Here is a 43,110-nt window from a genome sequence, read left to right on the forward strand (position 1 = left end):
GTTTCATGGAGTTGGGCATACAAAAGCAGTTTCATAAATGAAGCCATATAAAGTTTCTTGGTATAGTGATTTAATTGATGTGTTTTCACTAGGTCATCAAATAATGGACGATTAATCGGTGAAAACCATTGTTCAAATGATGTTTTTCGTGTAAACTTATCCATGGTTTTGTCCTTTGTATTGGATTTGGATGGTTTACTACCACCCAACCATTATAAAGGATTTTTTTGTGTTTGGATTATATTTCAGAAAATTCGGTTTATTTAAAGGTGTTAAATTATTTTAATGCGACACTAGTGGTTCGACAAAAATAGTAAAAAAATGCAAAAGGAATCGACAAAACGAATCGCTAATAGTTACGTAAAGAAAAAAAGAGGGGTGGATGTTAGTGATTCGCATGCTTATGGGGAAAATATTAAAATCGACACAATGCTATGATGTAACGTTATTTCAAACTCCGCAATTTGGTCAAACGAAAGGATATCGTCAAGTATATCGGTTGACGGTAAATGGAGAAGATCACGATGACGTATTAGCTGAAGTTTATCGAATGTTTAATGTTCCAGACTTAGTACCGAAAGATTATCGTGCGCGATATGTTAGTACAGGTGATATATTGCTTATTGATGAAGGAATATACGGTCAATTTTTTTATCGTTTAAGTTCGGATGGATGGGAACGTATTCACCGTATGCATGTGCGTTAAAAAATGTCTTTAAATGTTCACAAAATTGTGCTATATTGTATATAGACAATTAGCACAAGGTTAGAGTATGATAAAAAATTCCCCTTGTGCACAAGGGGATTATTTTTTTCGTTTCTCGGCACTATACTCTTTATCGTGTGCTTCAGCTTCAGCAATTAACGTATCTTTTGGAACATGATTGTTTTTTTTCGGACTATTAATGCGGTTGCGATGTTTTTTTCCCAATCGTAACCCTCCTTTACATGTAGTTACATCCATTAGCATCGACAAGAACATAAAAAATATACATATGGGGTGGGAAAAGCGATGTTTGCGTTTATGATTTCTTCGATTGTTGGAATTATTGCTATTTTTTGTTCTTTGTTTATTAAATTTGAATTAGAGCGATTAATTGGGCGGAGAAAGAAAATTTTCTTCCTTCATTTCGCAAATATTAGTATCACTAACGTTGTTATTGCAAGCGCTTACTATGTGTTTAGCGGAATGTTTGAAACGAACGCACACCCATTTTATCTTATATATTTAGCGTCTTTAGAGGCGATGTTGCCGATTTACGTTGTTTGCTATTTAATATATGAACATTACGAGCAAGCGAAGAAAAAATATGTTGTGAGCGAAGATAAAAAAGTTTTATATGTAAAACCGAAGTATTTTCGAAAAATATCATAATAAGGACGAGGGGACGCCCCTCTTTTTTTATACATGAAAAACAATGCTTTAGCGAAATATAAGAGTGTGGTATAGTATATATGCAGCGATAAAGGCTAAAGGAGGATACATATGAGCGTTCATATTGGTGCAAAAGAACATGAAATTGCGGATAAAATTTTACTTCCTGGAGATCCGCTTCGCGCAAAGTACATTGCAGAAACGTTTTTAGAGGGAGCTACTTGTTATAATCAAGTTCGTGGTATGCTTGGGTTCACAGGTACATATAAAGGCCATCGTATTTCCGTTCAAGGAACAGGTATGGGTGTTCCATCCATCTCTATTTATATTACAGAACTTATGCAAAGCTATAACGTTCAAACATTAATTCGTGTCGGAACGTGCGGTGCGATTCAAAAAGATGTGAAAGTTCGTGACGTCATTTTAGCAATGGCATCGTCAACGGATTCACAGATGAATCGCATGACGTTCGGAGGAATTGATTACGCTCCAACGGCTAACTTCGACTTGCTGAAAACAGCATATGAAATTGGAAAAGAAAAAGGATTGCAACTAAAAGTTGGTAGTGTATTTACAGCTGACATGTTTTATAATGAAAATGCGCAGTTTGAAAAACTAGCACGCTACGGTGTACTTGCAGTAGAGATGGAAACAACAGCGCTTTATACGTTAGCTGCTAAATTTGGCAGAAAAGCGTTATCCGTCCTAACGGTAAGTGATCACATTTTAACAGGGGAAGAAACAACAGCTGAAGAGCGTCAAACGACATTTAATGAAATGATCGAAGTTGCGCTTGAAACAGCGATTCGTCAATAAGTGAGAAAGCTCCTGCGGCTCATTCCCCGCGGAGCTTTCTTCTATTGTGAGGGGAAAAAGATGAAAAAATGGTTATGTTGTTTTGTGATAATAATTAGCGGGTGTCAATCATTTGGATCACTTGAGCAAGAACAAAAGCCGTCTAAGCCTCCTGTCCAAGTTGAGGAGCCGGCACCATCTCCTCAAACACCGACACCACCTTCCGAACAACAGGAACAAGAAGAACTTGTGCTTGAAGAACAATTTTGGAATCAAGTTGAAGTGCAAAACGGGGTAAAAGTGATTGTTAATCCGGATAACGTGCTTGTCTTAGTAAATAAAGAACAACAATTACCGGCCGACTACAAGCCGGCTGACTTAGTCATTCCAAATGTTCCGTTTACGTTCAGAGAAACAGATGTTGAAAAACGCCATATGCGTGCTGAAGCAGCCAAGGCATTGGAAGAAATGTTTACAGCAGCGAAAAAACAACAAATGATATTATATGCTGTGTCAGGCTATCGTTCATATGAGAGGCAACAACAATTATTTGTATCTGAAGTTCAACGATTAGGGAAAGAAAAAGCGGTTGTTGCCGTTGCGATGCCGGGAAAAAGTGAACATCAAACAGGATTAGCGATAGATATTACAAGCCCAAGCGTTCAATATGCGATTACGCCTGCATTTGGTGACACACGAGAGGGGAAATGGGTAGCCCAGCATGCTCATGAATTTGGTTTTATTATTCGTTATCCGAAAGGAAAGGAGCATATTACGAAATATCAATACGAACCTTGGCATTTGCGCTATGTTGGTAAAAAAGCAGCCAAGGTCATTTATGAGAAACAAATTACGTTAGAAGAATATTTTCAAATCGTAAAGAAAATATAAGGTTATACACATTTGAGCACACGATATTGTTCAAATACATGTGCTAACTTTTTAGATACGTAAATGTATAATTCCGATTGATATACAGCGGTTAGCGCTTGGCGCAAATGCAACTGTTTGACAAATAATTCGATTTGATGTTTGGCGTACTTCATTGCTTGATGTTGTGAAATAATTTGTTTTTTCTTAATTTTTAATTCGATTTCCGTCAATAGTGAGATGGAGAAGCGAAGGATCGCTGCCTCTGTTTGACCGATGAATTGCGAAAGCATCATTTCCATCCTCCTTCGTGTTTACAAAATTGAAATATACTTTACAATACATTAACATATCTTGTTTAAAAAAAATGTCGGAATGTGCGATAAAATTTCGACAAAAAAGGGAGCTACACAAAGTAGCCCCTTTTATAAAATCATAGCTGCGATCCATGCGAAAATAATGACCGGAATGTTGTAATGAATAAACGTTGGAACGCATGTATCCCAAATGTGATGATGCTGACCATCCACGTTTAAACCTGATGTTGGGCCGAGCGTGCTGTCTGAGGCAGGTGATCCCGCATCACCAAGTGCACCAGCAGCGCCAATAATCGCAATGGTTGCCATTGGACTCAGTCCGAGCTTTATACAAAGCGGAACGAAAATGGTTGCGATAATTGGAACAGTAGAAAACGAAGAACCAATTCCCATCGTGACAAGCAGTCCGACAATTAACATAAGCAATGCGCCTAGTGCGGTGTTATGGCCAATAAGAGAAGCTGCTTGCTCAACAAGTTTCTCAATATGTCCCGTTTGTTTTAATACATTTGCAAACCCTGAAGCACTTAACATCACAAATCCAATAAACGCCATCATGCGCATGCCTTCTGTCAATAAACGATCACCTTCAGTTAAACGAATGCATCCGCTTAAGTAGATGACAACAATTCCTGCAAACGCCCCAAAAATCATGGAGTCAAGAACAAGTTGAACGGTTAAAGCAGTAATGACAGCGATGATCGCAAACCATACTCCTCGTTGTTGAAACGATTGAGTTTCTTGACTTTCTATTTGTATTTGTTTATATGTGCGCGGTTTCCGATACGTAAAAAAAGCAAGGAGTAAGCCAACAATCATTCCGAGCGAAGGGAAAAACATCGCTTTTGGAATATCCGATTTTGCAACAACTAGCCCACTTTGAGCCATGTTCGATTGTACAATGTCATGGAAAATAGCCCCAAATCCAGTCGGTAACCACATATATGGAGTAATCAAACCAAACGTAATAATTGATGCGACTAACCGACGATCCACATGCAGCTCATTTAAAATGTGCAAAAGTGGCGGAATCAAAATAGGAATAAACGCAATATGGATTGGAATTAAGTTTTGTGAAAAACATGACATGAATAAGATGACGAGAAGAACAAGTGCTTTCGAATATTGCTTTCTTTTTGACTCCCCTTGTTTTCCGACCATTTTTATAATCATGCGAACAATAGCGTTTGGTAAGCCAGTTTTCGAAATGGCAATGGCAAATCCACCTAACAACGCATAACTTAAAGCGACTTCTGCGCTGTTTCCTAGTCCTTCTGAAAACACCTCAACTGTTTTAGAAAGACTGAGATTTCCAATGAGTCCTCCCACTAATGACGCGATCAATAACGAAAACACGACATTCATACGCAGTAAACTAAGAATAAGCATGATGAGTACTGAGATGACAACAGCGTTCATAATTGTGACCTCCAAAATACTTTAGTTTGATAAATTGGTAGAGTGATGAAACACTAAACAATCTATCATATGTATGAATCGTTCGTCAACAATAAATTTGGTCTAAGGCAATGTTATTGCCTGTTTCCTACTGTTCTTCGATGAGCCAATTTTGTTGCTATAGACCCACATGATATATGCTTGGTACAATGATAACGCAAAAAATGATGAAGAAGTTGGTGGAACAGATGACAAAAATGAAACCTGAATTTGGGGCGTGGGTGAGCATTGGCTCTTATATCGTCTTATCTTTAGGGAAGTTATACATCGGATATATGTCAAATTCCGAGGCGTTAAAAGCTGATGGGTGGAATAACTTTACAGATATTCTCGCCTCTATCGCTATTTTAATTGGACTGCTCATCGCAAAAAAACCTCGGGATGACAACCATCCATACGGTCATTCACGCGCGGAACATATTTCGTCTTTAATTGCGGCGTTTATTATGATGTCGATTGGAGTGGATGTATTGATAAACGCAGGGCAAACGTTGAAAGAGGGGGAGTATGTGAAACCAGATTGGATAGCGGTATGGACAGCAGGTGCTTCAGCTGTATTTATGTTTTTTGTATATATGTTTAACAACCGTTTAGCGATAGCTACAAATAGTCAAGCACTTGCTGCTGCTGCGAAAGACCATTTATCCGATGTGCTCGTTAGTGTAGGAACGGTTGTTGGGGTCATTGGTGCTCAGTTACATATGCTTTGGCTTGATCCTGTTACAGCTTTTGTTATTGGATTTATGATTTGCAAGACAGCATGGGATATTTTTAAAGAAGCATCCCATACGTTGACGGATGGGTTTGATGACGAAATGTTAAAGCAATATAAACAGGAAATTGAGCGCATTGACGGTGTGAAACAGGTAGTAGATATTAAAGGAAGAATGTATGGGAATGAAATTGTCATAGATGTTACGATTTCTGTTGCCCCGTATTTGAATGTTGTGACAAGTCATGACATTGCCGATCAAGTTGAGCGCTTGCTCGAAAAAAAGTATGGAGTTGTCCGTGCCCACGTTCATATTGAGCCGTATGAACAAGAGAATGTTTTCCGTGGGGATTGAGATGGGAGAGGAGTTGTAAAATGGAAAGCAGAACAATTGGAGTCATTTATGCACTATCTGCGTACGTACTATAGGGAATATTACCAGTGATGAACTAGCGCCTGTCTCGTGAACAGGCGTTTTTTCACCCATTTTTTTAAAAACTATAACGTTTTACTTAGCGGTTGAATAGGTTGTTAGTACAAGAAGGAGGTGTCAAAAGATGAGTGGAGGACATCATCATGGTGGTGGCTTTGCGTTAATTGTTGTATTGTTTATTTTGCTAATTATTGTTGGTAGTGCTTATATTGGTGGCTGGGGTTATTAATTAACAATAGAGGGGGAAATACGTGATGTACGGATATGGCTATGGATACGGTTACGGTTATCCAGGATACGGAAAAACATTTGTGCTTATCGTCGTATTATTTATTTTGTTAATTATCGTCGGTGCGGCTTGGTGCTAAAGAGCAAGAGGGATTTCCCTCTTGCTTTTATGCATGTTTCCATTTTTGGATTAGTCGTATGAACAATAGTATGGCGCCGGAAGCTAAACCAGCAATAAGACCGAGCCAATACCCAAACGGCCCGGCGGTTGTATAGTGAGTGAAGACGTATCCAACCGGTAAACCAATTAACCAATACGATACGAGTGCAATAAAAAATGGAAAGCGAACGTCTTTGTATCCACGTAATGCCCCTTGAATAGGTGCTGCAACGGCATCAGAGAATTGGAAAAATAAAACGTATAACAAAAAACGTTTCGTCCATTGTAAAACAAGTGCATCATTCGTATATAAGGAAGCAATCGCTTCTCGAAACAGCAATAGGACGATAGAGGCAACAATAGCCATCATCACAGCAGAACAAATACCGATGATACAGTACCGCTTCGCATGTTCTAACCGCTTCGCTCCTACTTCAAAACCAACAATAATGGTTAAAGTAAGGGAAACGCTTAGTGGAATCATATATAAAAGGGAACCGAAGTTTAACGCTGCTTGATGAGCTGCAATCGTTGCTGTTCCAAATTGACTCATCAACAAAGTAACAGCCGAGAAAATGCTCGTTTCAAAAAAGATAGCTAATCCAATCGGTGTGCCGATCAAAAATAATTGTTTCCAAATAGAAAATGATATCGGATGAAGTTTTTTTAGTATATTGTATGTTGCGAAAGGTTTACGAAAGCGAACGAGCAAAAATGCACATAACAGTAAGCACCAATACGTTATGCTTGTGGCGTATCCTGCTCCTACTCCACCGAATGCAGGGATACCCCATCGTCCGAAAATGAATATATCATTCAATAAAATGTTTAATGGCAACGAGCATAGCGTTAACATCATTGTTACATTCGTTCGACCAAGTGCATCGATAAATGAACGAAGAACATGATAAATAAAAATCGGGACAACACCAATACATAATGCTTGTAAATATTGATAAGCAACGATTTGAACATCATGCTCGATTGGCATGTTTTCCAATAAAATAGGAACGAAAAAATAAATGAGCGTAAACACAAAGAAAGCAAAGACGGCCGCTAAGTATATCGCTTGTTCAACGGTTCGAGAAATACGCTCGTGGTCTTTCGCTCCAAACGCTTGGGAAACAATTGGGGTTAAACCGGTTAATATACCTCCGATTCCCGTAGATATAGCGACCCAAATGTTTGAGCCAATGGCTACACCTGCCAAATCAACTGCGCTATATTTCCCTGTCATCGTCACATCAAAAAAGTTCATCATATATAAGCTTATTTGCGTAAGAAAAATAGGAAATAATATATGTAAAAACTGCTTTATTTTTTCTTTTACCGTATATGTTTCTTTCATTTGCTCCTCCGAATACATGTGAAAAATATGAACAAACGATATTATAACATATCATTTTCATATATTCATGGATAATCCTCTTGCTTTTCATGTTAAGTTTTGTTACATTAAAAAAGTCGTTTTTTATTATAAACATCAGGTGAGGTGACGAGCATGCAATTATTACAAACGATTGTATCATTTTTAAACAACATATTATGGTCGTATGTTCTTATCGCTCTTTTAATTGTCGTCGGATTGTATTTTACATTCCGTACAAAATTTGTTCAATTTCGTTATTTCGGTGAAATGTTCCGTGTCATTACAGAGGCGCCGGAAAAAACAGGTGCGATTTCGTCGCTCCAAGCGTTTTTCATGAGCACAGCATCTCGCGTTGGAACAGGTAACTTAGCAGGCGTTGCGTTAGCGATTTCCGTTGGCGGACCTGGTGCAGTATTTTGGATGTGGTTGATCGCTTTAATTGGTGGTGCGTCAAGCTTTGTGGAAAGCACACTCGCCCAAATTTATAAAGTGAAAGATGGAAACGGTTATCGTGGCGGTCCGGCATATTATATTGAGCAAGGATTGAAAAAACGTTGGCTCGGTATATTGTTTGCCATTTTAATTACGTTCTCATTCGGTCTTGTATTTAACTCTGTTCAAGCAAATACAATTACATTTGCATTTGAGCACGCGTTTCAAATGGATCGTACAGTGATCGGTATTGTACTTACTATTTTAACCGCCTTTATTATTTTTGGTGGTGTGCATCGTGTAGCGAAAGCATCGTCTATTATCGTTCCAGTGATGGCGAGTTTGTATTTATTGATTGCGTTTTATGTTGTCTTAACGAACATAACGGAGTTGCCAGCAGTATTTTCTTTAATTTTTAAAAATGCATTTGGTATTGAACAAGCAGTTGGTGGAGGCTTTGGTGCGGCAATTATGATGGGAATTAAGCGCGGCTTATTCTCAAATGAAGCTGGAATGGGTAGTGCGCCGAACGCAGCAGCGACAGCAGAAGTTTCCCATCCAGTAAAACAAGGTTTCATTCAAACATTAGGTGTATTTGTTGATACGTTAGTTGTTTGTAGTGCAACAGCATTTATGATTTTATTATCAGGCGATTATATGAAAGAAGGTCTTGATGGTATTACCTTGACACAAACGGCATTGAGCACACATATTGGTGAGTGGGCAAAAGGATTTGTTGCAGTGAGTGTATTTTTATTTGCATATAGTTCAATTATCGGAAACTATTATTACGGCGAAACAAATATTGAATTTATTCGTTCAAGCAAAGCGTCATTGCTCGTATATCGACTTGCGGTATTAGCTATGGTCATTTGGGGATCCATATCGAGCATTCAAATCGTTTGGGATTTAGCAGATTTATTTATGGCGTTTATGGTTATCGTGAACTTAGTTTCGATTTTCTTACTTGGTCGAGTCGCTTTCGCGGCATTACAAGACTATGTCACACAACGAAAACAAGGAAAAAATCCGGTATTTTATGCACGAAATATTGGTGTAGACCATCAAGTGCAATGTTGGAAAGAAAAACAAATTGAGTGGAAAAAAGAAGCGTAAAAATGAGGCTGCTAGATTGCAGCCTCATTTTTTGAATAAGCCGGCAATTCAATAATAAAACATGAACCATTCCCGAATTCGCTTTGAACACGCATCGAGCCTTTATGCAGTTCAATAATTTTTCGTGACAAAGATAAACCAAGACCTGTTCCTGCTGATTTTGTTGAAAAAAATGGATCGAAAACGTGATGGATAATGGTAGAAGGGATACCAGGTCCATTATCATGCACATAAATTTGAACGAGATTATTGTGCAATTTCGTTTCAATGTCTACCCGCAACGATTTTTCCGTTTTTGCTTCAATCGCATTGCGAAATAAGTTAATAAACACTTGCAACAATTGATTTTTGTCAATGTTAACAACGTATTGTTGTAGTTTTTCATCTAAATGATACGAAAGCTCTACGTTATGAAGAAGCGCTTCACTTTGTAACAAAAGATCTAAATCATGTCGAATAAATTCGTTTATTCCAATCCATTCTGCTTTTACTTCGCTCGGTTTTGCAACGTTTAAAAAATCTGTAATAATATCATTTGCTCGATCGAGTTCTGGAATGAGAAGTTGATCAATGAGAGTAACGATATGTTCAGGTAGTTGTTCTTTTAAAAACTGTAAATACCCTCTTACTGTCGTTAAAGGATTTCGAATTTCGTGAGCAATCCCGGCAGCAATCCGGCCAGCGATCGCTAGTTTCTCTGCTTCTTTTATTTGATTAAGCGATTGAAACATACTAATCACACGTTTAATCGACCCATCTTCGTTATATAAAATGCGCGTATTAATAATCCCGTAATATCGATCGAGCACTTCACAATTGTAAAGTGGCTGCTTCGTTCGCAATGTTTTTAACGTCATAATTTGTTCATCTGGGATGTTTAACAATTCGCGAATATGTTTGCCGATCATATCATCTCGGTTTACTCCAACATCGTTTGCTGCCTGTAAGTTACATAATGTAATTTTTCCTTCAGCGTCAACGAAAACAATATGATGAGAAACAAGGTCAAAAATAGGGGCTAAAAATTGTTCCACTTGTTCAAATGGATAGTCTTTTTGTAAATCAATATTCCATTGCAAAATGGGTGTTCTTTTCTCTTCCTTCTCTATTGTTTCAATCGTTGCAGAGGGAATATTTCTTTCTTTTTTTATTACTTTTCCGAGTTCATAATCAACGTATGAAAACGGAAAAGAAATGTGTTCCACAAAGCGTTTATATAACCGTATTTCTTCCTCGAGCTCATTTATTTTTTGTTTTAGTTGTTCATGACTTTCCATCCTTCTAACTCCTCATTTCACTATTCCTATGTTGAAGTTTAACGCAAAATTGACTAGTATGTAAATAAAATTTTATAAAACTATGTTCTAAATGAAAAGTGTGATAAATAACGAAACAGGAGAATAAGATGGAAAAGAATAAACGAGAAGGAGGGAAGAAGATGACACCTCAGTTTATGTCTTTCATCGATCCTTATGTTTATCAAACATTACAAACAATTAGAGGAAAAGAAGTCATCATTGAAACGGTGCGAGGAAATGTGCAAGGTGTTATTCAAGATGTAAAGCCTGATCATATTGTGTTAAAAAGTAGCGATACCTTCTTTTTTGTTCGCATCCAGCAAATCGTTTGGATTATGCCGAAATAAAAAGGAGGGGACTTGATGTTTACAAGAATAAACAAGCTTCAAATTGAGTTGCCAAAATCTACGTATGCGGACGCTAATGCCGCAGCGGCCGTTCAAGAGTTACTCGGTGGAAAGTTTGGAGAAATGTCAACATTAAACAATTACTTGTTTCAGTCATTCAATTTTCGGGAAAAGAAAAAATTGAAGCCTTTTTACGATTTAGTTGCAAGTATTACTGCAGAAGAATTAGGTCATGTGGAGCTCGTTACAACAGCTATAAACTTATGTTTAACAGGAACAACGCATGAAGGTGCCCCAGATATTACGCCAATGCAAAACGGGGTAGATCAACGAAATACGTATCATTTTATTGCAACTGCACAAACAGCATTGCCAGGAGATTCGATGGGAAAATCGTGGTCAGGTGACTACGTGTTCAATAGTGGGAATTTAGTATTAGATTTGTTGCACAATTTCTTTTTAGAGTGTGGGGCGCGTACACATAAAATGAGAGTATATGAGATGACCGATCATCCAGTCGCACGAGAAATGATCGGCTATTTACTTGTCCGAGGAGGTGTGCATGTTATCGCTTATGCCAAAGCGCTTCAAATTGTTACAGGGGTGGATGTCACAAAAATGTTGCCAATTCCGAATTTAAGTAACGATAAATTTGATGCGGCAAGAAAGTACGAGGCGCAAGGGTGGCATAGAAGACTATATACGTTTAGCGAACATGATTTTCAAGATGTTAAACAAATTTGGAAAGGAACACATCCGCTTGATGGAGGACAACTCGAAGTCATTCAAGGGACGCCAGCAGGTGCCCCAATTCCAGATTTAGAAGCAGTGGAGGAAACATTTGCCCCTGGTATTTCATACGAGGACTTTCTTGAAATTGCTAAGCGCCTGCAAAAATCAGCCGGCTTATAGGCTATGCTTTGTGCATAGCAATTTTTTTGGGCTAATTTTTATAATAAAACCATGTTCTAAATAATCAATAAAAAAGAAAAAGAAAACAAGACAGAATTGCATACGGATCTGTCAATCAAATATAATAAAGGAGACACAAAGGAGGATGAAAACTATTGATTACGCTACAACATATTCAAGAAGCTCAACAACGAATGAGAACAGTCGTTCACAAAACGCCTCTTGAATTTTCACAAACATTTAGTCGTTTATCGAATAATCGTGTATACATGAAGTTAGAAAATTTACAGAAAACAGGTTCATTTAAAGTGCGAGGATCTTACAACAAAATTATGTTGTTAAGTGATGAGGAAAAAAGTCGAGGAGTTATCGCAGCTTCAGCGGGTAATCACGCACAAGGAGTAGCCTATTCAAGCAACATGATTGGCATTCCGTGCACAATCGTCATGCCTAAAGGGGCGCCATTAAGTAAAATTCAAGCAACGCAAAGCTACGGGGCAAATGTCATTTTACACGGGGATGTGTTTGACGAATCGTTAGAATATGCTCGCAAACTTCAACAAGAAACAGGCGCAACGTTTGTTCACCCTTTTGACGATCCAGCTGTCATTGCCGGACAAGGAACGATCGGACTAGAATTATTCGGACAACTGGACGATATTGATGCAGTGGTTTGTCCGGTTGGGGGTGGGGGATTGCTAGCTGGTATAGCGATTGCGATGAAACAAAAAAATCCAGCTATTCGCGTATACGGCGTTGAATCCGCTGCTTGTGCCAGCACAACAGCAGCTAAACAACATAATCAACCGATTATCATTACTCCATCAAATACAATTGCGGACGGGATTGCTGTTAAGCGCATTGGGGATTTGGCATTTTCGTACATACAGAAATATGTCGATGATATCGTTTGTGTGGAAGAAACAGATATTTCACGAACAATGTTATATTTACTCGAACGAAATAAATTGCTCGTTGAAGGATCAGCGGCTTGCTCACTAGCAGCTTTATTGTATAAAAAAATCCCACTTGAAGGAAAAAATATTGTAGCCATTTTAAGTGGTGGAAATGTCGATGTCACACTCATTTCACGAATTATTGAACGAGGGCTCGTTGAATCAGGACGATTCGTCACATTTTCGACAGTCATTTCTGACAAACCAGGACAGTTAAATAAATTGTTGCGCATTATTGCCGATTTAGAAGCGAACGTCATGTCCATTGATCATCAACGAATGGGGACAAACGTTCTTCCAGGGCAAGCAGAAGTGCGATTTTCCCTCGAAACAAAAAATAGGGAGCATATTGATCAAATTCAGCGCGTGTTGATCGAATCTGGATACGCAATTCGTCGCCTTGATTAAAAACGTAAATCGTACATTTTTTTCTTCACGTAAAACAATGCTTTTAAAATGATGTCTTTTTTACTATTATTAAATTAAATAAACGATTGACATTAAAGGTGGGGAGAATAAATGAAGCAAATAGAGTTTTTTATCGTTCCGCACCCAAGGGGAACTGTACGAGTAGATGTATATAAAAAGAACGGGTCGTACGAAGCGCACGCCAAATTTAAAGATGTGGCTACAGCGCAAGCAAGCGGAAACGATAAACATTTTGCGGTATTACAAGCGCTACATGAACTTGCTAAATTTTTAAATAAATATAAAGGATCTTGAAGGAGGAATCAATGATGATTCATTTAAACTGGCATGAAAGACCAACGATAAAAACGGTTGTATGTAACCATACAAATGCCGAAAAGTACATCGTACATAACGTGTTAACACCAGGTAGAGAGTATGAAGTAAAAAATGAAACAGATGACTTTTATTTTATTATCGATAATCGAGGCAAAGTCGGGGGATATTATAAGCATTATTTTACAGAAAAAGCGGTGTAATGCCGCTTTTTTTCATTTTCTACACAACCTTCTCAAATAAATTTCACAATTGTGTACTATACTAGCTTACGGATTGAATGAAAATAAGGGGGATCGTTAGTAATGAAAAAATGGATCGTACTGTTAATCGGTGCACTTTTCCTCGCTCTAGCAGGATGTAACAATCAAGCGGAGGAAAAGCAAGAAGAAACAAAACAAACAGAGGAAAAACAAACAGAACAAAACAAGGAACAGTCAAATGAAGAAGATGTATTTGCGAAAGCAGCAATGGCTGAACCTGATGAAAACACTGTATGTGTGTTTTGTAACATGAAAGTATATCCGAAAGAACATGAACTCGGCAAATTTACAGCGAAATCTGCGACAGAAAACGGTGACGTCTTGTTTTTTGATGACATCGGATGTTTATTTAACTATGAGCGCGATCACGGGGAAGCTGCAAAGAAATATGTACGCGATTACAACACATTAGAATGGATTGAATTACAAAACGCGACAGTGGTGAAAGCTGACATTAAGACACCGATGAACTACGGATATGCGTTTTTTGCGAAGAAAGAAGACGCTGAAAAATTTGTAAGCGAACAACCGAATGCAACGATTGTATCTTGGGAAGATGTTGATCAAGTTGCTCATGAGCGTTATATGAAAAAGAAACAAATGATGCAAAATAAAAATGATGGTCATGTTGACAGTATGGATCAACATGACCATGACAATGGGGATATGAAACAAGACGGACATAGTCATAACTAAAAAGCTGCCTTTCTGGCGGCTTTTTTATTTTTTTAGAAACTATTTACAACAACCGTATTATTTAATATAATACACTTATTACAGTTAGTACGGAAAAGAAAGGGGGGACGATATGTTTGATCTTGATTTACGAAGCCGAAAACCGATTTATGAACAACTGATCGAAAAAATGAAAGAAATGATTATTCACGATGTTCTGAAACCGAATGAGCAACTGCCATCTGTTCGTTTGCTCGCTAAACAGTTAACCATTAATCCAAATACGATTCAAAAAGCATATCGAGAATTAGAAAGAGAAGGGTACATTTACTCTATTCCCGGGAAAGGGAGTTTTGTTGCTAATAAAAAAGAGGCGATTTACGATGAAAAAGTAAAACAGCTAGAAGAAAGTATATTCAAACTATGTCAAGAAGCATTTTATATCGGGGTAAAAAAAGAGCAAATTTTTTCGATTGTTGAACGCGCAGAACGTGCGATGCGAGGAGGAGAGGAACTTGATTCAAATTAATCATGTAAGCAAGCGATTTGGAGAATTAGAGGCGATTAAAGATGTAACATTTTCCGTCACAAAAGGGTCGATCTATGGGTTACTTGGATCAAATGGTGCTGGAAAAACAACGCTGATGAAAATGATTGCAGGTATTTATAAACAAGACAAAGGAACGATTACTATTGATGGTGAGCCAATTTTCGAAAACATTAAGCAAAAAGAACGAATCATTTTTTTACCTGATGCACTCTATTTCTTCCCACATACAACAATTCGACAAATGGCTGACTTTTATCGTCATATATATCCAAAATGGAGCGAAGAACGTTTCCGCAACATGCAAGAACTATTCCCAATTGACGTAAACAAAAAAATTCACCGCATGTCAAAAGGAATGCAGCGACAAGTTGCATTTTGGTTAGCATTTTCTACTATGCCCGATGTGCTTATTTTAGACGAACCACTTGATGGACTAGATGCTGTCATGAGACAAAAAGTGAAAAACATTTTATTTCAGGACGTAGCAGAAAGAGAAATGACCGTTGTTATTTCTTCGCACAACTTATTTGAAGTAGAAGATTTATGTGACCGTATTGGCATGTTACACCACGGTTCGCTCATCATTGAAAAAGAGCTAGATAACTTGAAAACAAACATTCATAAAGTGCAGGTAGCGTTCCAAGGACAAATTCCTTTTTCTTTTCTACAACATATAGATGTCGTTTACCAAGAACAACGTGGTAGCGTTTTACTTTGTATCGTTCGTGGGGAAGAAGAACAAATCATTGCACATATTCAGAAACATGAGCCAATTTTGTTTGATTTATTACCACTAACGTTAGAAGAAATATTTATTTATGAAATGGGGGAACAAGGATATGCCATTGAAAACATTCTTGTTTAATCGTGGAATATTTACTCAAATTGTTCGCAACGTTGGATGGGTCTCGATTATTTATCTCGTCGGTTTACTTTTTACTTTGCCTATTCATATTTTTATGATGAGCGAAAACAAAGATTGGCTTATGCATCATCAAACAGGGCGCATATTTGATATTGGAAGTGTCATTCAGTTTTCGCTTATGTTCACACTTCCCATTTTGCTCGCTATTTTTTTATTTCGTTATATGCAAGTGAAGCTATCGGCTGACTACATGCATAGTCTACCAATTAAACGGGAGGTGCTATTTCTTCAACATATTGTTGTTGGAATGATTATTTTAATCGTACCCGTCGCAGTCATTGCAGTATGTTTAATCATGATGAAGCCATTCCTTCCGATTTCTTTATATTCATTTAAACATGTAGCTATTTGGTTTGTTAGTACCGTTTCAATGAATTTATTATTATTTTCTGGAGCCGTGTTTGTTGGGATGCTCACTGGCATGTCCATTTTGCAAGGCATGTTCGCTTACATTCTCTTTTTCTTCCCTGCTGGAATATTTATTCTACTTATATTTAATTTGAAATATTTTTTGTACGGCTTTGCATACGAATATTATTTATCTTCTAGCTTGAATGAAATAGTTCCTTTTATTCAGGCACTAAATTGGTCAACAAAACAAATCCAACCGCTCGAAATATTGATATATACTGTGCTGACTTTTATGTTTTATGGACTGAGTGTATGGTTGTACAAAAAACGACATATTGAAATGGCAACAGATGCGATTGTCTTTCGCCCACTCCGCCCGGTATTTACATACGGTTTCACGTTTTGTGTCATGCTTGTCGGTGGAGCATATTTTGGACAGATGCAGCAAAAGATGAGTTGGGTGATTTTTGGATACGTATCTTCATCATTATTTGGTTACATCATCGCCCGCATGATTTTAGCAAAAACGTGGCGTGTATTTAGTCGTTGGAAAGAATACGTGGGATATGTGGTATTTATGAGTATCGTTGGTTTATTATTTACATTTGATCTATTTGGATATAAGACGTACCAACCGTCATTAAACGAAATTGAACGAGCATATTTCGGTGACCACATATACTTTTTTGAAAACGATGAAATAGACGAGGAAAATGCCTTTTACTACGAAAAGGAAAATATTAGAAATATTTATTTATTTCATCAACACCTTATTGAACAACGAACATATCCAGTCAACGATAGACGGAACGTTGTTATCGGCTATGACTTAAAAAATGGAGAACGAATCGTTCGCGAATATACTGTTCCAACGAATTTATACAATCAATTTTATAAGCCGATTTTTAATTCCATTGAGTTCAAAAAGAATCATTATCCGATTTTACGTAAGACGAATTTTAAAGACGTCTTACAAATCAGAATTGGTTCAGAAGATAAAGTCGTTCGCTTGCAAGATCGTGATGATATTGAATCATTTTTAGCAGTCTTACAACAACAACTTTTACACGAAACATTTGATGAAACAACAATAAATCGCAGTTGGGGTACAATTAGCATTTTGTATGAAAAATACGAAGAACAAGGAATAGAGTGGAGAAAATCGTACCATCTCGTTGAACAATGGCTACAAGATCGCGGTTTATTACAACAAGCGAGAGTGACAGCGGATGATATTGCTGAAATCAAAATTATTAAAAACACAAAACAAGTTCCACAGTATGAGTGGACACCTGAAATGATTGAGCGAGAAAAAGCAAAAATGGTCGTTCATGATAAAGTGAAAATTGAACAATGCTTACAAATGGCTACTTGGGGAGAGGAAGATTATATTTTAGGTATTTACTATAAAAATGGCCGTATTGACATTCAGTCATTTTCAAAACATTTTGTTCCTCCATTCGTTCATTAAAAGACCTGCACGTTCAGGTCTTTTTCTTTGTTGGCAAACGAGGGGGATATTCGATAATATATTGTTGTTCATGATAAAAAATAGAGAGGTTGACTAGCTGTGAGAAAAATTGAACTGTTAGCGCCAGCGGGAGATTGGGATTGTCTTCGTGCTGCTGTTGCCAATGGAGCAGACGCAGTTTATTTTGGTGTGGATAAATATAATGCACGTGTACGGGCGAAAAACTTTCGTATGGAAGAATTAAAAGATGTGATGGCTTATTTGCATAAATACAATGTGCGTGGATATGTTACTTTTAATATTTTAGTGTTTGAAAATGAGCTAGAAGAAGCAAAGCAGCTCGTTGAAGCATGTATAGATGCAGGAGTAGATGCACTGATCGTCCAAGATTTAGGACTTGTTAAACTCATCCGCGATTTGTCGCCTGATTTTCCGATTCACGGATCAACACAAATGACTGTTACATCTCCAGAAGCTGTTGAATTTCTAAATCCTTACCACTTAGAAGTCGTTGTACTTGGTCGCGAAAATAATTTAACACACATTCAAAAAATTGCTGAGAAAACGAACGTTCCTTTAGAAGTATTTGTTCACGGAGCACTTTGTGTATCATATTCTGGGCAATGTTTGACGTCAGAAATGTGGGGTGGGCGTTCAGCCAATCGTGGAGAATGCGCCCAAGCTTGTCGCCTTCCATACGATTTAATCGTTGATGGCGAGCAAAAAGAAATGGGAAACGTCGCTTATTTACTTTCACCAAAAGACTTAGCTGCTCTTGATCTCGTTCCAGAACTTATCGAAGCAGGGGTAAGCACGTTTAAAATCGAAGGGCGATTAAAGTCACCAGAATATGTAGCAAATGTTGTCAGCAAATACCGAAAAGCTATTGATGAATATTTAGCAGGACGCCATTATACTCCTTCAACAGAGGAAATACGTGAACTACAACAAAGCTTTAGTCGAGGATTTACACATGGCTTTTTAAAAGGAACGAACAACAAACAGCTTGTTGATGGAACGTTTCCGAAAAGCCGTGGTGTATTTCTTGGAACGGTCAAAAAAGTATTAAAAGACGGTGTTTTATGCGAACTGCAAGCTCCGTTAAAACGTGGGGATGGCATCGTATTTGATGCAGGACGTCCAGAAGAAAAAGAAGAAGGCGGCCGCGTATACGATTTACGAAAACACGGAAAAAAAGTGGAAGGGGAAGTGGAAAAAGGTCTTGTTGAAATTGTCCCTGGCCGACATGACGTCAATTTAACGCGCGTGCGTGTAGGAAATCGCATTTGGAAAACGAGCGACCAAGAGCTTGATCGTCGTTTGCGTAAAACATTTGAAACCGAGCGACCATATCAGTTGTTTCCGCTAACTGTGCATGTGTACGGTGAAGCAGGAAAACCGCTCATTTCAACATGGCGCGATGAAACGACAGGCAATGAAGTAATCGTTCAATCTGAGCAAATGTTAGATGTTGCACAAAAGCGACCGCTCACATTAGATTTTATAAAAGAGCAATTCGGGAGATTAGGCGGAACGATTTTTGAATTAAAAGACGTTTATATGCATATGACAGACAATGTTATTCTTCCGGTTAAAGAATTAAACCGAATAAGAAGACAAGCCGTGGAACAGCTTATTGAAAAACGACAACGTCCGCGGCTATACATCAAGCAAGCCGTTGATTTAACATCTTCTTACCGACAAAAACAACGAGCAGAGAACCCTTCTTTAATGGCGCTTTGTCGTACGCTCGAACAAGTCGAAGCGGCATGTCATACAGATGTAGACATGGTGTATGCCGATTTCGAATTTACAACCGATTATCCGAAAGCTGTGCAGATTGCACGAACAACAAACAAACCGATCGCTTTAGCTACCCCGCGCATTCATATGCCTGGGGAAAATGGAATTTTAAGAGGGATTTTAAAAGCTGAGCCAGATGCCATTTTAGTTCGTAGTTTAGGAGCGGTGCAGTATTATACGAATCAATCAATAGAACAAACGTTAATCGGAGATTTTTCGCTTAACATCTCAAACCATCTGGCTGCACAGTTGTTTTTATCTCGAGGGCTCGATCGAATCACCCCTTCATACGATTTAAATATTCAACAAATGATTGATTTACTTGAAGCAGCACCAACAGAACATATCGAAATGGTTATTCACCAACATTTACCGATGTTTCACACTGAACATTGTGTATACTGTACATTTTTAAGTGAAGGAACCGATTTTACGAACTGTGGACGTCCATGCGAAAAACATCGTGTATCGTTGCGTGACCGTATTGGCATGCTTCATCCTGTTCGTGTGGATATCGGCTGCCGAAATACAGTGTACAATGCCATTGAACAATCTGGGGCAGAATATATTCCACACTTTTTATCCCTTGGTGTTCGCTCGTATCGTGTCGAGTTTTTGGAAGAGTCAGCGAAAAAAGTAGAAGAAGTCATCACATTATATCGCGAAGCGCTCGAAGGCAAACGGAGCGGAACAAGCGTATGGCGCACGTTAAAAGCCATTAATCAACTCGGCGTGACACGAGGACAACTCATCAAAAAATAAGCGGGCTCAAGCTCGCTTATTTTTTGTTATTTGTACATTTTGCTATAATAGTAAATGAACGAAAAAAGAAAGGGTGATTTGTATGCCAGCTGTTGAATCAAATATGTTTCCACTAGGAGAGAAAGCTCCATCGTTTGAACTTGTCAACGTGGTCAATGGACAAATCGTTCGGTTAGAAGACGTCAAATCAGACATTGCAACAGTAATCATGTTCATTTGCAATCATTGCCCATTTGTTAAACATGTTCAAGGGGAGCTTGTCCGTCTCGCCAACGATTATCTACCAAAAGGGATTTCATTTATTGCCATTAATTCGAATGATGTAGAAAAATATCCAGACGATTCGCCAGAAAAAATGAAAGAGGTAGCTGAACAATTTGGATATCCGTTTCCATACTTATTTGACGAAACACAAGAAGTAGCAAAAGCATATCAAGCTGCATGCACGCCAGACTTTTACATATTCAACGGTGCATTACAATGTGTTTACCGTGGTCAACTCGATGATTCACGACCAAGTAACGGAATCCCAGTGACTGGATCTTCTATTCGTACAGCTTTAGATGCATTGCTTTTAGGGAAACCTGTTCCGAAAGAACAGAAGCCAAGCATCGGTTGCAGCATCAAATGGAAAGAAAAATAAAAAAAACATTTGACATTTTTATTTCAAGCCTATATACTTAAGAAGTACCATTTCGTTCGTTATATCAATGATCGTTATAAGCTGCACCTTTGTCAGGTTCATCTTATAAGGACTTGACGAAAGTGTAGCTTTTGTTTTATGAGTAATGAAACGGTGGTCAATTTTTAAAATTGTTTTGGAGGAATTTCACATGAACACAGGTAAAGTAAAATGGTTTAACGCAGAAAAAGGTTTTGGATTCATTGAGACGGACGGAGGTACAGACGTATTCGTTCACTTCACAGCGATCCAAGGTACTGGATTCAAAACGTTGGAAGAAGGCGAAAAAGTAACATTTGACATCGTGAATGGCAACCGTGGGCCGCAAGCGGCAAACGTCCAAAAAGCATAAATAGTCAAACGTACGGGATCTCGCTTTTCGTGAGATCCCGTTTTTATATGCAACGAAACAAATTCTCACTGGCGCAGCTTCGGAGCTGCAAGGACGGAAGAGAGGTAGGGTTTCCGTCGTTTTTGTTTGTTCAACACGCTCATATCAAGAGTGTGTTTTTTTTTAAAAAAGATAAGAAAGTATAAAATTTTGAATTGATGTCTAGCTCCAAGCGCCATCGGCTCGAGTCGCTCCGCCCCACACTGCGGCGGCGACAGCCTCCTCGGTGGGGCTTGTGCGCTCTTCGCCGATAGGCGGCGCTTTGCGCTTTTCTTAATAAAAATACAGAAAATTTGATAAAAAACTATTGAAAAATGATGAATGATTCCATATAATAAACTCATGTTATAAAAATATACATAAGAATGTGAGGTAATGTGACATGAGTGAACTACTCGTCTCTGAACAAACAAACACTTCGACGCTTGAACAAATTAAAGAAATCATCAAACAAAAACATGTTGAACTATTACATTTACAATTTGTTGATATTGAAGGTGTTTTAAAGCACGTCACAGTGACAGCGGAACAACTAGATGATGTAGTAGAAGGAAAAATAATGTTTGATGGATCTTCTATCAAAGGTTTTTCGCCAATCAATCGCTCAGACTTATATTTACTTCCTGATTTACAAACATTTGCAGTACTACCATGGACAGTAGAAGCGGGGTATGCAGAAGCACGTTTTCTTTGCTCTGTGATGAATCCAGACGGAACGTTATTTGATGGCGATCCACGTAACGTATTGAAAAAAACAGTTGAACGAGCGAAACAAAAAGGATATACGATCTCCGTTGGTCCTGAATTAGAGTTTTTCTTGTTTAAAACAGATGAAAATGGAAATCCGACAACAACACCTCAAGATAACGGTGGCTATTTTGAGCCATCACCAAAAGATCTCGGTGAACGAGTTCGCTTAGACATTTATCGTGCATTAAAAGCAATGGGATTTACGATTGAGGCTTCGCATCATGAAGTGGCTGAAGGTCAACATGAAATTAACTTTAAATATGCGGATGCGCTTAGTTCCGCTGATAATGCAACAACATATAAATGGGTTGTAAAAACGATTGCTAAAAAATACGGATTGCATGCCACATTTATGCCAAAGCCGATTTTCGGTATTAACGGTTCAGGTATGCACGTAAACATTTCGCTATTTAAAGATGGAGAAAATGCGTTTTTTGATCCATCGGATGACAATCAATTATCTGAAACGGCATATCAATTTATTGCTGGTTTATTGCACAACGTAAAAAGTTTCGCAGCCATTACGAATCCATTAGTAAACTCATATAAACGTCTCGTCCCAGGATATGAAGCGCCTTGTTATATTGCGTGGTCGGCATCAAACCGCTCCGCATTAATTCGCATCCCTGCAAAACGAGGATTAGCAACACGCGTTGAACTTCGTTGTCCAGATCCATCTGCTAATCCGTATTTAGCGTTTGCAGTTATTGCTGAGGCAGGGCTTGATGGAGTAGAAAAAGAGCTCACTTGCCCAGCACCAATCGACGAAGATATTTTCCATATGACGAATGAACGTCGTAAAGAGCTTCGTATCGAAAACCTTCCAGGTAGTTTAGGGAAAGCGATTGAAGAATTAGAAAATGGAACGATTGGACGTCATACATTAGGCGACCATGTATTTAACGAGTATATCGCAATGAAAAAGAACGAATGGGATAGCTATCGAACAGCTGTTCATGCTTGGGAAATTGAACATTATCAAGCAAAATTTTAAAAGCGAGCGATTGTGCTCGCTTTTTTGCATGTTTTCATTATGTGTTTAAACAACAAATCGTTTATGATGATACATAGAACATAACGAAAGGGTGGTATTGTGTCTAAACGAATCATCGGGATGATTGTGGCGATTTGTGCTGCAACAACATTGCTATGGGCTATCGGCTTAATCGTCACTATTCAAGACCAATTTTTTTACGAAGCTTCCTCAGTAAAACAACCAAAGCAAACAACGTCAAACACAAAGAAAAACGATGCGCTTTCCATTGTCGCACTTGGCGATTCATTAACGCGCGGGACGGGAGATGAAACAGGAAAAGGATATGTTGGCTATGTTGTAGATGAACTAAAAAAACGGACAAATCAACATGTCCAATTCACCAATTTAGCTATTAAAGGACAACGATCTGCACAATTGATTGGCCAACTCAAACAAAAAGAAGTGCAACGTCAATTAAAAGAAGCCGACATCATTTTAATGACGATTGGAGGAAACGACTTATTTCGCGGTGGCGAAGCATTGAGAGACTTATCCACTACGCAATTAGAAAAAGAAAAAGAGAAATTTGCCCAACAGCTACGTACAATTTTTCAGCTTGTTCGCACAGTAAACAACGAAGCGCCCGTATTTTACATTGCTTTATATAATCCGTTCAATGATTTAGATAATGGGAAAGAAACATCTGCCGTTGTACGTAGTTGGAATTATGTGGCATCTGAAGTAGCAGCGGACTATCAATTCATCATTTGTGTTCCGACATATGATTTGTTTGAACTACAAGTAAACGACTATTTATATACAGATAAATTCCATCCTAATAAAGAAGGATATAAACGAATTGGTGAACGTGTTGCCTCACTTATTACGTTAACGAAAGGGGAAAAATAATGGAAGAAACGTTAGTTGTACAACATGTACGAAAAACAATCGGAAAAAAAGAAATTATTAAAGGGCTTTCGTTTTCCTTAAAAAAAGGAGAAGTGTTCGGCTTCTTAGGTCCAAATGGGGCAGGAAAGACAACGACTATTCGCATGCTCGTCGGGTTAATTCGACCGACATCTGGAAAGATTTCAATTTGCGGATATGATTTACAAAAACAATTTACAAAGGCGATCCAACATATAGGCTGTATTGTTGAAAACCCTGAACTTTATCCGTATTTAAGCGGTTGGGAAAATCTTGAACACTTCGCACGAATGGTTCCAGGAATTACAGCTCATCGCATTCAAGAAGTGGTTGAACTCGTCGGTCTACAAAATCGGATCCATGATCTTGTTCGTACGTATTCGCTCGGCATGCGTCAACGCCTCGGTATTGCACAAGCGCTACTTGGAAAACCGACGGTGCTTATTTTAGACGAACCTACAAACGGCTTAGATCCTGTCGGCATTCGTGAAATGAGACAGTTTATTCGCTCGCTTGCTGAAAAAGAACAGTTAAGTGTGCTCGTCTCATCGCATTTATTGAGTGAAATACAACTTATGTGCGATCGTGTGGCGATTATGTCGAAAGGTCAGATTATTCGTATTGATACGGTCGAACATTTACTACAAGAACAAGCTCGGACATATTGGAGCGTTGATCCGATAGATACAGCCAAACAAATACTACAAAATGAAACGACTTTGCTCGGTGAAAAAGATGGAGCGCTCGTGACAATCTATGAATCAAATGAAACGATTGCGCGTTGCAATGCTCGTTTAATTGAAGCAGGGGTATATGTCAGTGGAATTGAACGCAAACTTCCAACACTAGAAGACTTATTTATTGAATTAACGGGAGGGGAAACGATTGATTAATCTTGTATACAATGAAATGTTAAAAATTGTTCGTAAAAAACGCTTGTTTATTATCGCAGCGATCGTTGCTGTTCTCGTTAGCTTATTTACATACGCGCAATTTAAACAAATCGAAACGATTCGAGAACGGATCGGAACGACAGATTGGCGCACACAGCTACAACAACAAATCATCGACACACAAAACCGATTAAACTCAACAGGCATTTCTGAGGAATGGAAAAAGTTTCTTAAAATCCGTTTACAGCAACAACAATATTATTTAGACAACGATATTAATCCGATGGCACCGGGTGCTCCAACATTTATGCGCATGTTTATTGAAAACTCCATTGAGTTATTTTTACCGCTTCTCGTTATGGTCATTGCAGCTGATCTCGTTTCATCAGAGGCAAGTGGAGGAACAATCAAGCTGTTGTTGACACGTCCTGTGAAACGATGGAAAGTTTTAATGAGCAAATATATAGCGATGATTTTATCTACGTCGTTTATCGTATTTTCTGTCGCTCTATTATCATACGCTATCTCTGGCATTGTATTTGGATATGGTGGATGGAATTTGCCGCTTTTAACAGGATTTTCGGTTCAAGGTGAAGAACTAAATACAACAGCTGTTCATCTTATTCCGCAATGGAAATACTTACTTATTGAATTCGGGCTTGCTTTTTTTGTTTCGCTCGTCGTCGGTACGCTTACGTTTATGTTGTCCGTATTAATACGTAGTACAGCCGCGGTGATGGGAATTATGCTTGCTGCCCTTATTTCAGGTGCGATTTTATCAAGCATGGTATCATCGTGGGAGTCTGCGAAATATTTATTTATGGTAAATTTACGACTCACAAGTTATGTTAGTGGAACGGCGCCACCGATTGATGGGATGACACTTTCCTTTTCAATGACTGTGCTCGCCGTTTGGGCGCTTGGTGCACTGATCGTTTCTTTTTATGTATTTACGAAAAGGGATGTTTACTAATGAAAAAAAAGATTTATACGGTCATGGATGCATTACGACACCGAACACCAACGGTTATGGATTTCGACAAATACGCTACATATGCTGTTCTTCTTCCACTCATCCGTCAACACGATGATACATTTGTCTTATTTGAAGTGCGTTCATTTCAATTGCGTCGACAGCCAGGTGAAATTTGTTTTCCGGGTGGAAAAATGGATCCGTGTGATCAAAGTCCACAAGAAACAGCCATTCGGGAAACATGTGAAGAGTTGGGGATTGAAAAAGAACATATTACACATGTCGTTCCACTTGATTATGTGCTTTCACCGTTTGGTATGGTCATTTATCCGTTTGTTGCATTTGTGAATAACGCACACATGCAAATCAATAAAAAAGAAGTGGAAGATGTATTTACCGTCCCGTTATCTTTTTTTATTGAAACGAAACCAAAAATATATCGTGTTCAATTCGAACCAAAGCCCGAAGACGATTTCCCATTTGACGATATTCCTGGAGGAAGACAGTATAATTGGCGACCAAGGCAAATCGAAGAACATTTTTATTACTACAAAGACAAAGTCATTTGGGGATTAACCGCAAAAATTGTGTATCATTTCGTTAGACTTATTGAACAGATGAGGGGAGAATAAGTATGGGACAACCTGTTGATTTAGGATTTGGCATTTCACTTATTGATTTATATGATCTACAAACTGCCCAGCGAACAGGAGCATATGTTTTTCATGAAGAAGAAGTGACGATTATCGAAACAAGTGCGAGCCCTTCTATCCCGCATTTACTTAAAGGACTAGAAGCAATCTCTATTGATTTACACGACGTAAAAAACATTATCGTTACACATATTCATTTAGATCATGCTGGTGGGGCGGGGATGTTACTACAACATTGTCCAAATGCTCGCGTATTCGTTCATCCAAAAGGCATGCGCCATTTAGCTGACCCGTCTCGTCTCATTGCAGGGGCAAAAGCCGTTTATGGCCAATCGTTTGACGCTTTATTTGACCCGATTGTTCCAATTCCTGAAGACCGATTAATTGTAAAAGAAGATGGAGAAACGTTACAAATTGGAAAAAATCGTACACTAACGTTTCTTCATACACCGGGGCATGCGAATCACCATTTCTCTATTTATGATCAAACAAGTAACGGCATTTTTACAGGTGATACAGCCGGTGTCTTTTACCCTCAATTGCTTTCGTACGGTGTTGAGTTATACCTGCCGTCTACATCGCCAAATCAATTTGATCCCGAAGCGATGCGCACATCGATTGAAAGATTTATGACGTTACGTCCAGATCGTATATATTTTGGCCATTTTGGTATGTCAACACATACACAAGTAGTTTGGAATCAACTTCATTACTGGTTACCGCTCTTTGTGCAAATCGGTTATGATGTTGTAAATGAACAAATGAATCTATCTTTTACAGAAAAAACAGAGGCTGTGTCCAATCGTTTATTTGATCATATCCAAACATTTTTGCGCAAACAGCAAGTACCTGATGATGCCGATGTATATAAAATACTTCAGCTCGACTTACAAGTGTGTGCAATGGGTCTTGTTGACTATATAGAAAAACAAAAAAGGTAATTGACGACAAATCATGTTTTCGCTATAATTTCTTTGGCACCCCACTCATACGGAGGAGTACCCAAGTCCGGCTGAAGGGGTCGGTCTCGAAAACCGATAGGGGTGTCAAAGCCCGCGGGGGTTCGAATCCCCCCTCCTCCGCCATATCTCCTCTTTTATTCCTTCTTTGTGATCTTCAACTTTGTTTCTTTATTTCAATTGCGAGGATGTGACAATTTGAAAAAATATTATGTCGTTTGGGAAGGGGCGAAAACAGGCATTTTTTCTTCTTGGGACGAGTGTAAACCGTACGTTATTGGCGTTCCGGGGGCGAAATATCGCTCATTTCCATCGAAAGAAGAAGCAGAACAAGCATTTGCGTCTAGTCCGTTTGTAAACCGAACGAAAAAAAATAAAGCGCATGCAACAAACTATGTAGAGGAAAGCATTTGCGTAGATGCGGCATGTAGCGGAAATCCAGGATGGATGGAGTATCGAGGAGTACATACGAAAACAGGGAAAGAGTTGTTTCATGTTGGGCCGATGATCGGAACAAATAACATTGGGGAGTTTTTAGCCATTGTTCACGCATTAGCATGGTTACAACAACAAAACAAAAGTTTGCCGATTTATTCTGATTCGGCAACAGCTATCAAATGGGTAAAAGGAAAAAAGGCGAATACAACGCTCGTTCGCAACGCTGAAACAGAACGTGTCTGGCAACTTGTTGAGCGTGCTGAAGCGTGGTTGCGCACGCACCATTATACAAATGAAATTATGAAATGGGAAACCGAGCAATGGGGAGAAATTAAAGCAGATTTCGGACGAAAGTGAAAGGAGAGGGATATTAACCTTCTCCTTTTTGCATGTCATCGAGTTGTTGTTTTAGTTTTTGTTTATCCAATTGTTCACCGATGATAACAAAATGTAACGGGACATTCATTTCCTCTTTCATATAGAGCGGTGTACCGTATGCATACTGAAAGGAGTAAACTCCACTTGTATGAGTAAAACGTAAAAATCCTTTCATGCGGTAAATAGTATCAGGAAGTTGTCGTACCCAGTGTTCGAACACGTCTAAGTCAATTGGGCTTGCAAATGTATGTACGTATGTTTGAATGCGTAGTCTTTCGATGTTCATTCGCTCATGCTCGTTTCTCATCCGCTTCGATAACAAATGAATATCTTCGATTCGTACATTAGAAAACGTTGTGAAAATTGTGCGCGCTTCGCTGTTGATCGTTTGTAACTCAAACGATAATTTCGCTTGTTCATCTGGACGTAATATATCTGTCTTATTGACAATTAATACATCCGCGTGACGAACTTGTTCTTTTAACAACATTTGCAGAGGAATGGAGAGTTGTTGACGATTCACCCAACGTGTTGCGTCGATTGTCGTAATAATGCCTCCCATTTGAATGCGATCAGCAAACAATGGCGACATACACGCATCGAGCACTTCAACAGGATGAGCTACCCCTGTCGTTTCAACATAAATGACGTCTAACTCATGTTGTTGAAGAAGTGAATGAAGTTCTACTTCAAATTGATCTTGAATGGTGCAACATACACAGCCGCTTAATAACTCACTTAACACAGCATCTTTTGAAACCGCATGCGAATCAATAGATACTTGACCGATTTCATTCATTACCACCGCCACTTTCCGTCCACGTTCTTTTTCATTTTGTAGTAGTCGCCTTAATAATGTCGTTTTACCACTTCCAAGAAATCCGGATAAAATATATACCTCTGTATGCATAAAATACCCCTTTCTACATGTTCCTTTTTGATCATAGTCAAAAAAGACAAAAATCACAAGAAATAATTTTTCAAAAAAGTATTTACAAGCCTTTTTCTTTACAAAATCTTTACTTGTTTATATAAGTATATGCTTATATAATGATTAATGGATGAAGGAGGGAGGTATATGCAGCACATCGAAGAGACAGCAAATATGCTAAAGCTATTAGGCGATAAAACAAGATTAATGATTTTAGCTATATTAAGTGAAACTGATTGTTGTGTGTGTGAGCTTGTTGAGATGCTACAAATGAGTCAGCCAGCTATTAGCCAGCATTTACGAAAATTAAAAGACAACGATTTAGTGAAAGAGACAAAAAAAGCGCAATGGGTGTTTTATTCATTAAATAAACAACATGAATTTTATCCAATGATGAAATGCATTTTCGCTTATCTGCCAGATCCAAAAGAACACATTCGTCAACTTGAGAAAAAAGGAATGCGCATTCGTTGTGAATAAAAAGAGAGGAGTGGTTTTTTGCTTTCCGTTACTCTTGCATCATTGATTTTTCTTATTACCCTCGTTTTTGTCATTTGGCAACCGCGCAATTTATCCATTGGTTGGTCTGCCTGCGGTGGCGCCTTATTAGCATTGCTTGTTGGAGTCGTTGATTTCCAAGATGTTATGGATGTAACGAACATCGTTTGGAATGCGACGCTTGCTTTTATTGCGATTATCATTATTTCTTTAATTTTAGATGAGATTGGCTTCTTCGAATGGGCAGCGTTACATATGGCGCGTGCGGCTAAAGGAAATGGAATTAAAATGTTTATATTTGTTTCCATTCTCGGTGCACTCGTGGCGGCGTTTTTCGCAAACGATGGTGCCGCACTCATCTTAACACCGATCGTATTAGCCATGGTACGCGCATTACAATTTGATGAACGAAACGTATTGCCATTTATCTTAGCAAGTGGATTTATTGCGGATACGACATCGTTGCCGCTTGTTGTCAGCAACCTTGTCAATATTGTATCTGCAGACTTCTTCCGCATTAGTTTTGGTGAGTACGCATCGCGTATGATTGTTCCAAACTTTTTCTCGCTCGCGGCGAGCATCGGGGTGCTTTACTTATATTTTCGAAAGGACATTCCGAAACGCTACAATTTATCGCATATCAAACAACCATCTGAAGCGATTAAAGACGTGCGCATGTTTCGATTGTCGTGGATCGTTCTTGCGGTTTTATTAATCGGCTATTTTGTCGGTGAATTCGTAAACATCCCTGTCTCGTTTATTGCTGGTGCTGTCGCGTTATTGTTTTTATGGATGGGAAGACGGAGCCCAGCTGTACACGTGAAACAAATATTAAAGGGAGCACCGTGGGCTGTCGTCTTTTTCTCGATTGGGATGTATGTTGTTGTATACGGATTACGCAACGTAGGATTGACGACCATTCTAGCAGATATGATCGAAGCGGCCGCAAATCAAGGGCTGTTTATGGCGACGATTGCCATGGGGTTTATCGCAGCGATTTTATCGTCTGTTATGAACAACATGCCGACAGTCATGATTGATGCGCTAGCGATAGCTGATACGAATACGACGGGAATCATTCGGGAAGCGCTAATTTATGCAAATGTAATCGGTTCGGACTTAGGACCGAAAATTACGCCAATCGGTTCACTTGCTACACTTCTTTGGTTACATGTGCTTTCAACAAAAGGAGTAAAAATTACGTGGGGCACTTATTTTAAAAATGGTTTAATTTTAACCATCCCAACATTATTTATTACTCTCGTTGGGTTATATATATGGTTACTTATTATTCATTAAAAGGAGTCGATTGAAATGAAAAAAGTAATTTATTTCTTATGTACAGGGAACTCCTGCCGTAGCCAGATAGCAGAAGGATGGGCAAAAAAATATCTTGGTGACGAATGGGAAGCATATAGCGCCGGCATTGAGGCGCATGGTTTAAATCCGAACGCAGTCAAAGCGATGAAAGAAGTAGGAATCGATATTTCAAACCAAACATCAGACATTATCAATGAAGAGATTTTAAACAGAGCCGATTTAGTCGTTACATTATGTGGACATGCGGCAGATCATTGTCCAGTCACACCACCGCATGTCAAACGTGTTCATTGGGGATTTGACGATCCAGCTAAAGCAGAAGGAACAGAGGAAGAAAAATGGGCCGTCTTTCAACGCGTCCGCGATGAAATTGGGGCACGAATTAAACGATTTGCCGAAACGGGAGAATAAATAAGAGGAAAAACAAGAAGCCGGGAAGAAACGTCCTGGCTTCTTTTCTTAATATAACGAAAATATATTGTTTTCAGATAAAAAAGAGCATAAAATGATTAAAGTATAGTTTTTGTTGTTTTCGCTGTTATCCACCCTAAACGATATATATTTTACGAATAAGGGAGAGATGTTTTTGTGCCAGTAAAAAATATAAAAACGTATATTCTTTTATTTTTAACTGCTACGATTTGGGGTGGTGCCTTTGTTGCTGGAAAAATCGCAACGACGACTTTACATCCTGTGTCAGTTGCTTTTTTTCGCTTTTTCGGTGCTAGTTTGATTTTGTTTCCATTATTGTACTGGAAAGAGCCGAATAGACCAACTCCGACGAGAAAAGATTGGATCGTGTTAGCGCTCCTCGGTTTAACGGGAGTGTTTTTATACAACATTTTCTTTTTTATAGCTACAAAATATGCACCAATTGTCAAAAGCTCATTAGTCATTGCAGTCAATGCTCCATTGATTACATTGTTGTCTGCAATATTTTTGAAAGAAAGATTGAACGGAAGAAGTATATTTGGCATGTTGCTCGCTGTATTTGGGGCTGTATATATTATTACAAACGGTCATCCGTCCGTACTTATCGAAATCGGTGTTGCTCCGATCGATCTTGTGCTAGCAGGGGCATGTCTCAGCTGGAGTACATATTCGGTCATTGGAAAAGTGGCAATGAAAACATATAGTCCGCTTGCGGCAACAACGTACGCAACAGGTTTTGGAACGTTATTTTTAGCACCTTTTGCGCTATACTATACTTCTTTTACATCTGTCCAAATGAGTGGATGGGATGTGTGGTTAAGCGTACTGTACGTTGCCGTTGTCGTTTCGGCTATCAGCTTCGTTTGGTGGTATAACGGTATTCAAAAAGTCGGAGCTTCAACCGCTTCAGTTTTCATTAATGTCATGCCGATTTCTGCTACGGTGATGGGAACGATCTTTTTTAATGAACATTTGACAATCACTCATATCGTTGGAGCGGCGTTTGTATTTAGCGGTATTTTGTTTAACATTTACAGTAAACAAGAAAAAGTGATGTTCCCTCTCATTAAGAAAGGGGCGAATATATGATTTGGGGGCAGGGGAAATGTGGAAAGGATATAGCCTCGTATTGTTATCGGCAACGGGATTTGCGTTTATTCCCATCTTTGCATTATACGCATATGACAACGGTGTCACTGTGACAACTCTGTTGTTTTTACGCTTTGCATTGGCTGCGCTTTTCTTTTTTCTGTATTTATGGTTAAAAGAAAAAAACTGGAAGGTTTCGCGGTCACATTTATTGTATTTATTTTTACTAGGTGGCATTTTCTATATGATGCAATCTTCTTTTTATTTTCAGGCAGTAAAATATATTCCATCTTCACTCGCTGCGTTGTTGTTGTATTTAAATCCGATATTCGTCGCTATTTTTTCGTTTTTTATTAATAAAGAAAAGCTAACAAAGCACATCATCATAGCGATTCTCATTTCTTTTTTAGGTATGTTGCTTGTATTAGGGGCACCAGAAGGAAAAATTCAGCCGCTCGGTATTGCGTTAGCCGTTGGAGCAGCGATTGTTTACTCAATGTACATTATCGTTGGAAATAAAGTGACCGCACACGTTCCACCCATTACAGCGAGCGCCTACATTGCACTCTTTGCCGCTTTGTCTTTTTTTGTTTTTGGAATCGGTTCGGGAACATTACATTTTCAATTTGACGCAAAAGGATGGCTTCCAATTATCGGAACATCGTTCGTCTCAAGCGTTTTGGCCATGTTGACGTTTTTTGCAGGAATGAATATTATCGGTCCGACAAAAGCAGCAATTTTAAGTATGATAGAACCGATCGTGACGTTCCTTCTATCGATGGTATTTTTACATGAAAGCATATCATCTCTCCAAATGATTGGGGGACTGATTGTGTTGAGTGGAGCTATGCTTGTTGTCACAACAAAAGAACTTAAACTAAAGAAAAAATCGACCTCCATCAGTGCGTGATAGGGGTCGATTTTGCAAAATGGCAGGAATATTACCTATCGTTATCTAATTCCAATAAATATGTCTTCATAGTAGCGAGGAGGATTGTTGTGAATCAAAATGTAAACTCCCCGTCGGTGGCGCTAGTGACAGGGTCCTCGAGCGGGTTTGGGCCACTCGTAAGCGTTGCACTTGCGCGTGAAGGATATCAGGTCATTGCTTCAATGCGAAATATGCAAAACAAAGAAATGCTTGCAACCGTGGCGTCTGAAGCCGGCGTGTACGATCGGATAGAAATCGTATCTCTCGATGTCACCGATTTCGCTGCGGTGGAATCGGTCATGCACGATGTCATCAATCGCTACGGACGGATCGATGTATTAGTTAACAACGCAGGGTTTGCCACTGGCGGTTTTGTAGAGGAACTCTCACTTGAAGAGTGGGAGCGTCAATTTGCGACAAACTTTTTCGGGTTAGTGGCCGTCACAAAAGCTGTTTTGCCAATTATGCGAACGCAACGGAGCGGTAAGATTATCAACATTAGCAGCATTAGCGGACGAGTCGGTTTTCCGGCGATGGGTCCATATGTCGCTTCAAAATTTGCTGTCGAAGGATTTAGCGAATCGCTTCGTTTAGAGATGTTGCCGTACGGAGTATATGTCGTCTTAATTGAGCCTGGGTCATTCAAAACAAACATTTGGTCAAAAGGGCTTCAAGGGGTGTCCGTCCGTTCGGATTCACCATATGCAAAAGAAATGAAAACCATTGTGCAATACGTGAATCGAGTAGTCAAAACAGCACCACCTCCTGACGAAGTCATTAGGCAAATAATTAAAGTCGTCCAATCGCCGACTCCGCGTTTGCGTTACCCTGTAGGGAGAGGGGTCACATTGACGTTAAGGCTGAAAAACTGGTTGCCGTGGAAGTGGTGGGAATGGATTGTCATGAAATCTCTTAAATAGAAATAAGCACCATATATACAACTACAGAAAACATACATTTGGAAGTAGGAGGGAGGGAAACTTCACTTCAATGACTGTAAAGAAGCCAACAAATATATTAGAGAAATTACAAGCGCGATTGAATCACCGTTTTGCGGCTTTGGAAGAAGACATCTTTCATCTTATAAAAGAAGAATTGGTGTCGTTAGAAATTACGCCCGAACCTTTTCTTACAGTAAAGGACGTTTGGGATGATATAGAGTTGTATTGTTTCGATGAAAATTTATCTAATCGATGCGAAGAGAAAATACAAGCGTTTCTTTATGACTTACTTGCTAATTGTGTGAGAGAATTAGGAGTGGACGAAGTACGTACGTATCTCATAACCCAAGGGTGGTCAGATGAGGTGGAAGAAATGGACATGGAAGACCTTATTTACGAGGTAAATGAGCTATTAGACTGGGAAATTGCAGAAATCACCTTGGATTTGCTTGAGCATTTTGGCCAGTATGAATTGTCATTTCTCTATCGCAAAGAATATCCGTTTCAACAGTTATGTAAACAAATAGAAAAACCAGTGGATTTGCATTTTTTGAGCGATGCTCTATCTTCTTGGTTATTTGCAAGAAAGGAACAGATAAAAAAACAAATTCGAGAGGAGTGCGGAGAAACGCTGTTAGACGACTCATTAAAGATAACACCTTTTTCTAGCGAGAAACTAGTACAAGCCTTTTTTGATGCGGTGGATGAAGAACACCTAGCACAAATAGTTAAATACGTAGAAACAGAATTGACGAACGAAATAAAAACTCGCTTCCAAGCCTTACTTGCCATTCGTCAAACATCTATATGGAAAGTTTGTGAATCCATTATTGTTCAACATGTAGGCATATGGCTTCATGAAGTAAAAAAAGAAGCAAGAGCTCTGTACGATGAATGGGAGGAGCTTTGTCGCTTGCTCGAGAATAGTTGTTCTAAAGAGATGATAATAATCCTTGATAAAATGCGGCACTATCCGACTTTTATAAAAAAAGTAGATAAAAAACGAAGAACGAAAGAGGAATACGAAGCGATTCTATCTAAAATTGCGTATACGTATGTACAGTTGCTAAACGAAAAATATCAATGTTCAATAAAATGGAATCCACAAAAAATGAACCGTTGGTTGAGTACGTGGTTTACACCAATGGAAGAATTCGAACGATCGTTTCTTCATTCCAAGGAGTTTAACCGCCACTTAAAGGCGATAAGCAAGCAAATTTTTGAACATCCTTTATCACTTTCCGCTTCATCGGTTCACAAAAAATATATCGTCCATGTCGGTCCGACTAATTCTGGAAAAACATACGACTCAATGCAACGGTTGCTTCAAGCAAAAACAGGGATGTATTTAGCACCATTGAGATTGCTTGCGTTAGAAAAGTTTGAGGAGATGTGTTCCCACGGTATTGCATGTGCCTTAATAACAGGAGAAGAAAGAAAAAATGTACATGGCAGTACACATATAAGCGCAACGATCGAGTCGGTGAATGTCACCGATGAATTTGAAGTTGTCGTTATTGATGAATGTCAATTATTAGCGGATGAAACGAGAGGGGCTGCTTGGGTCAAAGCAATTATCGGGGTGAAAGCGAAAGAAATTCATTTGGTTGCTGCACCGCATGCTGTTAGCTTGCTTCAAACACTGCTAGCTTACCATCAGTTTGATTTTGAAGTGATCGAACACAAACGTACCACTCCACTTATTTGGGAAGAAAAGGATTTTTCTTTTCCAAAAGACTTGCAAAAAGGAGATGCACTTATTGTTTTTTCAAAAAAGAACGTTCTCCATGTTGCCGCTTCACTCGTAAAACAAGGCTATAACGTTTCGGTTTTGTACGGAAGCATGCCTCCTGAAACAAGAAGAAAACAAGTCGCGCAATTTCGGAAAGGGTTAACCGATATATTAATAGCAACCGATGCCATTGGCATGGGAATGAATCTTCCTATTCGAAGAGTCATCTTTATGGAAAGTGAAAAGTTTGATGGGAAAGCCGTTCGTACGTTAAAAGCAGAAGAAGTACAACAAATCGCAGGACGAGCAGGAAGAAAAGGAATATATGAAGAAGGGTTCGTCTGCGCTACGGTAAATCGAAAGAAAATAAAAAAGTTGTTAGAGGCGCCGGTAGCTCCTATTGAATATAGTTTTCTCCCTATATCAATCGAATCACTAAAAAAGTTTCCTTACGAATCATTCGATTTATTCAAACGGGCATGGAGCTTTTATCAAAACGAATTAAAAGAAACGCCTTATCGTGTTCATGAAATAAGCGAATGGGAAAGAAAAATGTTCGTTTTAGAAAAAACATTGAAAAAGATGAAGATCGAACTCCCTCTTTGGAAGAAATTATCTTTCTGTTTCGTTCCGTTTTCAATCGAAGAAACGAAGATAACAGATTGTTGGCTAACGATGATTAGAGAATATTTAACGGAAGGGAAGGTAGCTCTGCCGCCTATCCTTACGTCGGTCGATGCAATTGATGAATTGGAGAACGGCTATAAACAGCTTATGTTATTTACGTCATTTGCTTATTCTCAATCGTTGTCTTTTAACGAAGAAGAGGTTTTTGAACTAAAAGAAAAAATTTCTGAAAAAATATTTGAAGTACTATCTAAACATTTGATACGCTATATGAAAAAATGTAAAATTTGCAATCAGGAATTGCCTTGGGATTTTCCATATCCACATTGCCATCATTGTCATGAATATATGTATGTGGAGATGTCTTTTTAATTTGCTGCTTATCTTTCTAGGAGAATTTTTCATAAATGAACAATATAAAAACTTATTTCCTTCTATATAAAAGCGGATGAGATAAAAATAAGCTGTTGAGCTTGTGTCAACAGCTTATTTTCTTCTAGCTACTAATTTCCGAGAGACAGTTGCCATGATACACCGTATCGGTCTTCTACCCATGCAAACTTTTTGCAAAATGGATAGGCACCTAGCGGCATGAGCACTTTTCCTGATTGGGATAGTTGTTCAAAAGCACAGTCAATTTCTTCTTCTGTATCACACGTGACACATAGAGACATCGCAGGCGTAAACTCGTGATGTTCGACGTGATTATCAATCGCCATCAACCGTTGCCCTTTCAATAGAAACGTGGCATGAAGCACCATTCCGTTTTCTTGATGCACAATTTGTTCGATTTCTGCCGGAGAAAAAACGGACATATACAAACGAATCGCTTCTTCTGCTTGCCCAGAAAACATGAGGCACGTCATAATTTTTTGTTCCATAAATACACGCTCCCTTATAACTGTAGAACACCAAAAACGAATATATGTTCTTGTATTTAATTATCGCCAATTCACAATTCATTGTCAATAGTAGAATTTTTTACTAACTTGACTATGTACCTTAGTACAAAGTTTATACTTAAATTGGAAGTGAGGTCATTCAATGTATCGGATTAGCGAACTAGCCAAACGGTGTGGCGTGAATAAAGAAACGATCCGCTATTATGAAAAGCGACAGCTACTTCCACTCCCTATGCGAACAGAAGCGGGGTATCGTTTATATTCAGATGCAGATGCAAAGCGCGTCCAATTCATTAAACGTCTGCAACAACTCGGATTTTCTTTAACGGAAATTCATCAGCTACTTGGCATTGTCGATCAAGATAAGGAAAGATGCGCGAATATGTATGTGTTTGTATCGAAAAAAGTGGAAGAAGTGCAAAAGCAAATCAAAGACTTGCAGCGAGTAGTACATGTGCTACAAGACTTGCAGAAGCGGTGCCCGGACGAAAAAGCGTTATACGAGTGCCCGATGATTGAAATGCTAATTGAGGAGGAATTTTCAACATGAAAAGATATATGATGCGCATTGAAGGAATGACGTGTCCAAGCTGTGAAAAACATATTGCTTCGATTCTTAAACAAATCGGCGCAAAATCCATTGATGTTAGTTTTCGTCGTAGAGAAGCGGTGTTTGAACTTCCTCATGCCAACGTGGAAACGGCAAAACAAGCCATAACTATGGCTGGTTATGAGCCGATAGAAGCAGGGGAAGTTGATGCAACAAGAGAATATGACTACATCATCATTGGCTCTGGTGCTGCCGCTTTTGCGTCGGCAATCGAGGCAAGCAAGTACGGGGCGAAAGTTGTCATGATTGAAAGAGGAACGATAGGAGGAACATGCGTTAATATCGGCTGTGTCCCTTCAAAAACGTTGCTCCGAGCAGGAGAAATAAACTACTTAGCAAAAAATCATCCGTTTCTTGGGCTGCATACGTCTGCAGGAACGGTCGATTTATCTGCACTAATCGAGCAAAAAAATGAATTAGTGCGCGATCTACGCCAAACGAAATATGTAAATCTCATCAACGAATATGGATTTACGCTCATACAAGGAGAAGCGGTATTCTTAGACGAAACGACAGTAGAAGTCAATGGGAAAAAATTATCAGCGAACCGCTTCCTGATTGCCACAGGTGCTTCTCCGGCAGTTCCTAATATTCCTGGGCTTGCGGGTGTGGATTACGTCACAAGCACGACGCTACTTGAACGAAAAGAAGTACCGAAACGATTAGCGGTCATCGGTTCTGGTTATATTGGTATCGAACTCGGCCAACTGTTTCATCATCTTGGTTCTGGGGTCCCACCAACAAAAAGCGCAAAACATACGCTAAGCAAATTTCGACATGAATAAAGCCGAGTTTTCCTACGCTAAGGAAATTTCGGCTTTTATTTTTATTGAATAAGAGGGCGCAGTGAATTTAAACTAGCTATTTTCTTCATATCAAAGGTGTATTCACCAAGAAAATTGATATGCTCCCATCCTAATGGTGAAATATGTTTTAGCAAGTCTTCTCGCAAATCTCCTTTTTCCTTCAACAAATTTATTGCTTCGGTAAGGTATACGGTATTCCATACACTAATGGCATTAATTATAATGTTTAAAGCACTTGCACGTTGAAGTTGATCTTGTAGTCCTCGTTCTCGTAATTCGCCTCGTTTTCCAAAGAATAACGCTCTTGCCAAGCCATTCATAGCTTCTCCTTTATTTAATCCTCGCTGAATACGCCTACGTAGGGCTTCATTAGATATATAATCTAAAATAAAAATAGTCTTTTCGATTCTTCCCATTTCTCGTAAGGCAGTAGCTAACTTGTTTTGTCTTGCATATGACCCTAATTTCCCCATAATCAGCGAACCAGACACTTTTCCTTCTCGAATCGAATGGGCTAAACGGAGCACATCATCAAAGTTTTTTTGAATAATCTTTGTGTTAATTCGCCCACGAAGTAATTTTTCTAGATCAGGAAAATCACTTGGCTTTTGAATGGTGTATAGTTTAGCATCAGCTAAATCACGAAGTCTTGGTGCAAAACGAAAACCTAACAAATGACTTAAACCAAAAACTTGATCGGTATAACCAGCCGTATCAGTATAATGCTCCTCAATATTTAATTCGGTTTCATGATGAAGCAGTCCATCGATGACATGTACAGCATCTCTTGCATTTGTATTAATGACTTTCGTATAAAAAGATGAAAATTGATCACTCGTAAATCGATAAATGGTTGCCCCCTTCCCTGTACCATAATGAGGATTTGCCTCGGCATGTAACGATGAAACTCCAACTTGTACTCGCATTCCATCAGATGAAGATGTGGTGCCATCTCCCCAATAAGAGGCTAAAGCAAGTTTGTGTTGAAAATTTACCAAAGTTGCCTGTGCTCGATTTATAGCATCATCATACAATCGCCATTGTGCGGCATTGGCCATCTGGTGATAAGTAATTCCAGGTGTAGCATCTGCCATTTTAGTCAACCCAATATTCGTTCCCATCGCCATAAGTGCAGCCATCAAAATGACCTTTTCCTCTCCCTTCGGAGGGCGATTGGTGGAAGCGTGTATTAACATTTCATCAAATCCTGTCCAGTGTGCTACTTCCATTGAAAGATCAGTGAGCTTAATTCTTGGAAGCATATTATATAAGGATAAACTGAAGGTTCGTGCATCTTCTGGGGTATTCTTTTCTAAACGATCCACTCTAAGTTTTGCTTTTTCTATATTTACTCCTTCAAGACTATCAAGGTTATTTGAAATCCATGTAAAGCGTTCAGCTAGAGCCTTTCTTCTTTCTTCAAGATATTCCTCTGCTGATGAACGAACTGCCAGTCTAGTTTCCTTTAAATTGGTTGTTGTCCATTCATCTTTGGGAACAAGGTAATCCTCAAAGTCTTTATGGAGCCTACTACCGACTACAGATACGTCTCCTGAACGAATATGATTTTTTAATTCCGTTAGGGCAGCCATTTCATAATAATGTCGATTAATAATTCCTTCCTCGTCATACACATGCTTTTCCCATCGTTTTGGGACGAAATCTAACGGAGCTCCATCTGGTACTTTTCTTTTGCCGGATTTATTCATCTCGTTCAATGTTTTTAATGCACGTAATAATGGTTCTGCTGCTTTTGTAGAACGAAATTCTAACGATTTCAGAAGAGCAGGGGTGTACTTTCTCAAATAAGTAAATCGATTCTCTAGCAAATCAAGGTAATCATAATCCATTGGTCGGGCTAATTTTTTTGCTTCTTCAACGGAAGCAACGATTTTATCCCAAGGCATTACCTTTTCAATGGTGCTAAATGGATCAAGTCCTTCATCTCGTGCTTGAATAAGTGCAGCCCCAATATCTGCAAAATGAACAACTTTTTCATTAACTGCTTTTCCATTTTCCCTTTGCATTTCCTCTTGTGTTTTACGGCCTTTCGATTGTAAAATCATCATTTGTCGATCATGAATTTCAATTGCTTGGTCAATTAAATCCTGACTTAGTGTTACTAGGTATGCTATAAGAATGGCATATTTCTTATTTTCTTTAAATCTACGAAATGAATGAGGTTCATAACGAGCCCCAATGCGAGATAATTGAAGTAATCGATTAGGATGAACTTCATTCATGTTTAATGGGAGTTTCAACTCTCGAATATATTCTAAACGTTCTATTACTTTCAGAAAGGCATCGGGTGATGATTGGCCGGGAAGTTCTCTCAACCATGCTAATGGGGTTTTCCTGCTGTCCACAAAAGGATCTATAAGTTGATCCAATTTATGTTTTTGCCACACTGAAAGAGTGGCAGTTAAGGTTTTAAAAATCTTTTCCTCTGCCCTACGACGAGTTTCCCACACGAGTCGCTCTATTGTAGTCACTCCAGGAAGAATTATTTTTCGATTCCTAAGTTCTTCTTGAACAGTTCGAAGCAGATACATGGAATTTCCATTTTGAAGAGCATGTTTCAAAAGATACTGAGCTAATTCCCGATATGTACTTAAAGAAAAATTCTGATATCCATATACCTGTCGAATTTCTTCCATATGTTCATGCTTGGTTGGGTCACGTTGGGCATATAAAGAGAAAGAATCAGGATTAGCATTGATTTGTTTAGCTATATATTGGATTATATAATCTGGTATAGGTTCAACGTCTGTGAGAGACCATCCGGGATAGCGCAGTACACATAATTGGACAGCAAATCCCAAACGATTATGATCTCTTCTATGCCTTTTAATAATCTCTATGTCATATTGAGAAAAAGTATAGTAGGTTTCTAGTTCCCGTTCGGTCATATCAGCCGGAATTCTTACAAATTCTGCTCTTTGATCAGTTGTAAGCAGTTCCTTTCCTCTTGATGCCATTTCCTCCCGTCCCTTCATAAGTTTAGTTTATTTCTTTTCTAGGTATCGATAAACGGTTGTTCGTGAAACTCCCCACATTTGGGCAATATCTGTAATAGGTGTCCCACTTGCCACTAGTGTCTTTAACATCTCTAATTCTTTCTTATCTAACTTTTCCGGTCTTCCTCCTAATCGTCCTCTGGCTCTTGCTGCAGCACGTCCGGCTGCCGAACGTTCGTGAATAAGATTACGCTCAAATTCGGCAAAAGCCGCAAAGAGATGAAACATAAGTTGTCCCGTAGCGCTAGCCTTGTCCATCGTAATGTTTTCTTGCAGACTATGAAAACTGACGCCTTGATCATTGAGATCATTGACAATCTTAATAAGATGCTGCATATTCCTTCCCAATCGATCTAAGCGCCAGACCACTAAAGTATCACCAGTTCGAACAAAACGGAGAGCATCTTCTAATCCCTGTCGTTTATCTTTAGCTCCACTGATCTTATCGGTAAATATCTCCCCACAGCCATGTTTTTTAAGCGCATCTAATTGTAAATCTAAATTTTGAATACCTGTGGAAACGCGCGCATATCCTACCTTCATTTATTTCATCCTCTTTTGATTATTCTGTTTTTATCGTAACATAACTTAATCGGTAGGTAATATCTGAACATAGATTTATTTACAGGGTTTATCACTAGCATTGCAGTAATTAAATCTGATGATTCAAAATACTAAGAATGTTCAATTTTTTATTGATTTCGAAACAAAAAAATCCTTTACAATGGAAGTACAGGTGGTTCCTGTCCAAATCCAATCGTAAAGGATAACTGTTATGGACAAGAATACACTAATTTCATCATTTGGTAAATGGGTTTCACCCATAAATATTCAAAAACTTAGCGAACAAGTCAAAGAATTGAAACAGGACTATTACACAAAAAAGCTGACAACAGAAGCCTATATTAAATTTTTATTGGTAGCCCAACTGC

46 protein-coding genes, 1 tRNA gene and 1 pseudogene are annotated in these 43,110 nt (G+C 38.7%); 38 read left to right on the forward strand and 10 right to left on the reverse strand.

All coding sequences use genetic code 11. The features are described from left to right. A partial coding sequence (locus tag JV16_RS15330; protein WP_152616128.1) for a DUF4372 domain-containing protein occupies nucleotides 1-164 on the reverse strand: 164 nt, incomplete at its 3' end. A 218-nt stretch (nucleotides 165-382) separates the two neighbouring features. Between JV16_RS15330 and JV16_RS11940 the strand changes: the two genes are divergently transcribed. Then, nucleotides 383-706 carry a hypothetical protein gene (locus JV16_RS11940; protein WP_021094066.1) on the forward strand — a complete coding sequence of 108 codons (324 nt, stop codon included), beginning with the start codon at nucleotides 383-385 and terminating at the stop codon, nucleotides 704-706. A 99-nt stretch (nucleotides 707-805) separates the two neighbouring features. Here JV16_RS11940 and JV16_RS16120 read toward each other — a convergent pair whose 3' ends face one another. Next, the gene (locus tag JV16_RS16120; protein WP_019417697.1) at nucleotides 806-931 is read right to left on the reverse strand and encodes a hypothetical protein; all 126 of its coding nucleotides are present in this window, start codon (nucleotides 929-931) and stop codon (nucleotides 806-808) included. An 81-nt stretch (nucleotides 932-1,012) separates the two neighbouring features. Between JV16_RS16120 and JV16_RS11945 the strand changes: the two genes are divergently transcribed. The 3 genes from JV16_RS11945 to JV16_RS11955 all read left to right on the forward strand — a co-directional run bounded on the left by JV16_RS11945 (nucleotide 1,013) and on the right by JV16_RS11955 (nucleotide 3,061). Continuing rightward, complete coding sequence (locus tag JV16_RS11945; protein ID WP_021094065.1) at nucleotides 1,013-1,375, forward strand: hypothetical protein; 363 nt, start codon at nucleotides 1,013-1,015, stop codon at nucleotides 1,373-1,375. A 111-nt stretch (nucleotides 1,376-1,486) separates the two neighbouring features. Next, nucleotides 1,487-2,191 carry a purine-nucleoside phosphorylase gene (deoD, locus tag JV16_RS11950; RefSeq protein WP_004890338.1) on the forward strand — a complete coding sequence of 235 codons (705 nt, stop codon included), beginning with the start codon at nucleotides 1,487-1,489 and terminating at the stop codon, nucleotides 2,189-2,191. Nucleotides 2,192-2,251: 60 nt separating this feature from the next. Next, complete coding sequence (locus JV16_RS11955; RefSeq protein WP_021094064.1) at nucleotides 2,252-3,061, forward strand: M15 family metallopeptidase; 810 nt, start codon at nucleotides 2,252-2,254, stop codon at nucleotides 3,059-3,061. Between the two features lie 2 nt (nucleotides 3,062-3,063). Here JV16_RS11955 and JV16_RS11960 read toward each other — a convergent pair whose 3' ends face one another. Further along, a complete protein-coding gene (locus JV16_RS11960; protein ID WP_223249833.1) occupies nucleotides 3,064-3,336 on the reverse strand; it encodes a hypothetical protein in 273 nt (90 codons plus the stop codon). A gap of 129 nt (nucleotides 3,337-3,465) precedes the next feature. Continuing rightward, nucleotides 3,466-4,776 carry a Na+/H+ antiporter family protein gene (locus JV16_RS11965; protein ID WP_042536013.1) on the reverse strand — a complete coding sequence of 437 codons (1,311 nt, stop codon included), beginning with the start codon at nucleotides 4,774-4,776 and terminating at the stop codon, nucleotides 3,466-3,468. Between the two features lie 227 nt (nucleotides 4,777-5,003). On the opposite strand from JV16_RS11965, the gene JV16_RS11970 reads away from it, so the two are divergent. From JV16_RS11970 to JV16_RS15340, 3 genes are all read left to right on the forward strand, one after another. Further along, the gene (locus JV16_RS11970) at nucleotides 5,004-5,882 is read left to right on the forward strand and encodes a cation diffusion facilitator family transporter (protein WP_042536016.1); all 879 of its coding nucleotides are present in this window, start codon (nucleotides 5,004-5,006) and stop codon (nucleotides 5,880-5,882) included. A 202-nt stretch (nucleotides 5,883-6,084) separates the two neighbouring features. Next, the gene (locus tag JV16_RS15335) at nucleotides 6,085-6,189 is read left to right on the forward strand and encodes a YjcZ family sporulation protein (protein WP_021094060.1); all 105 of its coding nucleotides are present in this window, start codon (nucleotides 6,085-6,087) and stop codon (nucleotides 6,187-6,189) included. A 25-nt stretch (nucleotides 6,190-6,214) separates the two neighbouring features. Beyond that, entirely contained in the window at nucleotides 6,215-6,328 is a 114-nt protein-coding gene (locus tag JV16_RS15340) for a YjcZ family sporulation protein (protein WP_006318569.1), read from the forward strand. A 27-nt stretch (nucleotides 6,329-6,355) separates the two neighbouring features. Here JV16_RS15340 and JV16_RS11975 read toward each other — a convergent pair whose 3' ends face one another. Then, the gene (locus tag JV16_RS11975) at nucleotides 6,356-7,696 is read right to left on the reverse strand and encodes an MATE family efflux transporter (RefSeq protein ID WP_042536018.1); all 1,341 of its coding nucleotides are present in this window, start codon (nucleotides 7,694-7,696) and stop codon (nucleotides 6,356-6,358) included. Nucleotides 7,697-7,849: 153 nt separating this feature from the next. Here JV16_RS11975 and JV16_RS11980 point away from each other — a divergent pair, with 153 nt between their 5' ends. After that, a complete protein-coding gene (locus tag JV16_RS11980) occupies nucleotides 7,850-9,265 on the forward strand; it encodes an alanine/glycine:cation symporter family protein (protein WP_042536020.1) in 1,416 nt (471 codons plus the stop codon). 11 nt (nucleotides 9,266-9,276) lie between these two features. On the opposite strand, the gene JV16_RS11985 is transcribed toward JV16_RS11980, so the two are convergent. Then, the gene (locus JV16_RS11985) at nucleotides 9,277-10,542 is read right to left on the reverse strand and encodes a two-component system sensor histidine kinase NtrB (RefSeq protein WP_042536023.1); all 1,266 of its coding nucleotides are present in this window, start codon (nucleotides 10,540-10,542) and stop codon (nucleotides 9,277-9,279) included. A gap of 161 nt (nucleotides 10,543-10,703) precedes the next feature. Here JV16_RS11985 and JV16_RS11990 point away from each other — a divergent pair, with 161 nt between their 5' ends. The 20 genes from JV16_RS11990 (at nucleotide 10,704) to JV16_RS12085 (ending at nucleotide 28,321) form a co-directional block, all read left to right on the forward strand. Then, entirely contained in the window at nucleotides 10,704-10,910 is a 207-nt protein-coding gene (locus JV16_RS11990) for a YuzF family protein (RefSeq protein ID WP_035062942.1), read from the forward strand. A gap of 15 nt (nucleotides 10,911-10,925) precedes the next feature. Next, nucleotides 10,926-11,822, forward strand: a complete 897-nt coding sequence (locus tag JV16_RS11995) for a manganese catalase family protein (protein WP_021094055.1) — start codon at nucleotides 10,926-10,928, stop codon at nucleotides 11,820-11,822. A 155-nt stretch (nucleotides 11,823-11,977) separates the two neighbouring features. Further along, the gene (ilvA, locus tag JV16_RS12000) at nucleotides 11,978-13,186 is read left to right on the forward strand and encodes a threonine ammonia-lyase (protein WP_042536025.1); all 1,209 of its coding nucleotides are present in this window, start codon (nucleotides 11,978-11,980) and stop codon (nucleotides 13,184-13,186) included. A 111-nt stretch (nucleotides 13,187-13,297) separates the two neighbouring features. Further along, entirely contained in the window at nucleotides 13,298-13,501 is a 204-nt protein-coding gene (locus JV16_RS12005) for a hypothetical protein (RefSeq protein ID WP_021094053.1), read from the forward strand. A 14-nt stretch (nucleotides 13,502-13,515) separates the two neighbouring features. Then, a complete protein-coding gene (locus tag JV16_RS12010) occupies nucleotides 13,516-13,725 on the forward strand; it encodes a DUF6501 family protein (RefSeq protein ID WP_035062968.1) in 210 nt (69 codons plus the stop codon). A 102-nt stretch (nucleotides 13,726-13,827) separates the two neighbouring features. Further along, nucleotides 13,828-14,481 (forward strand): nitrous oxide reductase accessory protein NosL, encoded by a 654-nt coding sequence (locus tag JV16_RS12015; protein WP_042536027.1) that lies wholly within the window; start codon nucleotides 13,828-13,830, stop codon nucleotides 14,479-14,481. 112 nt (nucleotides 14,482-14,593) lie between these two features. Next, nucleotides 14,594-14,989, forward strand: coding sequence for a GntR family transcriptional regulator (locus JV16_RS12020; protein WP_021094050.1), 396 nt, complete (start codon nucleotides 14,594-14,596; stop codon nucleotides 14,987-14,989). Continuing rightward, nucleotides 14,976-15,875, forward strand: a complete 900-nt coding sequence (locus JV16_RS12025; RefSeq protein ID WP_021094049.1) for an ABC transporter ATP-binding protein — start codon at nucleotides 14,976-14,978, stop codon at nucleotides 15,873-15,875. The genes JV16_RS12020 and JV16_RS12025 overlap by 14 nt, the downstream gene beginning before the upstream one ends. Then, on the forward strand, nucleotides 15,850-17,757 hold the full coding sequence (locus tag JV16_RS12030) for a DUF6449 domain-containing protein (RefSeq protein ID WP_042536029.1): 1,908 nt from the start codon (nucleotides 15,850-15,852) through the stop codon (nucleotides 17,755-17,757). The genes JV16_RS12025 and JV16_RS12030 overlap by 26 nt, the downstream gene beginning before the upstream one ends. Nucleotides 17,758-17,856: 99 nt before the next feature. Then, a complete protein-coding gene (locus JV16_RS12035; RefSeq protein ID WP_042536031.1) occupies nucleotides 17,857-20,322 on the forward strand; it encodes a U32 family peptidase in 2,466 nt (821 codons plus the stop codon). 82 nt (nucleotides 20,323-20,404) lie between these two features. After that, nucleotides 20,405-20,965 (forward strand): thioredoxin family protein, encoded by a 561-nt coding sequence (locus tag JV16_RS12040; protein ID WP_021094046.1) that lies wholly within the window; start codon nucleotides 20,405-20,407, stop codon nucleotides 20,963-20,965. A gap of 190 nt (nucleotides 20,966-21,155) precedes the next feature. Then, nucleotides 21,156-21,356, forward strand: coding sequence for a cold-shock protein (locus JV16_RS12045; RefSeq protein WP_003398700.1), 201 nt, complete (start codon nucleotides 21,156-21,158; stop codon nucleotides 21,354-21,356). Nucleotides 21,357-21,777: 421 nt separating this feature from the next. Beyond that, nucleotides 21,778-23,139: a type I glutamate--ammonia ligase gene (gene glnA / locus JV16_RS12050; RefSeq protein WP_021095100.1), complete on the forward strand. Its 1,362-nt coding sequence runs from the start codon at nucleotides 21,778-21,780 to the stop codon at nucleotides 23,137-23,139. Between the two features lie 99 nt (nucleotides 23,140-23,238). Next, entirely contained in the window at nucleotides 23,239-24,030 is a 792-nt protein-coding gene (locus JV16_RS12055; RefSeq protein WP_021095099.1) for an SGNH/GDSL hydrolase family protein, read from the forward strand. Beyond that, nucleotides 24,030-24,941 (forward strand): ABC transporter ATP-binding protein, encoded by a 912-nt coding sequence (locus JV16_RS12060; protein WP_021095098.1) that lies wholly within the window; start codon nucleotides 24,030-24,032, stop codon nucleotides 24,939-24,941. The genes JV16_RS12055 and JV16_RS12060 overlap by 1 nt, the downstream gene beginning before the upstream one ends. Further along, complete coding sequence (locus tag JV16_RS12065) at nucleotides 24,934-25,914, forward strand: ABC transporter permease (protein ID WP_021095097.1); 981 nt, start codon at nucleotides 24,934-24,936, stop codon at nucleotides 25,912-25,914. The genes JV16_RS12060 and JV16_RS12065 overlap by 8 nt, the downstream gene beginning before the upstream one ends. After that, entirely contained in the window at nucleotides 25,914-26,546 is a 633-nt protein-coding gene (locus JV16_RS12070) for an NUDIX hydrolase (protein WP_021095096.1), read from the forward strand. The genes JV16_RS12065 and JV16_RS12070 overlap by 1 nt, the downstream gene beginning before the upstream one ends. A gap of 2 nt (nucleotides 26,547-26,548) precedes the next feature. Continuing rightward, nucleotides 26,549-27,508 carry an MBL fold metallo-hydrolase gene (locus JV16_RS12075; RefSeq protein ID WP_042536034.1) on the forward strand — a complete coding sequence of 320 codons (960 nt, stop codon included), beginning with the start codon at nucleotides 26,549-26,551 and terminating at the stop codon, nucleotides 27,506-27,508. Between the two features lie 51 nt (nucleotides 27,509-27,559). Next, nucleotides 27,560-27,652: transfer RNA gene (locus JV16_RS12080), tRNA-Ser, on the forward strand. A 72-nt stretch (nucleotides 27,653-27,724) separates the two neighbouring features. After that, the gene (locus tag JV16_RS12085) at nucleotides 27,725-28,321 is read left to right on the forward strand and encodes a ribonuclease H1 domain-containing protein (RefSeq protein ID WP_042536036.1); all 597 of its coding nucleotides are present in this window, start codon (nucleotides 27,725-27,727) and stop codon (nucleotides 28,319-28,321) included. A gap of 13 nt (nucleotides 28,322-28,334) precedes the next feature. Here the strand turns inward: JV16_RS12085 and JV16_RS12090 are convergent, their stop codons facing one another. Continuing rightward, complete coding sequence (locus JV16_RS12090) at nucleotides 28,335-29,252, reverse strand: CobW family GTP-binding protein (RefSeq protein ID WP_042536038.1); 918 nt, start codon at nucleotides 29,250-29,252, stop codon at nucleotides 28,335-28,337. Between the two features lie 168 nt (nucleotides 29,253-29,420). Here JV16_RS12090 and JV16_RS12095 point away from each other — a divergent pair, with 168 nt between their 5' ends. The 7 genes from JV16_RS12095 (at nucleotide 29,421) to JV16_RS15030 (ending at nucleotide 37,215) form a co-directional block, all read left to right on the forward strand. Further along, nucleotides 29,421-29,753: an ArsR/SmtB family transcription factor gene (locus JV16_RS12095; RefSeq protein WP_021095091.1), complete on the forward strand. Its 333-nt coding sequence runs from the start codon at nucleotides 29,421-29,423 to the stop codon at nucleotides 29,751-29,753. Nucleotides 29,754-29,771: 18 nt separating this feature from the next. After that, the gene (locus JV16_RS12100; protein ID WP_021095090.1) at nucleotides 29,772-31,070 is read left to right on the forward strand and encodes an arsenic transporter; all 1,299 of its coding nucleotides are present in this window, start codon (nucleotides 29,772-29,774) and stop codon (nucleotides 31,068-31,070) included. 15 nt (nucleotides 31,071-31,085) lie between these two features. Continuing rightward, entirely contained in the window at nucleotides 31,086-31,502 is a 417-nt protein-coding gene (gene arsC / locus JV16_RS12105) for an arsenate reductase (thioredoxin) (protein WP_021095089.1), read from the forward strand. A 177-nt stretch (nucleotides 31,503-31,679) separates the two neighbouring features. Continuing rightward, a complete protein-coding gene (locus tag JV16_RS12110; RefSeq protein WP_021095088.1) occupies nucleotides 31,680-32,612 on the forward strand; it encodes a DMT family transporter in 933 nt (310 codons plus the stop codon). A 16-nt stretch (nucleotides 32,613-32,628) separates the two neighbouring features. Then, entirely contained in the window at nucleotides 32,629-33,522 is an 894-nt protein-coding gene (locus JV16_RS12115) for a DMT family transporter (RefSeq protein ID WP_042536042.1), read from the forward strand. Between the two features lie 89 nt (nucleotides 33,523-33,611). Next, on the forward strand, nucleotides 33,612-34,463 hold the full coding sequence (locus JV16_RS12120; RefSeq protein WP_021095950.1) for an oxidoreductase: 852 nt from the start codon (nucleotides 33,612-33,614) through the stop codon (nucleotides 34,461-34,463). A 70-nt stretch (nucleotides 34,464-34,533) separates the two neighbouring features. Then, nucleotides 34,534-37,215: a helicase-related protein gene (locus JV16_RS15030; protein WP_052481259.1), complete on the forward strand. Its 2,682-nt coding sequence runs from the start codon at nucleotides 34,534-34,536 to the stop codon at nucleotides 37,213-37,215. Nucleotides 37,216-37,346: 131 nt separating this feature from the next. Here the strand turns inward: JV16_RS15030 and JV16_RS12130 are convergent, their stop codons facing one another. Next, complete coding sequence (locus tag JV16_RS12130) at nucleotides 37,347-37,724, reverse strand: VOC family protein (protein WP_032101756.1); 378 nt, start codon at nucleotides 37,722-37,724, stop codon at nucleotides 37,347-37,349. A gap of 163 nt (nucleotides 37,725-37,887) precedes the next feature. On the opposite strand from JV16_RS12130, the gene merR reads away from it, so the two are divergent. Then, on the forward strand, nucleotides 37,888-38,295 hold the full coding sequence (gene merR, locus JV16_RS12135) for an Hg(II)-responsive transcriptional regulator (RefSeq protein WP_004890413.1): 408 nt from the start codon (nucleotides 37,888-37,890) through the stop codon (nucleotides 38,293-38,295). After that, nucleotides 38,292-39,137: pseudogene (locus JV16_RS12140) on the forward strand (FAD-dependent oxidoreductase); the annotation flags it as partial. The gene merR and the pseudogene JV16_RS12140, both read left to right, overlap by 4 nt. A 44-nt stretch (nucleotides 39,138-39,181) precedes the next feature. Here the strand turns inward: JV16_RS12140 and JV16_RS12145 are convergent. Further along, nucleotides 39,182-42,139: a Tn3 family transposase gene (locus tag JV16_RS12145; RefSeq protein ID WP_042536040.1), complete on the reverse strand. Its 2,958-nt coding sequence runs from the start codon at nucleotides 42,137-42,139 to the stop codon at nucleotides 39,182-39,184. A gap of 27 nt (nucleotides 42,140-42,166) precedes the next feature. After that, a complete protein-coding gene (locus tag JV16_RS12150) occupies nucleotides 42,167-42,721 on the reverse strand; it encodes a recombinase family protein (RefSeq protein WP_004890419.1) in 555 nt (184 codons plus the stop codon). A gap of 232 nt (nucleotides 42,722-42,953) precedes the next feature. On the opposite strand from JV16_RS12150, the gene JV16_RS15345 reads away from it, so the two are divergent. After that, nucleotides 42,954-43,110, forward strand: a 157-nt coding sequence (locus tag JV16_RS15345; protein WP_042535703.1) for a DUF4372 domain-containing protein, incomplete at its 3' end; no start/stop codon positions are given.

Origin of the sequence: Anoxybacillus ayderensis (assembly GCF_000833605.1) — a bacterium.
In the GTDB taxonomy this organism is placed as follows: Bacteria; Bacillota; Bacilli; order Bacillales; family Anoxybacillaceae; genus Anoxybacillus; species Anoxybacillus ayderensis.

Excerpts from the sequence above, each read along its gene's own strand:
- JV16_RS11940 (WP_021094066.1), top strand. The coding sequence starts at position 383 with ATGTTAGTGATTCGCATGCTTATGGGGAAAATATTAAAATCGACACAA.
- JV16_RS11945 (WP_021094065.1), top strand. The coding sequence starts at position 1,013 with ATGTTTGCGTTTATGATTTCTTCGATTGTTGGAATTATTGCTATTTTT.
- deoD (WP_004890338.1), top strand. The coding sequence starts at position 1,487 with ATGAGCGTTCATATTGGTGCAAAAGAACATGAAATTGCGGATAAAATT.
- JV16_RS11955 (WP_021094064.1), top strand. The coding sequence starts at position 2,252 with ATGAAAAAATGGTTATGTTGTTTTGTGATAATAATTAGCGGGTGTCAA.
- JV16_RS11960 (WP_223249833.1), bottom strand. The coding sequence starts at position 3,336 with ATGATGCTTTCGCAATTCATCGGTCAAACAGAGGCAGCGATCCTTCGC.
- JV16_RS11965 (WP_042536013.1), bottom strand. The coding sequence starts at position 4,776 with ATGAACGCTGTTGTCATCTCAGTACTCATCATGCTTATTCTTAGTTTA.
- JV16_RS11970 (WP_042536016.1), top strand. The coding sequence starts at position 5,004 with ATGACAAAAATGAAACCTGAATTTGGGGCGTGGGTGAGCATTGGCTCT.
- JV16_RS15335 (WP_021094060.1), top strand. The coding sequence starts at position 6,085 with ATGAGTGGAGGACATCATCATGGTGGTGGCTTTGCGTTAATTGTTGTA.
- JV16_RS15340 (WP_006318569.1), top strand. The coding sequence starts at position 6,215 with ATGTACGGATATGGCTATGGATACGGTTACGGTTATCCAGGATACGGA.
- JV16_RS11975 (WP_042536018.1), bottom strand. The coding sequence starts at position 7,696 with ATGAAAGAAACATATACGGTAAAAGAAAAAATAAAGCAGTTTTTACAT.
- JV16_RS11980 (WP_042536020.1), top strand. The coding sequence starts at position 7,850 with ATGCAATTATTACAAACGATTGTATCATTTTTAAACAACATATTATGG.
- JV16_RS11985 (WP_042536023.1), bottom strand. The coding sequence starts at position 10,542 with ATGGAAAGTCATGAACAACTAAAACAAAAAATAAATGAGCTCGAGGAA.
- JV16_RS11990 (WP_035062942.1), top strand. The coding sequence starts at position 10,704 with ATGACACCTCAGTTTATGTCTTTCATCGATCCTTATGTTTATCAAACA.
- JV16_RS11995 (WP_021094055.1), top strand. The coding sequence starts at position 10,926 with ATGTTTACAAGAATAAACAAGCTTCAAATTGAGTTGCCAAAATCTACG.
- JV16_RS12005 (WP_021094053.1), top strand. The coding sequence starts at position 13,298 with ATGAAGCAAATAGAGTTTTTTATCGTTCCGCACCCAAGGGGAACTGTA.
- JV16_RS12010 (WP_035062968.1), top strand. The coding sequence starts at position 13,516 with ATGATTCATTTAAACTGGCATGAAAGACCAACGATAAAAACGGTTGTA.
- JV16_RS12015 (WP_042536027.1), top strand. The coding sequence starts at position 13,828 with ATGAAAAAATGGATCGTACTGTTAATCGGTGCACTTTTCCTCGCTCTA.
- JV16_RS12020 (WP_021094050.1), top strand. The coding sequence starts at position 14,594 with ATGTTTGATCTTGATTTACGAAGCCGAAAACCGATTTATGAACAACTG.
- JV16_RS12030 (WP_042536029.1), top strand. The coding sequence starts at position 15,850 with ATGCCATTGAAAACATTCTTGTTTAATCGTGGAATATTTACTCAAATT.
- JV16_RS12040 (WP_021094046.1), top strand. The coding sequence starts at position 20,405 with ATGCCAGCTGTTGAATCAAATATGTTTCCACTAGGAGAGAAAGCTCCA.
- JV16_RS12045 (WP_003398700.1), top strand. The coding sequence starts at position 21,156 with ATGAACACAGGTAAAGTAAAATGGTTTAACGCAGAAAAAGGTTTTGGA.
- glnA (WP_021095100.1), top strand. The coding sequence starts at position 21,778 with ATGAGTGAACTACTCGTCTCTGAACAAACAAACACTTCGACGCTTGAA.
- JV16_RS12060 (WP_021095098.1), top strand. The coding sequence starts at position 24,030 with ATGGAAGAAACGTTAGTTGTACAACATGTACGAAAAACAATCGGAAAA.
- JV16_RS12070 (WP_021095096.1), top strand. The coding sequence starts at position 25,914 with ATGAAAAAAAAGATTTATACGGTCATGGATGCATTACGACACCGAACA.
- JV16_RS12075 (WP_042536034.1), top strand. The coding sequence starts at position 26,549 with ATGGGACAACCTGTTGATTTAGGATTTGGCATTTCACTTATTGATTTA.
- JV16_RS12090 (WP_042536038.1), bottom strand. The coding sequence starts at position 29,252 with ATGCATACAGAGGTATATATTTTATCCGGATTTCTTGGAAGTGGTAAA.
- JV16_RS12095 (WP_021095091.1), top strand. The coding sequence starts at position 29,421 with ATGCAGCACATCGAAGAGACAGCAAATATGCTAAAGCTATTAGGCGAT.
- arsC (WP_021095089.1), top strand. The coding sequence starts at position 31,086 with ATGAAAAAAGTAATTTATTTCTTATGTACAGGGAACTCCTGCCGTAGC.
- JV16_RS12115 (WP_042536042.1), top strand. The coding sequence starts at position 32,629 with ATGTGGAAAGGATATAGCCTCGTATTGTTATCGGCAACGGGATTTGCG.
- JV16_RS15030 (WP_052481259.1), top strand. The coding sequence starts at position 34,534 with ATGACTGTAAAGAAGCCAACAAATATATTAGAGAAATTACAAGCGCGA.
- JV16_RS12130 (WP_032101756.1), bottom strand. The coding sequence starts at position 37,724 with ATGGAACAAAAAATTATGACGTGCCTCATGTTTTCTGGGCAAGCAGAA.
- merR (WP_004890413.1), top strand. The coding sequence starts at position 37,888 with ATGTATCGGATTAGCGAACTAGCCAAACGGTGTGGCGTGAATAAAGAA.
- JV16_RS12145 (WP_042536040.1), bottom strand. The coding sequence starts at position 42,139 with ATGGCATCAAGAGGAAAGGAACTGCTTACAACTGATCAAAGAGCAGAA.
- JV16_RS12150 (WP_004890419.1), bottom strand. The coding sequence starts at position 42,721 with ATGAAGGTAGGATATGCGCGCGTTTCCACAGGTATTCAAAATTTAGAT.